At 73.4% G+C, this 41,860-nt stretch carries 30 protein-coding genes (1 of these 30 only partly in view); 5 read left to right on the plus strand and 25 right to left on the minus strand.

What is annotated here, in order from left to right; genetic code table 11:
* Together AB0I79_RS52875 and AB0I79_RS52880 are read right to left on the minus strand one after the other, a co-directional pair.
* Positions 1-132: the 5' end (the start) of a hypothetical protein gene (locus AB0I79_RS52875; RefSeq protein WP_357891362.1), read on the minus strand. The gene continues 783 nt to the left of window position 1, outside the view; only the first 132 of its 915 coding nucleotides appear in the window; its start codon is at positions 130-132; its stop codon lies off the left edge, out of view.
* Positions 123-488 (minus strand): YbaB/EbfC family nucleoid-associated protein, encoded by a 366-nt coding sequence (locus tag AB0I79_RS52880; RefSeq protein ID WP_357891365.1) that lies wholly within the window; start codon positions 486-488, stop codon positions 123-125. Before AB0I79_RS52880 ends, AB0I79_RS52875 begins: the two co-directional genes overlap by 10 nt.
* Positions 489-1,422: 934 nt before the next feature.
* Here AB0I79_RS52880 and AB0I79_RS52885 point away from each other — a divergent pair.
* On the plus strand, positions 1,423-3,057 hold the full coding sequence (locus AB0I79_RS52885) for an RICIN domain-containing protein (protein ID WP_357891368.1): 1,635 nt from the start codon (positions 1,423-1,425) through the stop codon (positions 3,055-3,057).
* A gap of 222 nt (positions 3,058-3,279) precedes the next feature.
* On the opposite strand, the gene AB0I79_RS52890 is transcribed toward AB0I79_RS52885, so the two are convergent.
* Positions 3,280-4,335, minus strand: a complete 1,056-nt coding sequence (locus AB0I79_RS52890; RefSeq protein WP_357891371.1) for a hypothetical protein — start codon at positions 4,333-4,335, stop codon at positions 3,280-3,282.
* A 185-nt stretch (positions 4,336-4,520) separates the two neighbouring features.
* On the opposite strand from AB0I79_RS52890, the gene AB0I79_RS52895 reads away from it, so the two are divergent.
* Positions 4,521-4,958 carry an Imm51 family immunity protein gene (locus tag AB0I79_RS52895; RefSeq protein WP_357891374.1) on the plus strand — a complete coding sequence of 146 codons (438 nt, stop codon included), beginning with the start codon at positions 4,521-4,523 and terminating at the stop codon, positions 4,956-4,958.
* 432 nt (positions 4,959-5,390) lie between these two features.
* On the opposite strand, the gene AB0I79_RS52900 is transcribed toward AB0I79_RS52895, so the two are convergent.
* The 20 genes from AB0I79_RS52900 to AB0I79_RS52995 all read right to left on the minus strand — a co-directional run bounded on the left by AB0I79_RS52900 (position 5,391) and on the right by AB0I79_RS52995 (position 32,799).
* On the minus strand, positions 5,391-6,083 hold the full coding sequence (locus AB0I79_RS52900; RefSeq protein WP_357891377.1) for a hypothetical protein: 693 nt from the start codon (positions 6,081-6,083) through the stop codon (positions 5,391-5,393).
* Positions 6,084-6,346: 263 nt separating this feature from the next.
* Entirely contained in the window at positions 6,347-7,609 is a 1,263-nt protein-coding gene (locus tag AB0I79_RS52905) for a GTP-binding protein (RefSeq protein ID WP_357891380.1), read from the minus strand.
* Positions 7,609-8,520 (minus strand): sulfate adenylyltransferase subunit CysD, encoded by a 912-nt coding sequence (gene cysD / locus AB0I79_RS52910; protein WP_357891383.1) that lies wholly within the window; start codon positions 8,518-8,520, stop codon positions 7,609-7,611. Before cysD ends, AB0I79_RS52905 begins: the two co-directional genes overlap by 1 nt.
* 16 nt (positions 8,521-8,536) lie before the next feature.
* Positions 8,537-9,799, minus strand: coding sequence for an FAD-binding protein (locus AB0I79_RS52915; RefSeq protein ID WP_357891386.1), 1,263 nt, complete (start codon positions 9,797-9,799; stop codon positions 8,537-8,539).
* Positions 9,796-11,373 (minus strand): alpha-amylase family glycosyl hydrolase, encoded by a 1,578-nt coding sequence (locus tag AB0I79_RS52920; protein WP_357891389.1) that lies wholly within the window; start codon positions 11,371-11,373, stop codon positions 9,796-9,798. The genes AB0I79_RS52915 and AB0I79_RS52920 overlap by 4 nt, the downstream gene beginning before the upstream one ends.
* Positions 11,370-12,380, minus strand: coding sequence for an aldo/keto reductase (locus tag AB0I79_RS52925; protein WP_357891392.1), 1,011 nt, complete (start codon positions 12,378-12,380; stop codon positions 11,370-11,372). The genes AB0I79_RS52920 and AB0I79_RS52925 overlap by 4 nt, the downstream gene beginning before the upstream one ends.
* Positions 12,377-13,789, minus strand: a complete 1,413-nt coding sequence (locus tag AB0I79_RS52930) for a glycosyltransferase (RefSeq protein ID WP_357891395.1) — start codon at positions 13,787-13,789, stop codon at positions 12,377-12,379. Before AB0I79_RS52930 ends, AB0I79_RS52925 begins: the two co-directional genes overlap by 4 nt.
* Positions 13,782-16,577, minus strand: coding sequence for a DUF4915 domain-containing protein (locus tag AB0I79_RS52935; protein WP_357891398.1), 2,796 nt, complete (start codon positions 16,575-16,577; stop codon positions 13,782-13,784). The genes AB0I79_RS52930 and AB0I79_RS52935 overlap by 8 nt, the downstream gene beginning before the upstream one ends.
* Positions 16,574-18,460, minus strand: a complete 1,887-nt coding sequence (locus AB0I79_RS52940) for a class II aldolase/adducin family protein (protein ID WP_357891401.1) — start codon at positions 18,458-18,460, stop codon at positions 16,574-16,576. The genes AB0I79_RS52935 and AB0I79_RS52940 overlap by 4 nt, the downstream gene beginning before the upstream one ends.
* Positions 18,453-19,172 (minus strand): HAD family phosphatase, encoded by a 720-nt coding sequence (locus AB0I79_RS52945; protein WP_357891404.1) that lies wholly within the window; start codon positions 19,170-19,172, stop codon positions 18,453-18,455. Before AB0I79_RS52945 ends, AB0I79_RS52940 begins: the two co-directional genes overlap by 8 nt.
* 1 nt (position 19,173) lies before the next feature.
* Entirely contained in the window at positions 19,174-20,358 is a 1,185-nt protein-coding gene (locus tag AB0I79_RS52950) for a galactosyltransferase-related protein (protein WP_357891407.1), read from the minus strand.
* A gap of 20 nt (positions 20,359-20,378) precedes the next feature.
* Positions 20,379-21,029 carry a transaldolase family protein gene (locus AB0I79_RS52955; RefSeq protein WP_357891410.1) on the minus strand — a complete coding sequence of 217 codons (651 nt, stop codon included), beginning with the start codon at positions 21,027-21,029 and terminating at the stop codon, positions 20,379-20,381.
* The gene (locus AB0I79_RS52960) at positions 21,029-23,068 is read right to left on the minus strand and encodes a thiamine pyrophosphate-binding protein (RefSeq protein WP_357891413.1); all 2,040 of its coding nucleotides are present in this window, start codon (positions 23,066-23,068) and stop codon (positions 21,029-21,031) included. The genes AB0I79_RS52955 and AB0I79_RS52960 overlap by 1 nt, the downstream gene beginning before the upstream one ends.
* Before the next feature lie 148 nt (positions 23,069-23,216).
* Complete coding sequence (locus AB0I79_RS52965; RefSeq protein ID WP_357891416.1) at positions 23,217-24,497, minus strand: MFS transporter; 1,281 nt, start codon at positions 24,495-24,497, stop codon at positions 23,217-23,219.
* Positions 24,498-24,507: 10 nt separating this feature from the next.
* Complete coding sequence (locus AB0I79_RS52970) at positions 24,508-26,022, minus strand: GMC family oxidoreductase N-terminal domain-containing protein (protein WP_357891419.1); 1,515 nt, start codon at positions 26,020-26,022, stop codon at positions 24,508-24,510.
* A gap of 5 nt (positions 26,023-26,027) precedes the next feature.
* Positions 26,028-27,245, minus strand: coding sequence for an aminotransferase class III-fold pyridoxal phosphate-dependent enzyme (locus AB0I79_RS52975; RefSeq protein WP_357891422.1), 1,218 nt, complete (start codon positions 27,243-27,245; stop codon positions 26,028-26,030).
* A 169-nt stretch (positions 27,246-27,414) separates the two neighbouring features.
* The gene (locus AB0I79_RS52980) at positions 27,415-28,158 is read right to left on the minus strand and encodes a response regulator transcription factor (protein ID WP_357891425.1); all 744 of its coding nucleotides are present in this window, start codon (positions 28,156-28,158) and stop codon (positions 27,415-27,417) included.
* A 62-nt stretch (positions 28,159-28,220) separates the two neighbouring features.
* Positions 28,221-28,841 carry a TetR/AcrR family transcriptional regulator gene (locus AB0I79_RS52985; protein WP_357891428.1) on the minus strand — a complete coding sequence of 207 codons (621 nt, stop codon included), beginning with the start codon at positions 28,839-28,841 and terminating at the stop codon, positions 28,221-28,223.
* 52 nt (positions 28,842-28,893) lie between these two features.
* Positions 28,894-31,863: an acyltransferase domain-containing protein gene (locus AB0I79_RS52990; protein WP_357891431.1), complete on the minus strand. Its 2,970-nt coding sequence runs from the start codon at positions 31,861-31,863 to the stop codon at positions 28,894-28,896.
* 294 nt (positions 31,864-32,157) lie between these two features.
* On the minus strand, positions 32,158-32,799 hold the full coding sequence (locus tag AB0I79_RS52995) for a CU044_5270 family protein (protein WP_357891452.1): 642 nt from the start codon (positions 32,797-32,799) through the stop codon (positions 32,158-32,160).
* On the opposite strand from AB0I79_RS52995, the gene AB0I79_RS53000 reads away from it, so the two are divergent.
* Together AB0I79_RS53000 and AB0I79_RS53005 are read left to right on the plus strand one after the other, a co-directional pair.
* On the plus strand, positions 32,768-33,211 hold the full coding sequence (locus AB0I79_RS53000) for a hypothetical protein (RefSeq protein WP_357891434.1): 444 nt from the start codon (positions 32,768-32,770) through the stop codon (positions 33,209-33,211). The two genes, AB0I79_RS52995 and AB0I79_RS53000, sit on opposite strands and share 32 nt — an antisense overlap.
* Before the next feature lie 229 nt (positions 33,212-33,440).
* On the plus strand, positions 33,441-34,337 hold the full coding sequence (locus tag AB0I79_RS53005; RefSeq protein WP_357891437.1) for an aminoglycoside phosphotransferase family protein: 897 nt from the start codon (positions 33,441-33,443) through the stop codon (positions 34,335-34,337).
* 183 nt (positions 34,338-34,520) lie between these two features.
* Here AB0I79_RS53005 and AB0I79_RS53010 read toward each other — a convergent pair whose 3' ends face one another.
* Both AB0I79_RS53010 and AB0I79_RS53015 read right to left on the minus strand, forming a co-directional pair.
* Positions 34,521-37,220 carry a hypothetical protein gene (locus AB0I79_RS53010; RefSeq protein WP_357891440.1) on the minus strand — a complete coding sequence of 900 codons (2,700 nt, stop codon included), beginning with the start codon at positions 37,218-37,220 and terminating at the stop codon, positions 34,521-34,523.
* A 55-nt stretch (positions 37,221-37,275) separates the two neighbouring features.
* Positions 37,276-37,677, minus strand: a complete 402-nt coding sequence (locus tag AB0I79_RS53015; RefSeq protein WP_357891443.1) for a hypothetical protein — start codon at positions 37,675-37,677, stop codon at positions 37,276-37,278.
* A 256-nt stretch (positions 37,678-37,933) separates the two neighbouring features.
* Between AB0I79_RS53015 and AB0I79_RS53020 the strand changes: the two genes are divergently transcribed.
* Positions 37,934-41,770, plus strand: coding sequence for a helix-turn-helix domain-containing protein (locus AB0I79_RS53020; protein WP_357891446.1), 3,837 nt, complete (start codon positions 37,934-37,936; stop codon positions 41,768-41,770).
* Positions 41,771-41,860: the final 90 nt, after the last annotated feature.

Consider the following 41,860-nt stretch of genomic DNA (forward strand, 5'->3'; position numbering starts at 1 on the left):
ACCCGCCTGGCGCGCCTTGTCCGGATCACCCTCGGGGTAGGGCGTGGCGAGCATCTTGAACACGAAGGCCGCGATGCCCAGGCTGCCCAGGCCGTAGATGCTCGCGCGGCTGGGGCTGACTCTCAGCGCCACCGGGTCCCGCCCGTGCCGTCCTCGTCCAGCAGCGTCCCGGCGATGAACGGCGCCACCATGTCGTTGGCCTCCTGCTCGGCGGCGCGCGCCGCCCGCCCGGCGGCCTCCATGATCGCCGCCGCGAGCTGGTCGGAGCCGAGCCGCATCGCGCGGGGATCGATGCTGAGCCCGGCCAGTGCCCCGGTCTGTGTCACCTGCACCACGACGCGCCCCTCGGCCGCCTCGCCCCGGCCCACGACCGAGGTGATCCGGTCGCGCAGTCCCTCGATCGCCGTCAGCTCCTGCTGGAAGTCCTTCAGCAGCCGGCCCAGCTCTGGGTCGCCGGCGGTGCTGAACGGCTCCGTCGGTGGTGTCATCCCGCCTCCCGGTTGTTTGAGCGAAGTTCATAACATACTCCAAAAACAGGCCGGAAATAGAGGTAATCGGTCGGCATGCCGTGGCCGTGGCCCGACCGGCCGATCGGGGCTGGACGTTCAGCCGGCGATCGCGCGCACAGCCGCTCAAAGTGATGAAAGTTTCACCGCCCGAGGTGCCCTGATGTGCTCGCCACAAGGCAAAAGGACAGGCTGGATGCGCGGATCTCCCGAGAGATCCGCCGACGAGGGCGGCGGCTCGTTGACGGGCATCGGCGCATTGTATTTACTCGCTGGCATCTCACCACCGCGCACGGGAAGGCGGGTAATTGTTAGCGATAACAACCCATCGCTCCGGCCAGTCGCACATTCGGCGTCACCGGATTGACCGGGGTTCCGCTGTGCCTGGACACACCCGGCTCGCGAGGCTGTAGGGCCCATGGGAACAGGCGGTCGACCGTGCGGGGATGTCCGCCATGACTGACCAGGGGCGAGACGGCACTGCACCGGCAAACGCAAATGTTGGCGCTCATGGGGGACGGTGCGATCTTCCACCCGGTACCGCTCCGCCACCGGGACTACCGCGGCTACATCGAGCCGGTCAGCGCTCCTCCTCGCTCTGCCCTTCGCCGCCTCGAGCCCTTGGGCGAAACCACCGCACTGGTGCACACACGGTAGAAGGCGCTACTGGCTGCGGACGGGCCTGCACCTCACGGTCAGCCGTGACGGCCTGAACTGGACGCCGCTGAACCAGAACAACGTTGTTGTCACACCGGCGGCCAGGACACAGGGCCTGTGCGACCTCCAGCCTCACTGACCGGCAGGATGCGACCTTCCGGGTCGTCCCCCAGTCCACGACGGTTCCGAGCCTCCGGCCGGAGGCCGTTCAGATCGGAGTAGTGCGATGACATGGTTAGGTGAACGGGCCAGGCTTCGAATGTCCCGATGGACGAGCGCGGCAACGACGATTCTCGCGGCGGCCGCGGTCGGCGTCGTGGTCATGACACAGGTGACCACACCCCCGGCGACGGCGCTCGACAACGGCGTGGCCCGTACCCCGCCGATGGGGTGGAACACCTGGAACACGTTCGGATGCAACATCAACGAAACGCTCATCCGGCAGATGGCGGATACCATCGTGGCCAACGGCATGCAGGAGCTGGGTTACCGGTACGTCGTGGTCGATGACTGCTGGTTCAACCCGGATCGGGACGCGCAGGGCAACCTGCAGGCTCACCCGACACGCTTCCCGAGCGGCATGCGGGCTCTCGGCGACTACCTGCACGCTCGTGGTCTGTTGTTCGGCATCTACCAGTCTCCGATGGATCAGACCTGCGCGCAGTACTTCGACGCCTTCCCCGGAGCGACCGGCAGCCTCGGCCACGAGGCGCAGGACGCCCGCCAGTTCGCCGCCTGGGGTGTGGACTTCCTCAAGTACGACTGGTGTTCGCCGAGCGGAACCATCAATGACCAGGTGGCCGCGTTCGCGAAGATGCGGGATGCGCTGGCCGCCACCGGCCGGCCCATCGTGTACAGCATCAATTCGAACAGCATCCACGAGAAGACCGGCCCACTTCGCAACTGGAGCGATGTGGCCAACATGTGGCGCACCACCGAGGACATCACCAACGCGTGGGACACCGGCCAGACCAACGGTTACCCGATGGGCATCCAGAACATCGTCAACGTCAATGTGCCGCTGGCGTCCTACGCCGGGCCGGGCGGCTTCAACGACCCTGACATGATGGAGGTGGGCCGCAGCGGCCTGACCGCTACGGAGCAGCGTAGCCACTTCGCGCTCTGGGCCGTCATGGCCGCTCCGCTGATCGCGGGAAACGACCTGCGCAGCGCCAGTGCGGAGACCTTGGCCATCTTGAAGAACGCCGACCTCGTCGCGGTCAACCAGGACTCGCTCGGACTGCAGGCCGTACAGGTCTCCAACGACGGTACCCGCCGTGTGCTCGCCAAGCGGCTCGCCAACGGCGATGTCGCCGTGGCGCTGTTCAACCAGGGTGGTTCCACGACGACGATCTCCACCACCGCCGCGGCGATCGGCAAGACGGGTTCGTCGTTCACGCTCCGCGACCTCTGGACCGGGACGACCTCCACCAGCAGCGGCACCATCTCCGCAACGGTGCCGGCGCACGGCACCGCCGTCTACCGCGTCAGCGGCGGCGGGACCTCGACCCCACCGCCCTCCTTCCGGTTGCGTGGCGAGGCGTCCGGTCGGTGCCTGGACGTCAATCAGGCGTCCTCGGCCAACGGCGCCCAGACACTGATCTGGGACTGCCACAACGGGGCCAACCAGCAGTTCACCGAGAACGGGCGGGCGCTGCAGGTGCTGGGCAAGTGCCTGGACGCGCCCCTCAATGCCACCCCCGGCACCCGCGTACAGATCTGGGACTGCAACGGCGGCACCAACCAGCAATGGACCTTCAACGGCAACCGCACCATCAGCAACGCCCAGAGCGGGCTGTGCCTGGACGTCGACGGAGCGAACACCGGCAACGGCACCGCCGTGGTCCTGTGGAACTGCCACGCCGGCGCCAACCAACGCTGGACACGGGCGTAAGTGGCACGCCAGGGCGGCCACGGAACGCCGCGGCCGCCCGGCGGTTCGTTCATGCGGTCGGTACGACCGCGTCCGCACGCGGGACGCCATCCCACGAAGCTCGAACGGGTAGTCGGTCATATCCCGCCCCCGGTTCTCGGCGATCACTACGGTGACCCCGACGACAAAGACCGATCCAAGAATCAGACCTCGCACGACCCAAGTCGGATCCGCCCGCCGGCGTCAGGCCGCGTGCGCGCGGATCCCGGCCTTGCGCCACACCTTCAGCAGCCGCCTGGCCGAGCCGCCCACCGGGCCGACCGCCTCGTAGAGGACCTCGCGCGAGACCGGCCCGGCCGTCTCCACGGCGTTCACCGCCCCGTCGGCGGTGGTGATCGTACGCGCGCAGACGCTCAGCAGGTAGCCGGGGATCTGCAGCGCCGGGTCGGTGCAGCCCACCAGCGGCACGCCCACCGCCGCCACCACGGGGAAGACGGTCCCGGGGATGCCGATGGCGACCTCGGCCCGCGCCGCCGCCTGGACCGATGGGACCGTGCTGATCTCGTACCTCTCCCACAGCGAGCGGTCCTCGCGCGGGTGGAGGCCGACCAGGATGTGCCGGCCGGCCGCCGCGAGCCGCTCGGCCGCGGCCAGCAGCAGCTCGGTGCCGGGGGCCGAGCCGCCCGTCTGGCCGGACCTGGTGACGCTGGTGAGCACGAGGACGGTGCCCGCCTCCGGCCGGTGCCTGGGCAGGGCGTCGGTCTGCGGGGTTCCCACGACCGAGATCGCGCGGCGGGTGCCCAGATAGTCGTCGAACACCTTGGCCTCGGCCGGCGACGACGCGGTGATCGCCCGCAGCCGGTCGCGGAACTCCCCGGCCCGCGGCGCCTCCCGCGGCAGCTGGTAGGCCAGCGAGGAGGCGATGAGCGGCAACCGGCGCAACCGCGCCGCGCAGTCGGCGGGCCAGTCGCCGGCCCCGGTCACCACGAGCAGGTCGGCCCGGGAGACCTCCTCGGGCGTCGCGACGGGGACCGGGTCGTCCGGCTTGATCTGGGACCGGTCGGGAACCAGGTGCACGACCTCCCATCCTTGCCGGCGCGCCTGCGGCAGCAGCGGCGCGGTGTGGTACGTGCCCCACGGCTCGTTCGTTGCGATCAGGACGCGCGGCCCGATCCCGTCCGGCCGGCTCGCCGCCTGGGCGGAAGCGCCACCCAGGACGGTGATTCCGGCTCCCGACAGGACACCGGCGAGCAGGGACCTGCGTGACAGCGGACCAGAAGACATGTCATTGATTGCCATGAATTGGTAACTTATGGGGCCTTTGTGAACGTTGGGAGACGCGCAGACGAACCCACCGGCCCGATCATCCGGGAGCCTCTTCGGCCCTCGCGCCTCGGGCGGTTCAGCCGGCCCGGTTCATGTCACCGTACGAAGGCCGGTTGCCAACGTTGCCGGCAAGCGCCGAGGGTGCGACGATTCCCCGGATGAGCCCGATGAGATTGCTTGCAACCACGCCCGGGAAGTTCTCGCTGCTGCTGGACGCGGGAACGACCCAGGTGGACGAACTCGTTGAGGAGTCCGGTCACGAACCGAACGGATACTTCTGGGAGGGCGTCGCGCGTTTCCTCGTGAGCACGGAGGCGCCGACGCTTGCGGCGCGATTCCAGTACGACTCGGAGGGCGGCACGTTCTGCGCCTACGGCGACGATCAAAAGGCACTGCGCGATCTGGCCGAGCTGATGAGTGCGGTCGCCACGGATGGGGACCGTTGCGCGGGCTTGTCGCTGCGGCCGAGGCCGCCGGTGTCGAATTCGACGACTGATCCGCACACGGCCACGCCTCACTCCGGCGCCAGCACGTCGACCACATGCCGCTCGTGGGCCGGGCACCCCCATCCCGGCGACTGGCCAGGACGATTGTGAGAGTGCCGTCCTACCGGAACTCGATCGGCGGGAACGGCACCGCACACTGGCGCGACTCCCGTAGCTCTTCATCTGATGGGCTCGCAGATGATCCGAACTGAACTTACTTTGTAAAGGCGTCGGGATTATACAGTAATCGATTGATGGCTGAGCGCAACGTCATCGTGGGGCTCAGCGACATGGAGGTCCAGAGGACGTGCCGAGACCCCGGCGGTTGGGCGGGTTTGCGTAGGCGTCGCAGACCGCCGACCAGCGTTGCCCGTCATCGGCCACCGCCCAGCCCCGGCGCCAGCGACCGCGGACAAGCCCCGGGGGGACGACGGTCAGGGGGACGGGCGGAGGCCGGTGAACATGATGGTGAGGGTCCGCCGGGCGTCCCGGTCGCCGTGCAGGGCGGCTTGACACGCGCTGCGGCTGGCGGGGTCGATCAGGTCAGGAGACCTTGGAGGAGGGGGCTGCCCAGGTGTTGCAGGAGGCCGGGTCGGCGGTGCGGAAGCCGGCCTTGACCCACCGCTTGATGTTGGCGGCCTTGCCGAACTCGGCGCTGTCGCGGTAGAAGGACGACTCGACCCTCTTCCAGTCCCGCGCGGTCTTGTCCGGCAGCGGCCAGACGCTCTTCATGAAGGCCGCACCCAGGCATTCGACCTGCTGGTACATGCGCCGCCCCTGCTCGAGGTGCTCGGCCTTGCTGCCGGCCCGGAGGTCCTCGGCTGCGTCGTAGAGCCCGGCCTGCTTCTGTACGTGGTAGCCGTACATGACGGCGGTGGTGTTGAAGAGGTCGAGGCCGGTAATTGGCCCGAGGAGCCAGTACTTGCCGATCTTGAAGGACAGCGTGCGGTCCCAGTCGCAGTACCACACCGTGGACGACTGGATCGTCTCGCCGTCCTCGGACCCGCAGTAGTTCTTGGGCAAGCGGGTCACGTACTGCACCTTGACCGGCTCATAGGGCAGGCCGGCCTTCTTCAGGTGCTGTCCCCACGTGTTCTCCAGGCAGCGCAGGGTCTCGTTGATGTAGGTGCGGGCCTCGGCGGGTGTCGTGGGCTCGGCCGGCAGGTCGTCACAGGTCGTCGTGGGCAGCGGGCCGGCCTGGTACAACGCGTTCTTGACGAGCGCGGGGTTCTTCACCGGATATGCCGAGGCGTGCGCGGCCGCCGTGACGGTCAGGGGGTGATGAGGGCGCAGGCGAGTGCCGCGATCTTGGAGGGCTTCACGATGGGTGAGAATAGGGCTTGCGGGGTTGGAGCGCTACATCGTGATCGGTCGGGCGCTGGAGCCATCGGCCCGCGCCGGCCGCAGGCCGCCACGACGTCATGTCGCTGGTGCTCTTCGGGAGTTGCGGCTCGAACAGGGCAGGATGAGTCCGGCGTGATGACGCGCTCTTCGCCCGGTCAACGCAGGCCGGTGATCATCCCTGCGCCCATCGTGGCGTTGTCGGCCTCGTCGATGAGGATGAACGCCCCGGTCGCCCGGTTGCGCGCGTATTCGTCGGCGAACAGCGGCCGGGCGGTGCGCAGCCGGACGCGGCCGATCTCGTTCATCGTCAGCGCCCGCGCCTCGGTGTCGCGGTGCAGGCTGTTGACGTCCAGCCGGTAACGCAGGTCGCCGACCACGGCGGTGGCGGTGGCGGTGGTGTGTTTGACCAGCAGTCTGGTGCCGGCGGTGAGCGGGCGCTCGCCGCTCATCCAGCACACCATCGCCTCCAGGTCCTGCGCCGCCCGCGGCTGGTTGCCGGGTCTGGCGATCATGTCGCCGCGCGAGATGTCGAGGTCGTCGTCCAGCCGCAGTACCACCGACATCGGGGCGACGGCCTCGGCCACCGGGCCGCCGGGGCCGTCGATGTGGGTGATCACGCTGGTCAGCCCGGAGGGCAGGTGCACCACCTCGTCGCCGGGCCGCAGCACGCCGCCCGCGACCTGGCCCGCGTAGCCGCGGTAGTCGTGCAGCAGCGGGTCGGCGGCCTGACGTGGCCTGATCACGCACTGGACGGGGAAGCGCGCGTCGATGAGGTTGCGGTCGGAGGCGATGTGCACGTGCTCCAGATGCCGCAGCAGGGACGGGCCGTCGTACCAGGGCATGTTGATCGAGCGTTCGACCACGTTGTCGCCGTGCAGCGCGCAGACCGGGACGAACGTGAGGTCGCCGATGTCGAGCTTGGCGGCGAAGGCGGCGAACTCGGCCACGACCCGCTCGTACGCGGCCTGCTCGTAGCCCGCCAGGTCCATCTTGTTGACCGCGACCACCAGGTGCGGCACCCGGAGCAGCGAGGCCAGGAAGGCGTGCCTGCGCGATTGCTCCAGCACGCCCTTGCGCACGTCCACCAGGATGATGGCGAGGTCCGCCGTCGAGGCCCCGGTCACCATGTTGCGGGTGTACTGGATGTGCCCTGGCGTGTCGGCGATGATGAACGTCCGGCGCGGCGTGGCGAAGTAGCGGTGGGCGACGTCGATGGTGATGCCCTGCTCCCGCTCGGCCCGCAGTCCGTCGGTGAGCAGCGCCAGGTCGGCGTGTCCGGAGCCGCGGGCGGCGCCGGCCCGCTCCAGCGCGGCGAGCTGGTCTTCGAAGATGGCCTTGGAGTCGTAGAGCAGCCGGCCGATCAGCGTGGACTTGCCGTCGTCCACGCTGCCCGCCGTGGCCAGGCGGAGAATGTCCATCAGAAGTAGCCCTCTCTCTTGCGGTCCTCCATCGCGGCCTCGCTGATGCGGTCGTCGGCCCGGGTCTGGCCGCGTTCGGTGACGCGGGTGGTCTTGAGCTCCTCGATCACCTCGCCGACCGTGGCGGCGCCCGACTCGATCGCCCCGGTGCAGGAGGCGTCGCCGACGGTGCGGAAGCGCACGGTCGCCGGGAAGGCCGGCTCGTCGTCCTGCCGGCGGGTGTGCGGGTTGTCGTCGAGCAGCAGCCCGTCGCGCTCGAACACCGTGCGCCGGTGGGCGAAGTAGATGGCCGGCAGCTCCAGAGTCTCGCGCCGCACGTACTCCCACACGTCCAGCTCGGTCCAGTTCGACAGCGGGAAGACCCGCGCGTGCTCGCCTGGCCGGATGCGGGTGTTGAACAGGTTCCACAGCTCGGGCCGCTGGTTCTTGGGGTCCCACTGTCCGAACTCGTCCCGGAAGGAGACCACTCGTTCCTTGGCGCGGGCCTTCTCCTCGTCGCGGCGGGCGCCGCCGAACGCGGCGTCGAAGCCGTGCTCGGCGAGCGCGTCGAGCAGCGTGACGGTCTGCAAGCGGTTGCGCGAGGCCCGGAGGCCGCGCTCCTCGCGCACCCGGCCCCGGTCGATGGACTCCTGCACCGAGGCGACCACCAGGCGGACGCCCAGCCCGGCCACCTGCCGGTCGCGGAACTCGATCACCTCGGGAAAGTTGTGCCCGGTGTCCACGTGCAGCACGGGGAACGGCACCGGCGCCGGGCGGAACGCCTTGCCCGCCAGCCGCAGCAGCACCACGCTGTCCTTGCCGCCGGAGAACAGCAGCACGGGCCGCTCGAACTCGGCGGCGACCTCGCGGATGATCTGGATCGACTCGGCCTCCAGCACGTCGAGCTGGGAGAGCCCGGGGGTGGTCAGCATCGTGGTCCTCCGGTGGTCAGCGCAGGTAGCGGTCGAGGAACGGGCTCGCGAACTTGCCTTTCGGGTCGCAGTCGCCGGCCAGGCGGGCGAAGTCCGCGAGACGGGGGAAGAGCCGCCGGAGCTCCGGCGGCTCCATCGTGAAGATCTTCGCCCAGTGCGGCCGGGCGGCGAACGGCGCCAGCCGCTCCTCCACCAGCCGGACCACCGGCAGCACGGCCGCGGTGTCGGAGGTCCAGGTGAAGTGCACGCTGACCGAGTCGGCTTCGTAGAAGGGGCTCATCCAGAGCCGGTCGGCGGCGATCGTGCGCACCTCGCAGATCTGCAGCACCGGGCGGATGCGGTCGCGGACGGCGTCGAGCGCGTGCAGCGCCGACACCGCGTCGGCCCGGGCGATCATGTACTCGGAGTGCAGCTCGTCGCCGGCGCTGCTCGGCTCGTGGTCGGGCCGGAAGTGCGGCAGGCGCTCGTGCCAGCGGCCGGGCACGCCCAGCTGCTCGGTGCAGCTCGCCGCGGGCATCCCGTCCACGGGGTGGCAGGGCCCATCGGCCGACAGGGCGGTGAACCATGGCAGCTTGGCCACGTCCGCGGGGGGCTCGTCCAGCCGCTCGCCGATCCAGATCTGGGTGAGGCGGGGCGCGCTCCAGTCGGTGAACAGGCAGACGCTGTACGCGCTCGAGACCAGCTCGCCGAAGTGGTCGTCCAGCGCGTCCAGCGGCAACCCCTTGTAGACCTGCTGGCGCATCTCGTACGCGGGCACCAGGTCGAGGGTCAGGTGGGTCACCACGCCCAGCGCGCCCAGCCCGACGACCATCCCGTCGAAGCGCTCGTCGCCGCGCGCCACGGTGATCAGGTCGCCCTCGGCGGTCACCAGGTCGAGGGCTGACACCGAGGCCGCCAGGCAGCCGTTGCGGACGCCGGAGCCGTGGGTGGCGGTGGCGCACGCGCCGCCGACGGAGATGTGCGGCAGCGAGCCGAGGCTCGGCAGCGCGAAGCCGCGCTCGTCGAGGTGCCGGGTCAGCTCGGCGTAACGCATGCCGGCGGGCACCCGGGCGGTGGCCCGCCCTGTGGCCCGCCTGGTGTCCAGCTCGACGGAGGGGGGCAGCCCCGTGACGGACACCAGCGCGCCGGGGGAGTCGGCGAGGTCGTTGAAGGAGTGCCGGGTGCCGAGCGGCCGGATCCGGCGGCTGCGCGCCACCACCGCCTGAAGCTCCGCGACCGAGGACGGCCGGTGAACCTCCTGCGCCCGGTAGGTGATGTTGCCTGCCCAGTTGGTGGTCATGTCCCTTCCTCGATTCTGATGATCAGGCCCTCGCCGGGCGCGAGCCGCAGCGGGCGCAGCCCCACCGCCGACCCGGCGGGCCGGTCGCCGGTGGACACCTCGGCCAGGCCCCCGGCCGGCAGCCCGGACAGGACGGCCGCCGACGGGCGGGAGGCGAAGTTCAGCGCGACCAGCAGCCGCTCGCCGGGCGCTGACCGCAGGTAGGCGAAGACGTCATCGCCGGCCTCGACCGACCGGTAGTCGCCGCCGCGCAGCGCCGGGCTGGCCCGCCGGTAGGCGATGAGCCGCCGGTACAGGTGGAGCAACGAGCCGGGATCGTCCTGCTGGGCCGCCACGTTGACCTCGGCCTGGCCCGGCGCGAACGGCATCCACGGCTTCCCGGTGGTGAACCCGCGGCCGGTGGCGTCCCACTGCATCGGGGTGCGCTGCCCGTCGCGGCCGTCCACGTCCAGGGCGTCGGGCGGCGGGGCGTCGGTCATCCCGATCTCCTCGCCGTAGTACACGCACGGGATGCCGCGCAGGGTGAGCGCCATCATGGCCGCCACCCGGGCGCGCGCGGCGCCGTACCGGGAGGCGGAGCGGGGGATGTCGTGGGTGGCCAGGGCGTACGTCGGCAGGGCGCCGGGGCGCATCGCGGCGGCCAGCCCGTCCACGGTCCGCCGGAAGGCGGGGGCCTGCCAGGGCTGCTCCCAGAACGCGAGATGGAAGGCCGTGTGCATGCCGTCGCCGCCGAAGTAGTCGGCCAGCCGCCGGTCGTCGGAGATGGGCACCTCGCCCAGCGCCAGCTTGCCGCCGTACTCGTCGAGCGTCTCGCGCAGCTCGCGCAGCACCTGCAGCGTCTCGGGCAGGTCGAGGTTGTGCATCCGCAGCGTGGGATGGACGGTGTGCCGGCGGGCGTGTGCCAGCTCGGCCGGGTTGTCGCGCAGGTCGGCGTCCTTCAGCAGCCGGTGCGCGACGTCGATGCGGAAGCCGTCCACGCCCCGGTCGAGCCAGAACCGCCACACCTTGCGCATCGCCGCCCGCACCTCAGGGTTGCGCCAGTTGAGGTCGGGCTGGCCGGGGGTGAAGCTGTGCAGGTAGCACTGCCGGGTTCCCGGATGGTACGTCCACGCGGGCCCGCACCGCTCGAACGAGCTCAGCCAGTTGTTCGGCGGCTCGTTCCCCGGCCGCGGATCGGCCCAGATGTACCAGTCGCGCTTGGGGGCGGCGCGGTCCGAGCTCGACTCGGCGAACCACGGGTGCGCCACGGACGTGTGGTTCATGATCAGGTCGATCAGCACGCGGATGCCCCGCTCGTGCGCGGCGCGCACCAGCTCGTCGAAGTCGGCGAGCGTGCCGTAAGCCGGGTCCACCGCCTCGTAGTCGCTGACGTCGTAGCCGAAGTCGGCCAGCGGCGAGGGATGGAACGGCGACAACCAGACCGCGTCCACCCCCAGCTCCCGCAGGTAGTCCAGCTTGCCCAGCAGCCCCGGCAGGTCGCCGACGCCGTCGCCGTCGCGGTCGGCGAAGCTGCGCAGGTACACCTGGTAGATGACGGCCGTCCGCCACCACTCCGCGCGGGTCGTGACGCTCATCTGCCCACTCCTGACATGTCCGGATACCGGTCGCCGGCGGCGCTGCCGGGCGGGGCCGCCGCGTCGAGCAGCGCGCGGTCCTCGGCGCTGAGCCGCAGGCGCGCGGCGGCGACGTTCTCCGCCAGCCGGGCCCGGTTCTTCGCGCCGGGGATGGGGACGATGTCGTCGCCCTGCGCCAGCACCCAGGCCAGCGCGAGCTGCGCCGGGGTGACGCCGCGCTCGCGGGCGAGCCGGGCGATCCCCTCCACCAGGCGGACGTTGCGCGCCAGGTTGCCCGGCTGGAAGCGGGGCAGGGTCCGGCGGAAGTCGTCGTCCGCGAGGTCGTCCGTCGCGGTGATGCGGCCGGTCAGCAGGCCGCGGCCGAGCGGCGCGTAGGCGATGAACCCGATGCCGAGCGCGCGCAGCGCCGCCAGCAGCCCGTGCTCCGGATCGCGGCTGACCAGGGAGTACTCGGTCTGCACCGCGGCCACCGGATGCACCGCGTGCGCCCGCCTGACCGTCTCGGGGGACGCCTCCGAGATCGCCAGGTGGCGGACCTTGCCCGCGCGCACCAGCTCGGCCAGCGCCCCCCAGGTCTCCTCGACCGGCACGGACGGATCCACGCGGTGCTGGCAGTAGACGTCGATGACGTCCACGCCCAGCCGGCGCAGCGAGCCCTCGCAACTGGCTCGGACGTACTCGGGACGGCCGTTCACGCCGATCACCCGGCCGTCCGGGCCCTTGACGTTGCCGAACTTGGTGGCGATCAACACCTCGTCCCTGCGGTGCCGGATTGCCCGGCCGATCAGCTCCTCGTTGGTGTAGGGGCCGTACATGTCGGCGGTGTCGAGCAGGTTGACGCCCAGGTCCAGGGCGTGGTGGATGGTGCGCAGCGAGTCACCGTCGTCCCAGGCGCCGTAGAACTGCGACATCCCCATGCAGCCCAGGCCGAGCGCGGAGACCTGCGGCCCGCCGCGTCCCAGGGTGCGGTGGCGCGCCGGCGCGCCCTCATTCGTGTGCGTCATCATGCCGCCCTCTCCGTCGTCATGTGCTCGATGAGCCGGCCCCACCGCAGGAGCTGGCCGTCGGGCAGGTACCGCTCGCGCACCCGGCGCCGCGCGTCCTGCCCGAGCCGCCGCGCGAACGGCCGGTCGCCGAAGAGCCGCCGCAGGTGCGCGGCCGCCGCCGCCACGTCGCGCGGATCGTCCACCAGCAGCCCGGACCGGCCGTGGACCACCTGGTCGCGCAGCCCGCCGACGGCCGAGGCGAGCAGCGGCCTGGCCTTCCACATGGCTTCCGTCGCGGTCAGCCCGAACCCCTCGGCCAAACTTTTCTGCACGACGACGCTCGCGTGCCGCTGCAGCGCGTTGACCACCACGGCGTTCTCGCGCAGGTCGTCCATCGGCAGGCAGACGAGCTGGCAGCGGCGGCGGTGCGCGGACGGCAGCGCCTCCCAGACCCGCCGGCACTCCTCATAGACCCGGGCCGCGCCCGGGTCGTCGGCGACGCCCGCCAGGTCGGCGCCGGCCAGCGTCAGGTAGCCGTCCACGCCGGAGGCGAGGAAGCACTCCAGCACGCCGATCATGTCCTTGAGCCGGTCCCAGCGGGAGACCTGCACCACCATCGGCAGGCCCGCGGGCGGCGGCGGGCCCTCGCGCAGCACCACGGCGGGCCTGCTCACCCGGACCGGCGCGCCGACGGGCACGGGCGTCTCGACCGGCTCCGGCCGCTCGTGGGCGAGGATCCCGGCCGCTCCGAGCACGTCACGGACCTGGGCCGGAGTGAGGGGCATGTTCTTCGGCCCGCAGGGGTCGATCGAGGGAGGGACGACCAGCGGCCGGGGCGCCCAGCCCGGGATGTGGCCGGGCGTGGAGAACACGCTGGCGTCGGCGCCGGCGACGTGTTCGGCGACGAACCGGCCGCCGTCGCGCGTGTGCTCGTTCGGCCGGTCGCTGCCGATGTGGCAGCGCCACACCACGCGGGCGCCGCACCGCCGGGCCGCGCCGATCAGGCCCGCGGGCTGGGGGTCGTGCACGACCACGACGTCCCCGGGCCGGACGAGGGCGGCCAGCTCGCCGGCGGCGTCGTCCAGGTGACGGCGGTACCGGCGGGCCTCGGCCGCGCCGAGCGGGCCGCCGTCGCCCGCGATGCCGTACAGGCGCGACACCAGCCGCTTGGCGATGGCCTGGAAGCCGGCGTCGCCGTCCAGCACGAGCCAGCGCACGTCCACGCCGGTCGCGCGGGCCAGCGGGCCGAGCACGTGCAGCAGCTCGGCCACGCCGCCGCCGGCGGCCGTGGAGTTGACGTTCCAGACGGTGCGGCCGCCCAGCAGCTCGCGCACCCGCTCGCCGCCCCGGCGCAGCTCCGCCAGCCGGCGTTCCCCGAGCACGTCCCCGTACGGCTCCAGCGGGACCTCGGCGAAGGCGATCTCACGCATGGCCCGCTCCCACCGTCGTCGGATGCTCCAGCATGCCGATCCAGCTCGTCTCCCACAGCGCGGTGTCGGCGGGCGGTATCAGCTCGACCAGGCTCGGCCCGGGGCCCGCGGCCAGCGCCTGGAGCGTGACGGCGAACGCCTTGGTCTGCGAGGCCAGGTAGTCGGGGTCCAGGCGGCCGCTCAGGTCCACCCGGCGGGTGCGCAACCCTAGCGCGGCGGCCAGCTCGCCGTAGCGCGGGCCGCCGTCGCCGCAGACCACGAACGTCACCGGCGCGGCCTGGCGGGCGGCGTCGGCCAGCGCCTGCACGCCGTCGCCGCCGCCCAGGCCGCACAGCACCTTGGCGGACGGCTCGCCGAGCGCCAGCCCGGTGGCCAGCCCGGCGCCGCCGGAGGCGGCGAACGCGCCCGCCGGCAGCTCCTCCGGCGCGCCGCCCAGCACGTCACCCAGGACCGCGGCCACGGAAGGCGCCGTCCGCTCGGACGTCTGCCCGGACGTCCGCTCGGCCGTCTGCTCGGCCGTCTGCCCGGCGGCCTCTTGCCTGGGCGGCCGGTCCGCGTCCGTGGCCGTGCCCGGGGCCGTGGGCGTGCCCGCGTCCGTTCCTGTGGCCGTGGCCGTGTCTGCGAGCGCGGCCAGCGGCACCCAGGCGGTCTGCGCCAACTGCTGGGGGAGCGTCACCAGCGTGGGGCCGGTCGGCGACCGCTTGCTCTCGTGCAGCGCCTGCCGGACGGCCGTGACCAGGGCGTGTGCCGCGGCTGTGCCGTCCGCGCCCGGAGGCGGGAGCGGCTCGTGGCAGGACTTGGCGAACGCGCCGCAGGCAGTGAGCAGGCCGGGGTCGGCGGCGGGCAGCTCGGCGACGGCGACCGTGCCGATCCCGTCGCGCCGCAGGTCGGCCAGCGCGCCGAGCGCGTCGGCCAGGCCCCGCGCACCGGACAGCACCGCCGCGCCGTTGCCCGGCCGCACCATGCTGGCACCGCCCGCCTGGATGACCGCCTCCCGGTCGTCACGCGCCTCCGTCAGCAGGCCCAGGCGCGCTGCGGCGTCCCGCAGGGGCGACTCACCGGCTCCCGGTGCGGCGAAGACGATGCCGACGCCCGCGCGCCGGAGCGTCAGGGCCACCGCCTCCGCGCCGGTCAGCAGCACGTCGCCGGGATCGGGCAGGGCCTGGGCGACGGCGTGCCTCAGCGCCTGCTCGGACGCGCTGCCCAGCGCGCCGGCCAGTGCCCGCCCGAACTCCCGCCGCCCGGCATCCTCGATCAGGGCGGCGACCAGGCCGTTGACGCTGCCGTCCGGGCGGGTCAGCAGGGCGCGGAGCAGGTCGTGCACCGTGGGGCCGGCCGTCCGGGCCGCGTGGACCTCGCGCGGGCTCAGGCCGAAGGGGGCCAGGGCCTCGGCGGCGGGACCGGCGGCGAGCACCCGCACGCGCACGTCCGCCGCGGCGGACGGGTCCAGCTCGTCGAACGGCACCCCGCCGTCCTGGGCGAGCGTGATCCGCAACCGGTAGTCGCCGGGCTCGCCGGGCGTGCGCGCCCGCACGGGAACCGGGATGACCCCTTCGGGCGGTAGCGTACGCGGCAGCGCCGCCCTGATCGGCTGGGTGGGGACCTCCTGCCCGTCCGCGTCGTACCAGCGGTGCACCACCCTGACCGGGTACGGCGGCGCGGGCGTGAGCAGGCCCGCGCCCGTGTTGGCGACCCGGCACTCCACGGTCAGCAGGCTGCTCGGCTCGGCCCGCTCCTCGGCCGGCCCGGCCATCGTGATCTCGGCCCGGCACTCCTCCTCGGCCAGCCGGTCGCCGATGGCCCACAACCGGCTCGGCTGCCGTCCCAGCAGGTCGAACAGCTGCCGCTGGCCCTGCTCGTGCAACCGGGTGTGGTTGGCGGCGAACCCCTGCCGCGCGCCTTCGGCCAGCGGCGAGGGCACCAGCGCCAGCGCGTACACCTCGCGGGCGGGCAGCGGGACGAGCGCGACCTGGCGCCACTCGGCGCGGTCCACGACCGCGACGGCCGCCGTCTCCACCGAGGCGGTCAGGTAGCGGTGCGGGCTGACCCCGACGTACAGGTACCGGTCGGTCACGGCCAGGCCGCGCGGCCAGCCGGGCAGCCCGAGCCGTCGGGTCTCCTGCCGGGTCTCGTCGGAGAACTCCACCAGGTCGCCGGCGGCCGAGTCGCAGACGAGCCAGGTCCCGTCGCTGTAGTAGGGGTTGTGGGGGGCGTGCAGGCCGCGGAGCACGGGCTCACCGGTCTCCAGGTCGACGACCTGGCCGGTGGCCGGTTTGCCGCACTCGTCCCAGCCGCGGCGGCGTAGGAACGGGCCGAAGCCGCACACCATGATCTGGTCACCGACCACGGCCAGGCTGTTGAGGTGCCAGCTGTCCGCCTCGCCGGGGGCCCGCCAGAGCCAGGCCACCCGGCCGTCGGGCGCGACGCAGCGCACCTCGTTCTGGGTGGTGCCCACCACGAGCACCTGGCCGTTCACGGCGAGGATGTCGTGCGGGGTGGAGACGTGGTCGAGCCGGTGGTAGCGGCGGACGCCGGTCGCGTCGTAGGCGATCAGCTCGGCGGGGCTGCCCTCGGCGCTCCACAGGCAGCGGTACAGCAGCCCGTCGTCCGCGTGCAGGCCGGTGCTCGAGATGTGGTCGATCTCCTCGACGGCGCCGTCCGCGCCGTCGAGGGCGAACAGGCCGCCGCCGATCGTGTGATGTGCGTCGAAGCACGACGCGAGCAGGTGGTGGCCGGCCGGGATCAGCCCCGCCGGCTCTGCCGGGCCGGTCAGCTTCTCGCTGGTCATGGGTTTCCCCTCGTGGTCGTGGTCGTCTCCGGGGTTCTGGACACGGCGACCAGCGTGGTGTCCAGCCACGTCGTGCCGCCGGAGCCGGTGAGGAAGATCGCCGCCCGGGCCACGGCCTCCGGGTCCGTGGCGACGACGGTGTGCACGGCCGCCCCGCCGCCCGCGAGCCCGTCCGCGCGCGGTCGCCGGTCGCCGGCGGGCCCGGGAGCGGATGGCTCCTCGCCGCCTTCGCCTCCGCCGCCCTCGCCGAGGAGCAGGATCGAGGCCGGGCGGCCCTGCCGGGCGAAGACGGGCAGCGCGGCGCGGGCCAGGCCGCCCCCGCCCGCCGCGGGAGACACGCGCGCGACGGGTTCCACGACCGCGTCGAAGCCTCCGTACGCCAGCACCGCCTGGCGGACGGCGCCGCGGTCGGTGTCCCTGACGAGCGGCACCGCGCGCCGTTCCCCGTACCGGCCGCTGATCGCCGCGGCTGCCGCGACCGCCGCCGCCCGTCGCCCGGGCGGGGCGGCGAGGGCGACGTGCGCGCCGGCCGAGGCCAGGCGTTCGGCGACGGCATCCGCGCGCCCGTCGTCCGCGGCGACCAGGAACACCACGCCCGCCAGCGGCTCCTGGCCCGCCCGGAGTTGCGGCTTGAGCCGCATGAGCGGCCAGTACTCGTCCGCCGCGCCCTGGGCCTCCGACAACGACAGGTAGCCGCCCGCCGCGTCGGCCGCCCTGATGACCGTCATGGTCTGCGCCAGGTGGTCGGCGCACAGGCGGGCCTTGGCGGCGTCGGGGCCGCAGCTCACCGCGCCGAGGCCGGGCAGCACGACGGCGCGCGGCCCGTTGCCGCGCTTGCCCAGGGCGCGCGCGGGCCCGGTGACGTACCGGGCGTAGTACGTGTCGTACCAGTCGCGGTGCCGCCGGATCGCGGCCAGCACCTCGGCGGGCCCGGCGGGCGTCCGGTCGAGGACGAGTGGCCGGTACCCCACCGTGACCAGGTGGTCGGGGCAGCCAGGCCCCGCCTGCGTCCACCCGGGCCCGCGCACCGAGGAGGCGAAGCCGACCGCCTCGGGGCTGCGGTCGAGGTGCAGCACGACGCCCCGGCCGGCGCCGGACAGGGCACCGCGGACCGCCGGCAGCAGCTCGGCCAGCAGGTCCTCGGCCGCCTCGGGCGGGGGCGGGCGCACGGCCTGGCCGCCGAGGTCCGCGGGCCGGCACTGTGCCTTGCGCAGCGCGCGCGTCGCCCGCTCGACCGCCTCCAGGGAGTTGCGGTAGCACCGCTCGCTGCTGTCGGCCCAGGTGAAGATGCCGTGGTTGGCGAGCAGGACGAAGCGGCAGCGCGGCTCGCCGGCGATCCGGTCGGCCAGCTCGCGGGCCACGCCGACGTCGAACTGCCGGTAGTCGAACCAGATGGCCTCCTCGCCGAACTCGTCCTCGGCCGCCCGCCGCCCGCCGGGGGAGGCGGTGAGCGCGATGACCGCGTCCGGATGGCAGTGGTCCACGTGGCGGGCCGGGATGAACGCGTGGGTCAGCGTCTCGATGCCCGGCTGGCGCTGCTCGCCCCGCAGGCCGCTGTCCACCAGGTGGCCGATCATCTCGCTCTCGCTCAGCGGGCCGCTGTCGCGCAGGCGCAGCAGGTCGGCCAGGCGCAGCGCCGGGAAGTCGTCCGGCGTGGTGGTGGCGCCGTCGCAACCCCACGCGCTCATGTACAGGACCTCGACGGACCGGCCGCCGCGGTCCACGGCGACGTCCTTGACGGAGAAGTTGCCGCCGCCCTCCTTGGTCAGCGCCGGATCGGCCCCGACCAGGTGGGAGCGGTAGACGACCTCGTCGCGGCCCGCGAGCCCCCCGGCGACGGCCGGGTTCCACCGGTCCACCGGCGGCGTGAACAGCTCATCCATGACCGCTCCTCGCCATCGGTTCGCCCCGGCCGGCCGGGACGAACGGGAACGCGGTGCGCGCGTCCACCCGCAGGGTGGCGGCGGTGGCGTCGAACGCGGCCTGCCGGAAGTCTGGCACCACGGCCGTCGCGCCCGCCGCCCGCACCTGTGCCTCCCGCCGCGCGCAGGCCAGCGCCACGCACGTGGCCCCGGCCGCCACCGCGGAGGTCACCCCGCTGACGGCGTCCTCGAAGACCAGGCAGCGCCCGATGTCCACGCCCAGGCGCTCGGCCGCCAGCAGGTAGCCCGCCGGGTCCGGCTTGCCGCGCGGCACGTCGTCGGCGCAGATCACGGTCGCGAAGGCGGAGGGCAGGGCGAGTTGGCGCAGCACCTCGACGGCCTTCCAGTCCTGCGCGCCCGTCACCAGCGCGAGCGGCACGCCGGCCCGGCCGAGCGCGCCGAGCAGCGCGGTCGCGCCGGGGATCGCGGTGTAGACGAGGCTCTCCTGGTTCTCCTTGAGCCGCTGGTAGATCTCGCTGTACGCGCTGGGGGGCACCTCCGGGAACAGCACGCGCAGCGTGTGGTCGGCGCGGTGGCCGTACACGTGGCGCTCCAGGTCCTCGGCGCGCAGCAGGTAGCCGAGGTCGGCGGCCAGCCACTGCCAGAACTCCGTCACCGACCGCTCGGTGTCGGCGATGACGCCGTCCATGTCGAACAGCACTGCCTCGTACACCTCAGGCTCCTTCCGCGCGCGCGAACCGGTCGAGCCGCCCGATGGGCTCCGCGGGCTTCCAGCTCAGCGGAGGGATGTGGGCGTTGATGAGCGTGCCGTCGTCGTTCAGCACCGACGCCTCGGGGTGGGTCAGGTGCAGCAGCCGGTCGTCGTAGCTGTCGAACGGGGCGGCGATGTCGAAGCGGTAGACGAAGTCGTGGTCCTCGCCGCCCCAGCCCTCGTAGCGCTCGTCCATGCCGCCGATGCGCTCGAACACCGACCGGCGCACCCACAGGCAGCAGCCCGGCGGGCGCCGCAGCAGGAAGCCGCGCAGCCCGGCAGGGGCGGGGTCGGGGGCCTTGCGGTCGATCCGCTCGCGGATCGACCAGGACGTGGCGGCGTCGTCGAGGCAGAACATGTCCCGGTAGGTCAGGTGACCGGCGGTTCCCGGCCGCCGGAAGCGGGCGATGTTGCGGGCGACGAAGTCGCGGTCGGCCAGCACGTCGGCGTCCAGGATGCAGATCAGCTCGGCCGCGCCGCCGCGGTTGGCGACGCCCGCGTTCACCGTCCAGCACTTGTTGAACAGGCCCGCCTTGGGGGCGAACAGGTAGTCGTCGGCGTACGGCTCGATCTGCTCCCGCCATCGGGGCGCGTCGTCGGACTCCACGACCACGACGCGGTAGTCCGCGCGCGCGGCCGACTGGTCGCGCAGGGCGAGCAGGCAGGCCAGCAGGTTGCGCAGCCGGACGCCGCCGGTGTCGCGGTCGCGGAACGGGATGACGATGAGGGCGCCGGCCGTGGACGGGCCGGGCGGCGGCCCGTCCACGGGGCGCCCGGCCAGCTCCGCGGCGCTCACCTGCGGCTGCGACCGGTCGTAGGAGTGGCCGACGTGGTAGGCCACCCGCGAGTTGCACTCCGCCTGCCAGGCCAGGTCGAACAGCGTGCGCACGGCGGGCTCGCCCGGGTCGCGGCGCAGCAGGGCGGAGATCAGCCCGAAGTACGCGCCGGGGTCGGCGGGGTCGTCGGCGAGTGCCTGGCCCAGGGACCTGAGCGGCTCGTCGCTCTCCTGGACGGCCTTGACCACGGCCGCGGTCCACGGCTGGGCGAGCTCCCAGTAGAGCAGGCCCGCGCGGCGTGCCCCCAGGTCGGAGGCGATCACGAGGGAGTCGGCCACCGCGGTCGCCAGGACGGTCGGATTCGTCGGCATGAGGATGGACATCGCGGGTTCTACCCCTTTGCTGTGGAGGCGTATTCCTGGGCGAAGGCCTGCTCGGCCTCGATGCTCGCCGGATGGCTGAGCAGCTCCCGCAGGACGGCGAGCGGCGCGGTCACCGCGTCCGCCCCGGAGGCGAAGGCGTGCAGGACCTGCCCGGAGTTCTTCACGGAGGCGGCGATGACGCGGGTGGACCCGCGGCGCAGGCCGGCCAGCGACCGGATCAGCTCGGAGTCCGTCCGCAGGTCGCGCACCGCCCGGTCCAGGTACGGGATGACCGCCGCGCAGCCCATCGACTCGGCGACGAGCATCGCGTGCGGCGTCTGGGCGGCGGTCAGGGCCACGCGGGCGCCCCGGCGGGTCAGCGTCCCGGCGAGCGCGGCGCCGTCCGGCGTGGCGGGCAGCTTCAGCACGACGCGGTCCTTGTCCGCCGACCACGCCTCCTCCGCCTCCTCGGCCGCCGCGCCGGGCGGCCCGTACGCGCCGGTCGGCTGGTAGTAGACCTCGGGCAGGTCCACGGCGGCGAGCAGGTCGCGCAGGTGCCGCAGCGGGTCGGCGGTCTCCTTGCGCATGAGCGCCGGATTGGTGGTGATGCCGCGCACGAACCCGAGCGCGGCGGCCGCGACGGCGTCGTCCAGGCCGGCGGAGTCCAGGTAGAGGCCCATCACACCGGCACCGCCGTCCGCTGCTCGAAGCCCTGCGTGATCCAGATGCCGCGCCAGACCTCGGGGTCGGCGGGCAGGACCAGCTCCACCAGGGCGGGGCCGTCCGTCGCCGCGGCCCTGGCGAGGACGCCGGGCAGCTCGGCCACCGCCCGGCGCAGCTCGTCCGGGGCGCCGCCGATCGGGATCGGGACCCGCTCGGCGGGCATGCCGAAGGCGGCCGCGAGCCGGCAGTAGGAGAACCCGGCGACGTTCGACAGGTAGCCGCGCCCGCCTGGCGGCTCGCCGAAGGAGGCGAGCGCCTGCTTGGTCAGTGAGACCGACCGGCCGTTGTTGCACACGACGAACAGCACGGGCGCCCGCTCCTGGACGGCGGCCACCAGCCCCTGGAAGGAGTTGGTGAACCCCTGGTCGCCGAGGGTGCACAACACCTGCGCGCGCGGGTCGGCGATCGCCAGGCCGACCGCGTACGACAGGCCGCCGCCGACGAACCCGCCATGGCCGCCGAAGACGCGCAGGCCCGGCGGCAGGTCGTCGTAGTGCTCCGACAGCAGCCCGCCGAACATCTGGCTGTCGTCCACCAGCACCGGCCGGTCCCAGCCGCCGAGGAGGCCGGCCAGCGCGCCCGCCACCGCGCCGCGCCCCTCCTCGACGGCGGCGGCGGCCGGCTCCGGGGTGACGCGGGCAGCCGACAGCACCTCCTCGCGCGGCCACCACCGCTCCGCCCGCCCCCGGCCGGCCCGGCGCAGCCGGTCGGCGAGACCGGACAGCACGCCGGGGGCCTCGCCGATGACGAGGACGTCGTCGGCGTCCAGGTACTCGTTCTTGAGCACCTTCTCCGGATCGGTGTTGATCGCGATCTTGCGGCAGGAGGGCAGCCGGCCGGCGGTGCGCTCGTAGAGGTTGCGGTCCTCGACCGTCACCAGCAGGTCGCACGCCTCCAGCAGGTCGGTGTGGACGGAGCTGAACTGGTTGAGCCAGCCGGCGAAGTTGGCCACCTCGGAGGTCTGCAGCCGCTCGAACATCATGGGGCCGCGCCGGTAGCGCAGTTGCAGGACGGGCGCGCCGAGCATGCCGGACAGGTCGTCGAGCGCCTGCCGCAGCCCGGGGTGGCGCAGGGCGTAGTCGTCGATGAGGAACAGCGGCTTGTCGGCGTGGCGCAGCTCGCGGAAGGCGGCGTCGAAGGCCGGCTGGTCGAGGTCGAGCGGCCGCTCGGCGGCGGGGGCGCGCATCAGGTCCTCGACGGGGATCCACCGCTGCTCGGCCACGTCCTGCGGCACGCCGAAGATCGCGGGCCGGGTCGGCGGCTGGGCGGAGCTGTCCAGACCGTCGCGGAGCTGCCCGACGAACCGGCGGGCGGCCTCGCGCCGCCGGCCCGGGTCCTCGGGCACCGCGCCCGCCTGCCAGATCCAGTCCGCGAACGCCCCCATCCCGCCCATCAGGTCGTCCTCGCCGTGCGGCGGCAGGAAGCGGGCGGAGCTCGTGGACGGCATGCCGACGATGAACAGCGTCCCCGCCTCGTTGCGCCGGGCGTCGGCCACCGCGCCGGCCGCGTTGGTCAGCCCGCGGGCGCCGTGGAGGATGGCGACGCCCCGGTTGGGCTCCAGCAGCGACGCGCCGGCCGCCATGAACGCCGACTCCTTGTCGCCGCGGCCGTTCACCAGGCGCACGCCGTGCACCCGCTCGACCGCGTCGCACATGGACAGCTCCGAGGTGCCGGCGTAGACGAAGACGGTTTTCACCTCCTCGGCGGCCAGCAGCACGGCCACCGCCTCCGCGCCGGTCAGCCGGACCCGCCAGCCCAGCACCTCGTCCACGGCGGCGCGGGCGATGGCCTGCTGGGCCTGCGGGGCGGTGACGCCGCGCAGGCCGAGCACCTTGCGCAGCAGCAGCTCCGCCCGCTCCCGGCCGGCGACCAGGAACTCGCCGCAGCGCAGCGCGTCGGGGGTGCCGTCGGGGCGGCGGAACGCCTTGGTCAGCAGGGCGGCGTCGGGACGGTCGCCGTTGAGCGAGAAGATGATCTCGGTTTGGAGAGATGACATGGAAATCCGTCTCCTTCAGCGGATCAGGGCAGGATGAGGCGTCTCGCGGGCGCCGGGGCACGCTGGGTGCCCGCCCGTGAGCGTGGTCGTTCAGTGATCGTTCAGTGATCGTTCAGTGGCGGTTCAGTGGTCGTTCAGGGGGAGATGCTCAGGAAGGGAGGGTGGCCTCGGCGCGGTCGGGCTCGCCGCCCGCCACCCGCCAGTGCCGCTGGGCGACCGCGCCCACCAGCGCGCCGGCGGCCACCGCGAGCGCGGCCGCGCCGAAGGCGGTGGCCGGGCCGCCCTGCTCGACGATGACGCCCGCGAGCGCCATGCCGAGGGCGGAGCCCGAGGTCAGCGAGGTCTGCAACCAGCCCTGCGCCTCGCTGCGGCGCTCCGGCGCGGTGTTCCGGTCGACGAGCGCCTGCTGGACGATGAGGCTCGGCGAGATGCACAGGCCGGTCAGGACCATGGCCGGCAGGACGGCCGGCAGCAGGCCGCCGCCGGGGAGCAGCACCAGCATGACCAGGGCCAGGCCGGCGGCGTAGGCGGCGAGGGTGAGGGGCAGGTGCCGGCGTTCCGGGCCGGACCAGGAGCGGCTGCCGTACCAGAGCCCGCCGGCGGTGCTGCCGATCGCGGTGCAGGCGAAGAAGACGCCGATCAGGCCCTCGCTGTGGAACAGGCGCTCGGCGGAGGCCGTCATGGCCACGTCCATCTGCCCGAAGCCGACGGACATCCCGAGGGCTGTCAGCAGCGCGAGCCAGACGCCGCGCACCGACAGGGGCGGGCGGCCACGCCGGGGCGCGCCCCGCACACCGCCCGCTACGCCGCCGCGCGTGCCGCTTCCCGGGCGGGACAGGCGGGAGGCGCGGGTCCGGCTGTAGGTCAGGCCGCCGGCCGCCATGAGCAGCGCCGTCACCAGCAGGGGCACCGCCGGTGGCAGCCAGAGCAGGGCGGTCAGCAGCAGCGGCCCCAGCACGAAGATCGTCTCGACGGCGACCGCGTCCATCGCGTACGCCGTCCGCCGCTGCTCCGGATCGGGCACGACGGCCGACCAGGCCACCCGGATGGCCGGGATGACCGGCGGGAAGCTCAGCCCCGCGAACCCGATGAGCACGAGCAGGAGCAGGTCCGGCGCGCCCGCGGCGGCGGCGAGCGTCCCGCCCGCCAGGAACGCCGCCGACCCCAGCGAGGTGCCGGCGATCACCGCCGACTGCCCCACCCGGTCCATGGCCATGCCCCATAGGGGCGAGGAGGCGGCCGTGGCCAGGGCGTACACGGCCGTGACGAGCCCGGCGTCGGCGTACGAGCCGCTCACCTCCTCGATGAGCACCACGATGCCGAGCGGCGTCATGGCCAGGGGGAGGCGGGCGACGAACGCGGAGGCGAAGGGCAGCGACACGCCTGGCAGTCGTAACAGGGAAAGGTAGGGGGCGATCACGCCGGACATGTCCCGCTCCTCACTTCGACTCGCGGATCAGCGCCACGGACCGTTCCGCGATCATGATCACGGTTGCGTGCAGGTTCGCCCGGACGTTGTCGGGCAGGATCGACGCGTCGAGCACCCGCAGCCCCTCTACCCCGTGCACCCGGCCGCACTCGTCCACCACGTTCGCCGCGTCCCCGGCCGGGCCCATCCGGCAGGTGCTGGACGCGTGGTAGCCGGTGGCCGCGTTGCGCAGGATCCAGCGGTCGAGCGCGGCGTCGGAACCGAGGACGTCCTCGGCGGGGGTGGTGCGCGCGTCGATCAGCTTGTCGAACTCCGGCTCGCGTGCCATCGCGGCGCACATCCGGACGCCCTCCCGCTGCCGCTCCAGGTCGGACGGGGCGGAGAAGTAGCGGAAGTCGAGGACGGGCGGGTCGTGCGGGTCGGCCGAGGCCGGCGTGAGCTCGCCCTGGCTGAGGGCCAGGTTCACCGTCGGCCGCATCGCGAACGTGCGCTCGTTCCACCGCGCCGCCGCGTACACGATCATGTCGTTGACCGGCGCGGATCCGGAGGACGTGTGCCGCAGCAGCACCTGGTGGGGGTGGTGGAGGCCGTCGGCCCGGAAGTCCTGGCGCAGCGGCCAGATCAGCTCCGTCGTCATGTGGTCGCGCAGGTTGCGGCCCACGCCGGGCAGGTCCACCACCACCGGCAGGCCGGCCCGGCGCAGCCGCCCGGCGGGCCCCACGCCCGAGAGCATGAGCAGGTGCGGCGAGCCGATGGCGCCGGCGCACAGGATGATCTCCCGGCCGCGCACGGTCTCCGTCCGGCAGCCGGTCTCGACGACCACGCCGCTCGCGCGCCCGCCGTCGAGGACCACCCGGCAGGCCAGCGCGCCGGCGGCGACCGTCAGGTTGGGGCGGCCGCGGGCCGGGTTGAGGTAGCCGGTCAGCGTGCTGCTCCGCAGCCCGCCCGCGTCGTTCAGCGGGGTCGGGCCGACGCCGGTGGAGCCCGGCCGGTTGTGGTCGTCGCAGACCGGATGGCCGAAGGCGCGGCTGACCTCGTAGAACGCCTCCTGGTCGGGCGTCCAGGTGTGGCGCGGGAAGCGGCGCACCGCGATCGGGCCGTCCGTCCCGTGGTACGGGCCGGCGAAGTCCTGGTCGCTCTCCAGCATGCGGTAGAACGGCAGCGCCCGCTCGAAGGTCCACTCGGGCAGGTTCCACGAGTCCAGGTCGCCCGGCTCGGGGCGCAGGAAGACCTGGCCGTTGGTGGTGCTCGACCCGCCGACCACCTTGCCCCGCGGCATGGGGATGGTGGCGTGCTCGGTCACCCGCGCCCGCAGGTTCCAGTCGTGGGTGTCGTAGCCCTGGACGACGTGCCCCACGCCGTAGCTGCGCCGCAGCTCCCACGGCAGGTGGTCGGCGCTGGGGTAGTCCGGCCCGGCCTCCAGCAGCACCACCTCGCACGAGGGGTCCTCGCTGAGGCGGGCGGCCAGCACCGCGCCCGCCGCCCCGGCGCCGACGATCACGTAGTCGTAGGTTCTGCAGCCCATGCCGCTCACCCCAGGATCGTCTCGTCGAGGGCGCCGGAGAAGGCGGCCAGCGCCTGCTCGACCTCCGCCGGGCCCCACGCCGCGCTGGCCAGCACCTCGTCCAGCGGGTGGTAGAGCACGCCGCGGTCGTAGAGCGCCCGGCACAACTCATCCGGGTGCACGGTGCCGGGCAGCTCCAGCCGGAAGAAGGTCGCGATGCCGCGGACCGCGACGCCGTAGCGCGGGCCGATCTCGCTCAGCCCTTCGTACAGCGCGGACGAGGCCGCGGCGAAGGCGTCGTAACCGCCGCCGGCCAGCTCGTCCAGGCAGGCCGTGGCCGCCGCCATCGAGACGAACTCCGAGGCGTAGGTGCTGAACAGGCTGAAGGTGGACTCCGAGGCCAGCAGCTCGCCGCCGGCCAGCGCCGCGATCGGGAAGCCGTTGCCCATGGCCTTGCTCAGCACCCGCAGGTCCGGCACCAGGTCCCACACCGCCGTAACGTTCGGGTAGGCGTAGCGGAAGCCGGCCTTCACCTCGTCGAACACGACGAGCGCGCCGGCGTCGCGGGCCGCCCGCACCACCTCGCGCACGACCTCCGGGGCGGGGGTGAGCGCGTTCGGGGTGATGAGGACGCAGGCGGCGCCGCGGGCGGCCTGGCGCACCTGCTCGACCAGGTCCGGCGACTGCCAGTCCAGGTCGACGACGTCGACGCCGGAGGCGTTGCCGGACGCCTCCCGCGCCGAGGTCCGCTCGGCGGCCGAGCGGCGCTCCGGCTTGAGGTAGCCGAGCGGCAGCAGCCAGCCGTGATAGGTCGTGGTGAGCACCTTGCGCCGCCCGGTCGCCCGGATGCAGGCGGTGATGGCGGCGTGCACGGCCTCCGAGCCGGTCTTGAAGAAGGCGGCGTACTCGGCCTCGGGGCACAGCTCGACCACGCGGGCGGCCAGCTGCGGCTCCAGCGGGTGGCGCAGGCTCACGGTGGCGCCGCTGCCGAGCACCGAGCGCACGGCCTCGATCTGCGCCTGGTTGCCGTGGCCGAGGATGATGGTGCCGCTGCCGCCGTACAGGTCGAGCAGGCCGGTGCCGTCCTCGGCGAACACGCGGGCCCCCTTGGAGGACCGGAAGAACGCCGGCCGGCCGGCCGAGAGCGCGAAATTGTGCCAGACCTGGGCGCCAGGGGCCAGCGGGCCCCTTCCGCCGGGAGCGGCCGGTCGCCCCGGGTCGCGGGTGAGAACGTCGTCACGCATCCTGCCTCCCATACATCGGAATTTCTGCGCCGACGTTTCCGACACTAGGCGGCCGGATGTCCCGGACTCTTGGGAGCGATGTCCCTGTTGAGTCCCTTATCGAATATGCGCTCCAGGCACAGGTGGAACCGGTCCCGGCGGAGGCCGGAACCGGTCACGGGAAAAGGGGTCAGGAAACGCGCTCCAAACCGATCCCGGCGTTTCTTGCGCGCAATGCGGCGGTCATTCTGTCGGGCGCGTCCAATTTGGTGAAAATCCGCGTGATGTGATTGCGGATCGTCTTCTCGGCCAGGACGAGGCGCCGCGAGATACTGCGGTTGTCGTACCCGCTGGCGAGCAGTTCGAGGATCTGCGTCTCACGGTCGGTGAGCTCGGGGAAGGCCACCCGGCCGGGCACCTCCTGCAGGGCCGAGAAGTAGGCGGGCAGCCGGTCGGCCACCTGGGGGCTGAAGGCCGCGCCGCCGTGCACCACCAGGTGGATGCCGTGCAGCAACTCCTCGCGCGAGACGGCCTTGTCGATGAACCCCTTGGCGCCGGCGCGCAGGGCCCCGATGACGACGTCGTCGTCGCACACTGCGGAGATCACCAGGACGCGGGGCGCGTGCGGCCCGCTGGTCATGCGGCGGGTGGCGTCGATGCCGGAGCCGCCGTCGAGCGTGACGTCGATGAGGACGACGTCGGGTCGCACGGCCGCGGCCAGGTGCACCGCGCTCATGCCGTCACAGGTCTCCCCGACGACGCGGGCGATCCCGGCGGACTCCAGGGCCACGCGCAGGCCGTCGCGGAAGGCGGGGTGGGCGTCGACGATAAGGGCTTCGACCTCCGTCGTGCGTCGCGGCTCGGGGGACCAGCCGCCCCTCACGCGGCGCGGTGCTCCGGGCGCTGCCCGGTCGTTCGGCTCGCTGAGGCTCATGGTGTCATCCCATCAGCGGTACAGTTATAGACTCAAGTCTAACTTGAGACTCAAGACCATGTCTAGGGCGAGAGTGTGACGCCCTGGGCGAGTATGCCGTCGAAGATGAGGCCCAGCGACGACGTCAGCGACCGCGCGAGCGAGAACGGCGGCGGTCCCTCGCCCACCCAGCGGTAGAGCGTGCCGAGGTACGTGTCGCGCAGCAGGTGGCCCACGGCGACCGCGTCGACGTCGGGGCGCACCTCCCCGCGCGCTTTGCCGTCGGTGATGATCTGCGCGAAGATGAACGAGGTGTAGGGCTCCTCCAGCACCGGGGCGCCCGTGCGCACCCAGGCCAGCAGCAGCTCGCTGGTGACCCGGCGCTCGTCGGTGGTGACCTCGCCGAGCCTGGTCATGCAGCGGGTGAGCTGGTCGAGGACGCCGCTCTCGCGCGAGCTCTCCTGGATCAGCATGGCCCCGAGCCGGCGGCGGCGTTCGTCGCCCCAGGCCAGCAGGAACTCGTCCTTGCGCTTGAAGTAGTTGAAGACGGTGGCGCGGGCGACGTCGGCCCTGTCGGCGATCTCGTCGAAGGAGGTCGCGACGTAGCCCTTCTCGGCGAAGAGCGAGATGGCGGCCTCGTACACCCGCGCCCGCATCGCCTCCCTGTTGCGCTCGCGCCGGCCCGTGCCGTGATGAGGTGTCATCGCGTGGGTCCACCTCGATGGTCCGCAGTAAATTCGTAGACTTGAGTCTACACTAGCGGGCCTCCCTGGCCAACAGCTCGATGGTGGCCAGCACCTCACCGAGCGGCCGGTCGCCCAGGAGCAGACCGGGGGTGATCCGTCCCCCCGTGGCCGCGTGGAGGCGGGCGGTCAGCCGGGCGGCCATCAGGGAGTCCAGGCCGGCCGAGGACAGGCAGCGGCGGGGCTCCAGCCGGTCGGCGGGCAGGGACAGCTCGCCCGCGATCTGCGCCACCACCCACGCGGCCAGCTCACCGGGCGCCTCAGGAGCCGCCTGGGAGGGAGCGGCCGGGGAAGGGGCGGCCGGGGGAGCGGCGGGGGGATCGGCCGGGGCATGGGCGGGCGTGCCGAACCAGAAGCTCTCGTGCTGCCACGGGTAACCCGGCAGGCCGACCGGCCGCCCCGCCGGATACAGCCGGGCCCAGTCCACCGCGCCCCCGGCCACGTGGACGGCCGCCAGCGACTCCAGCACTTGCTCCCACGACGGCCGCCCGCGCCGCAGCGAGGGCACCGCCGTCCCGGACAGCCCGTGATGGCGCAGGCAGTCCCGCACCGCGCCCGCCAGGATCGGGTGCGGGCTGATCTCCACGAACACCGCCGGCCGCTCCTTGGCCACCCGCTCGATCGCGGACGCGAAGCGCACCGGATCACGTAGGTTGCGCACCCAGTAGGCGGCGTCGAACGAGCCGCCGTCCGCTAGCCGGTCCAGCACCGTGGACCACACGGGCACGTCCCCCGCCATCGGGCGCAGGCCGTCCAGGGCGCAAGCCAGGTCCCCGGCCAGCTCGTCCACCTGCGGACTGTGCGAGGCGAAGTCCACCGCGACCTCGCGCTGGAACACGCCCGCGCGGTCGAGCCGGCCCGCGATCTCCGCCAGCGCCGCCCGGTCCCCGGACAGCACCGTGCTGGACGGGCCGTTGAGCGCGGCCACGGCCACCCGGTCCGCGAAGCCGGCGACCACGCCCTCGGCCTCCTCCTGCGTCAGGCCGGTCGTCAGCATCGCGCCGCGCCCGCTGAGCCGTTCGGCCAGGGCGCTGCGGCGGCAGATGACGGCTGCCGCGTCCGGCACGCTGAGGCTGCCCGCCACGCAGGCCGCCGCCACCTCGCCCATGCTGTGGCCGATCAGCAGGGCGGGCTCGACCCCTGCCGAGCGCCACAGCGCGGCGAGCGCCACCTGCACGGCCCACAGGATGGGCTGGACGTCCCGGGCGCGGTCGGGGAGCGGCGCGTCACCGGACAGCCGGTCCAGCACCGACCAGCCCCGCTCCGCCGCCACGGCGTCGGAGCACTCGCGCAGGGCCGCGCGGAACACCGGCGAACCGGACAGCAGGTCGCGGGCCATGCCGGTCCACTGGGAGCCCTGGCCGGGGAAGACGTAGACGACGCGGGGCGGCTCCCCGGCCATCGCCTCGCCCGCGACGGCGTCCCCGGCGTGGACCGGGCCGTCCTCGGCGTGGGCGAGCAGGGCCGCGGCCAGGTCCTCGTGCGTGGAGCCGGTCGCCACCAGGCGGTGCTCGTGGTGTTTGCGGCGCCGGGCCGCAGTGTAGCAGATGTCGGTGAGGGCGAGGCCGCGCCCGATGCCACCAGGTAACAGGAAGTCGGCGGCCCGCGAGGCGGCGGCCCGGAGGGTCTCGGGCGAGCGCGCCGACAGGGCCAGCAGATGGCGCCCGCCCACGGGCGCGGGTGCCGGCTCGCCGGCTCCCGCCTGCTCGTCCGGCACGTGCTCCGCCAGCACCACGTGCACGTTCGTGCCGGTGATCCCGAACGAGCTGACCCCCGCCACCCGTGGCGCGCCGCCCGTCAGCGGCCGGGTCCGGGTGGGCAGTTCGAGCGCCGAGGAGTTCCAGGCGAGCGACGGGTTCGGCTCGCGCACGTGCAGCGTGGGCGGCACGACCCGGTGGTGCAGGCACAGGGCGGCCTTGATCAGCCCGGCGACCCCGGCGGCGGCCTCGGTGTGGCCGATGTTCGACTTGACCGAGCCCACGAGGCAGGGCCGGCCGGGCGGGCGGGCCGCGCCGAGGACGTTGCCGAGGGCGGTCAGCTCCACCTGGTCGCCGACAGGCGTGCCCGTCCCGTGCGCCTCGACGTAGTCGACCTGCTCCGGCCGCACGCCGGCGTCGTCCAGGGCGTGGCGTAGCATCTGCTCCTGGCCGACCTGGCTGGGCGTCATGAGCAGGCCGTTGCTGCGCCCGTCGTTGGTGGCGGAGCTGCCGCGGACGACGGCGTACACCCGGTCGCCGTCGGCTTCCGCGTCCGCCAGCGGCTTGAGCACGACCACGCCGACGCCCTCGGACCGGACGAACCCGTCGGCCCCCGCGTCGCCGAACTTGCAGCGCCGGTCGGAGGCCAGCATGCCGGCGTCGGAGAAGGCGTCCTCCTCGTACGGCAGCAGCGCCAGGTTGACCCCGCCGGCCAGGGCCAGCACGGACTCGCCCGCCCGGATGCTCTGGCAGGCGAGGTGAACGGCGGCCAGGGACGCCGAGCAGGCCGTGTCCACGGACATGCTCGGCCCGCGCAGGTCGAGGTGGAAGGAGGCCCGCCCGGGCAGCGACGCCCGGAACTCGCTGCCCACCAGGCTGTAGATGTCGGGATCGGTGCTGCGGCAGAGCAGCTCCCAGTAATTGGAGGTGGCCTGCCCGACGAACACGCCGGTGCGGCTGCCCGCGAGCCGCTCCGGGAGGACGCCGGCGTCCTCGATGGCCTCCCAAGCGGTCTCCAGGAAGAGCCGGAGCTGCGGGTCGGCCTGCTGGGCCTCGCGCGGGGACATGTCGAAGAAGGCCGCGTCGAACTCGTCGATGGCGTCGAGCCGCCCGCCCTGCGGGCCGGTGCGCCGCCCGGGCAGGGGCGTGCCGTCGCCGATCGTGTCGTCGGCGTCCACGAGGGAGCGCCAGAACTGCCCGGGGCCGTGGATGCCTGGATACCGGCAGGCGATCCCGATGATCGCGATCTCGGCCGGGCTCTCTTGTCGCAGATTGCGCCGGTTCATGATCTACCCTATCTCTGGTTGGTCTCGGGACTAAAAGTAAACTCGAATCCAACTTTTATGACCAGGGTTTCTGCACTTCATCGCCGTTAAGACCTTCTGTACCCAAGCCCAAGTAAGGACCGAAAGCCGATCGAGAGAGCCGGGCGTCCTGCTCGCCTTCCCTCTCGCGCGCACCTCATGCCCGGCACCGCACGCCCGCCCGCCCCGAAATCGGTAGCGCCGCGGGCCGATCTCGGGTGACCGGAACGGATGCCGGGACGAAGCACGCCTTTGTGCAACAGGAGCCCGCGAAGTTCAGGGGAAAATGTCCATCCGACGCAGAAGCGTCGCGGTGATCGATCCACTCCCGAACCCCCGAGGATCAGCTACTGCCTCCGTCGCCGCGAAGATGGCGCCCCCGGGGCCTCGGTTGTCCACCCGGGTCACGGCGATGCCCGATTTGCCGGTGGCGTCCTTGAGCTCTTCCGTCTCGATGCCCGGCAGGGTTGCGGCGATCTTGAAGATGGCCGCCTGCAGCTTGGGCGGGACCGGGCTGCCGAGGACGCTGACGACGCCGTTCCAGGTCTGGGTCGCGGCGTCCTTCCCTGCGATCCTCCGGTTCCCGCGTTCGGCCAGCTTGTGCCGGAGCTGCTCCTGGTCGGTCGGCCACTCTCGGAGGCCGGCGTAGGCGGGGTGCCCCGCGCCGCATTCGGGGCACCGGGTCAGGAGTTCCTTGTACTCGCGGTCTTGTGGCCTGGATTTCGACGGCTTGTGCCAGAGGAGTCCTGGGCGGGAGCCGTCGACGGACTGCCAGACCTCGCCCGTGATGTGGCGCGGACCGACGTTGGAAACCCCGTTCTCGCTGCGTGTCTCCGCGATCCGCTCGTAGTGGAGGTACTGGTCGTCGCGGGGTTGCGGCCACGGGGTGGCGGTCGCGGCGTCGGCCGCCGGCCTCAGGACCTCGGCGGCGCTCGCGGGCGCGGAAGGGGTTGAACGTCTGGACGGCGATCACTCCTGCGGTCATCGCCGCGACCAGGCCGCCCGCCAGCACCAGACGCCGCAGGCCGACCGGCCGCATCCGGATCCGGGGCCGGCGCTTCGTGCGGGCTTCGGCGACGACGTCGTCGGCCGTGTCGTCGCCGAGCCGGCGGGCCACATAACGGTGGATGTGTCCTGCGTGCCTGTCGAACAGCAAGGCGAATCCTCGGGGTCTCGCCACGATCGTTCGATCAGGTCGGCGTCGGACAGGGTCGTACTGAACGGCATGTGGTTGGGCCTTTTCAAGGAAGAAGTAGTGTCGCCCGTCTTTCACACGAGTCAGGAATCGAGTTCACGGGACGCTGCCGACCGCCCCGGCAAGCTCGGGTGAAGACCAAGGGCGCCCACGCCAAGATCCGCCACCATGGCCAGGCGCGGGCAGGGACTTCGCGCTGGAGACGTCTACTGGGACGCCGGCGCCGCTGCTCCCTCGCCTGTCCGAAGGCCGCACCCGCGCGGTCCCGTCTTCAACACGCAATCAGTGACGCCAGAGGCATCACAGCGAGATGTTCCGGAGAGCGAGAGCCACCCCGCCTGCCGCCTCAGTACTGTGACTTCGCATGACCGAGATCGAGATCACCGCAGAGCTGGTCCGTGACCTGCTGCAGGAGCAACATCCGGACCTTGCAGGGCTGGCCATCCGCGAGGTGGCGGGCGGCTGGGGCAACCACATGTGGCGCCTCGGGGACGAGTTGGCCGTGCGCATGCAACGCATGGACCCCACCCCGGAGCTCCAGCTCAAGGAGCGGCGGTGGCTACCCGTGCTGGCGCCGCGCCTGCCACTCCCGGTGCCGGCCCCGGTGCGGTTCGGCGAACCGTCCGAGCGCTTCCCCAAGCACTGGACCGTGATGACGTGGGTTCCCGGCGAGCCGCTGGACCACGGCTCGATCAGCCGCGCCGCTCACGCGGCCGACACGCTGGCGGGCTTCCTCAGGGCGCTCCATGTGAAGGCGCCCGCCGAGGCCCCGGCCAGTTCGGACTTCGGCGCTCACCCCAAGGGGTGCACGGGCGGCTTCGAGCAGTTCCTGCAGGCCATCGACCCCGACGCCGTCGGCGATGTCCGGGCCGTCCGGGCCGTCTGGGCCGATGCCGTCGCGGCCCCCGAGTGGGAGGGCCCGCCGGTGTGGGTGCACGGTGACCTCCATCCCGCGAACGTCGTCGTCTCGGACGGAACGCTCTCGGGCGTGATCGACTTCGGTGCCTTGTTCGCCGGCGATCCCGCGTGGGACCTCGCCGCCGCGTGGGTGCTGCTCCCCGCGGGCACGGCCGCGCGGTTCTTCGACGCGTACGCGCACGCGGACGAGGCGGCGATCAGGCGCGCCCGCGGGCTGGCCGCCATGAAGAGCCTCTTCCTGATGCTCATGGGGCAGAACGGGGATCGGGGCCTTCCCGGCGGCAAGCCGCACTGGGGACCTGCGGGCCGGGCGGCACTTGATCGTGTTCTGAAGGGCGTTTGATGTAGTCAGCCCATCTTGTCCCGGTTCGCAGCTTGCCGAACTACGAGCTGGCCGATCGGTGGCATGCCGATGAACACCGGCGAGTCCTTTCGTCGCTCCCCGGCGTCCATCTGGCTGATCTTGGCATCGGTGGCGGCGAGGCTGACGTCAGTTGCTCAACGTCGCCCGTTCACACCGCCGCGCTCAGTTGCGCTGCAACGTCCGCGACATCGTGTTGCCGGGATCGCGCGGGTCCTGTGAACGCACCTCCAGACTGTTGCCGTCCGCGCTGAGCGTGAAGGTGGCCGCACCCCACTCGAAATCGCAGTTCTGGCCGCCGGAGCCGTAGATCCAGCGGATCTCGCCCTCGTAGGTGGGCCCCTGCCCGGACAGGTGCACCTCCGCGCTCCCGGTCGGATAGGTGCAGCCGCTGTTGGGCTCCACCCAGTCGGCCCCGTATCTGGTGCCCTCGTAGAAGCCGTCGCCCAGGTCCTGGAAGTTCAGGTATCCGCCCCAGCGGCCGGACAGGTCGGGGGCCGGCTTCGGGGTGACGGTCAACTGGGTGCCGGCGGAGCGGCCGGCGTCCCGGCCCGTGACGGTCAGACGGTACGCAGCCGGCTCGGCGGGCGCGTCGCCGCGCAGTGTCACCTGGCCGTTCCCGCCTGCGGTGGCCGTGGCGACGAGGGTGTCGCCGAGCGTCAGCCGCACGGTCTCGCCCGCGTCGAACCCCGTGGCGGCCACCTCGAACGACGCCTCTGCCTCCACCGACGACGGCACGCGGGAGAGCCTGATCTCGGGCGCGGGGCGCTCCCGGACGGTGAGCGCGGCCTCGGCACGCCGTTCGGGGCTCCTGCCCTGGGCTGCGATCGTGTAGGCGCCGGCCGCGGCGCCCGCGGGGACGGCGCCGGGCAGCACCGCGGCGCCTCTGGTGTCGGCGGTGCGGGTGCCGAGATCGCCGCTGCCGCCCGGTCCCGACCAGGAGAACGTGATCTGCTCGCCGGGCTCGAAATTCGTGGCGCGCGCGTCGGTCGAGCCGCCGCTCTCGATGGTGGCGTCCGAGAGGGTCAGCCGAGGGGTCGCGGGGCGCGGTGTGACGGGGTCGCGGCCCCGGTCCCGCGCCGTGTTCTCCCCCGTGTCGGGCGGGGGCCGCCGGACGGTGTCCGGTCCTGTGTCCGGCCCCGTGCCCGGTCCTGTGTCCGGCGGGGTACGGCGGATGGTGCCCGGGCCCGTGTCGGGCGAGGCGCGGCGGCCGGTCCCAGCCGGCGGATCGACGGCGCCGGCCAGCGGGCGGGTGGCGACGGGGGTGGTGACCGTTGCCGGCTGCTCCGCGGCGCTGGGGCCGGCCAGGTGCACGCCGATGGCGGCGGCTGCGGTTATCACCACGGTGGTGGTGACCGCGATCGCCAGCGTCGGCGCGCTGAAGAAGGATCCTCCCTTGCCCAGGAACGCCAGCGCCCCCGCGGCGCCCAGCCCGCCCCCGCCCAGGCCCATGAGCAGGCCGAGGGCGCGCTTGCGTACCTTCTCCTCGCTCTCGAAGTAGGCCACGTCGTCGGCCGCGCCCGCGTTCGCCGCCGCCGTCAGGCCGAGGGCGAGGGCCTGGCCCCAGGCGCCCCAGCGCAGAGAGCGGCCGAGCAACGGCGCCGCGGCCCTGGCCAGGGCCCGCGCGGGGTCGTGCGCCTCCTCGCGCACCGCCGCCCGCAGCACGGCGACGATGACGGCGGCGTTCGCCGCCACCTCGGCGCGGGCCGCGGAGCCGACCCAGGCGGTGAGCCGGGTGGCGTAACCGGCCGCGTCCCGCCTGCCGCACCGGACCGGTGATCCGTCCGCCAGGACGTGGCCGGGGCCGGAGGGCTCGGCGAGGCGCAGCCGCTGCAACTCGGCGAGCGCCCCCTTGGCGTCGTCCGGGGAAGGGAGGGCGGCCAGCGCGGCCAGCACCGGTGCGGAGACGGGCACGCCGGGCAGCGCGGCCAGCGCGCGGGCCGCCGCGGACCTGTCGCCGTCCAGCGACGCCACCAGGGCGCGGGCGGCGGTGTCGGGGTCGGCCGCCACGGGGAGCACGCCGTTCGCGCGCATCAGAGCGGCCGCCTGGAGGAGCGTTCTCGGGTGGCCGTTCGTGGCCCGGCACAGCTCCCGGATGGCGGCGCGCTCCTCCCCGCTCAGGGCGCCGGCCGGAGCCGGGACCGCCTCGGCGGTGGTCGGGGCCGAGGCCGCCTCGGCGCAGGTCAGGTCCGGACCTCCCCGCGTGGTGGCCCGGTCCGAGGCCACCTCGGCGGTGGTCAGGGTGACGGCGTCGTCCTCCGCCAGCCCGCCGAGCGGCAGGACGTGGCCCTCCGCGCCCAGGACCCGCTGCGTCGAGGCGAGGAGCAGCCCGACGCCGGGGGTGGCGTCGAGCAGCCGCTCCAGCGACTCGGCCGACCCCTCGTAGCCGTCGATCACGACGAGCGCCCGTACCTTGCCCATGAGCTGCCGCAACCGCTTGGGCGGCGGCAGATACCCGGGGCTTTCGTAGCAGGCCTCGAACAGCTCCTGGACGATGTCCTCGGTCTCCAGCCCGGCGGCCGACAGGTACACGACGTCCTCACCGGCGTCCGCCGCGTCGCGGGCGATCCTGCTCAGCACGGCCGACTTGCCGATGCCCGGCGGCCCGTAAACCAGGACGGGGGCGCCGCGCTCGGCGAGCCAGCCGCGGATGCGCGCCAGGTCGCGGTCGCGGCCGATCAGGTTTCCCGCGCTCTCCGGCAGGAAGCGGGGGTCGGGATGCTCCCGCTTGCGCACCGGGACCGGGCCGCCCTCGCGCGCGGTGACGAACGTACGCCCGTCGGTGTAATGAACGACGTTGTTGTCACCGACGAGTACGTTTCCGTTATTGTCACCGTTGATGTTCATGTGGACGGCCTCTGACACTCTTCCTCCCATTCTCCGGACGATTTCCGTACGGCGGCCGGACGGCCCGGCGGCGTCATCGTGTCTCCGATCGGTGAATGCGGGCGATGTTGTGATCGCCGATGATCAGATTGCCGTTGTTGTGCCCGTCGACGCGCACGTTCGTCGTGCCCGTGGCGGCGGCCCGCAGCTCGCGGAGCAGGCCCTCGATCTCGCCCGTGCAGTCCGGACGCCTCGTCAGCAGCTCGGCGATCCGCCCCTGCCAGTGGCCCGCCAGGACGGACGCGGGTATCTCGCTGTCGCGCAGCGCCTGGCCGGATCGTTCCAAAGCGGTCTCCTCCGCCGCCACGCGCTCCGGGTCGCCGCCGCCGACGACCCGGGCGATCCGGGCCCGCGCGCTCGTCCAGCCGTCCGAGACCATCGCCTGTACGAGGGCCTGCGCCGTCGCCCCGGCGAGGGTCAGCAGCTCCAGGTCCATCGCCACCCCCTTCTTCGTGCTATTCCAAGCGGCCAATATCCGCTTATGTGGACATTTCCGGAAAAGCGGGGACGGTCGTCTTCTGTCCGCGCCCCTATTCTCCGGGCGGAAGCACCGTCCCCCGCCTTCATGCCGACATTCAACATCGCGTCCGGCGTTGGGTGCGGTGGCGATGAATTACCCGTACAACTCCGTACAGGGCCCTTTAGCATGGGCTTCGGCTTCACCCCCCGAAAAGGACCTCAGGAGACGCTCGATGCAGCAGCAGTCCCCCGACGACGTCCCCGCCCTCATCACGACCCGCGAGGAGTTCGCCGCGGCGCTCAGCCGCCTGCGCGAACGCGCCGGAATCTCCGTGCGCGCTCTCGCCGCGGCCGTCGGCGGGCAGAGCGGCACCATCGGCGACTGGCTCGCGGGCCGCGGCCTGCCCGCCACCTCCTCGCGCGAGCTGCTCGTCAAGGTGCTGCGTGCGTGCGGAGTCACCGACGACGCGGAAGTAGAGCAATGGCTGGCGGCCTGGCGGCGGGTGCGCCGCCAGCCCGGCCCCCGTCCCGCAGGCCCGGAGCCGTACCGGGGACTGAACGGCTTCGGACGCGAGCACGCCGAGTGGTTCTTCGGGCGCGAGGCCGTGACCGCGCGGCTCGTCGCCGAGCTGACCCGATCGCCCGCGCCCGACGGGCTCCTGGTCGTGGTCGGCGCCTCAGGCTCGGGCAAGTCCTCGCTCCTCGAAGCGGGCGTGGCGGCCCGGCTCGCCGGCCCGGCCCGCCGGGTCGAGACGTTCACCCCCGGCGCCCGCCCGCTCGACGCCCTCGCCGCACGCACCTCCACGGCCGACCCCCGCCCTGCCGTACTGATCGTGGACGCCTTCGAGGAGGTCTTCACCCTCTGCGAGGACGACGGGGAGCGGCGCCGGTTCATCGACGCGGTCTGCGCGGCCGCCGCCACCGGCCCGGTGGTGCTCGGCCTGCGCGCCGACTTCTACGCCCACGCGCTGCACCACCCGGGGCTCCTGGCCGCGCTGCAGGACAGGCAGATCGCGATCGGCCCGATGAACGAGCGCGAACTACGCGACGCCATCGAGAAGCCGGCGCTCAAGGCCGGCGTCGAGCTGGAGAAGGGCCTGGTCGAGCTGGTGCTGCGCGAGGTCGCGCCACGCGGCGGCGGCAACGGCGAGGCGCACGAGGCCGGCACCCTCCCGCTGATCTCCCACGCCCTGTGGTCCACCTGGCGCAAGAGCCAGGGACGCAGGCTCAGCATCGCCGCCTACCGGGAGGCCGGCGGCATCGACGGCGCCGTGGCGGAGACCGCCGGCCGGGTCTACGAGTCGCTGACCGGGCCGCAGCAGGCCCTGGCTCGGCGGCTGTTCCTCACCCTGGCCCACATCGCGCCCGACACGGCGATCACCCGCCGCCGCCTCCCGCTTCCCGAGCTGCTCGCCGAGCTGCTCCCCGGCCCGGACGGCGAAGGTGACGGTGACAGCGACGGCACGTCTGGCCCGGACGGCGGCGAAGGCGTGCGAGTCACCGAGGTCGAGGAGGTGCTCGGCCGTTTCGTCGCCGAACGCCTGATCACGGCCGACAAGGAGAGCGTGCGCATCAGCCACGAGGCGCTGCTGTCCGCTTGGCCCGAGCTGCGTTCGTGGCTGGAGCAGGACCAGGCCGGCCTGGCCATCGGCCGCGACCTCGCCGCCGCCGCCTCCACCTGGGACAGGGCCGGCCGCACGAAGGACTTCCTGTACCAGGGCACCCGCCTGGCCGTCGCCCGCGAATGGGCGGGGCGGGTGGGCGGCCACACCGCGCCCGGCCGCCTGGCCCGCGAGTTCCTGGACGCCTCACTCGCCCAGGAGCACGCCGAGGCGGACGCCCGGCATCGCCGGACCCGCCGCCTGCGCCTGCTGGCCGCCGTCCTGGCCGTGCTGCTGGTGCTGAGCGGCACCGCCGTCGTGATCGCGGTGCGCCAGCAACTGGAGGCGGGCAGGCAGCGCGACACGGCGCTGTCGGGCAAGGCGGCCGACGACGCCGTCGCGCTGCGGGCCGGCAACCCGGCGCTGGCCGCGCAGCTCGCCCTCGCCGCCCACCAGGTCACACCGACCCCGGAATCCCGCGGCGCCCTGCTCAGCGCGCTCGGCAGCCCGTACGCCACGGTGCTCGGCGCGCACACCGACGCCGTCTACGCGGCGGAGTTCACCCCCGACGGGCGGCGCCTGGCCAGCGTGAGCCTGGACGGCACGCTGCGGCTGTGGGACGTCGCCGACCGGCTCCGCCCGGCCGCGACGGCCACGGTGACCGGCGACCCGTCCGGCATCGCCGCGGCGGCGTTCGGCCCCGACGGCCGTACGCTCATCACGGGCGGCAACGACGAGACGGCGCGGCTGTGGGACATGACCGCGCCCGGCGGCCCGGAGCGGGTCGCGACCCTGTCCGGGCACACGGAGGGCATCATCGGCGTGGCCTTCGCCCCCGGAGGCCGGACCGCGGCGACCGTGAGCTACGACCGCACGGCGCGGCTGTGGGACGTCACCGACCCGCACCGCCCCAGCCCGCTGGCGACGCTGGACGCCGGCCCCGCTCCCTTGTCGGCGGTGACCTTCGGCCCGGACGGCCGCACCCTGGTCGTCACCGCCTTCTCCGAGCGGGTGTCCGTCTGGGACGTCGCCGACCCGCGGCGCCCGCGCCGCCTGCCCGATCTGACCGGCCACACCGGCAACGTGCTGGCCGCCGCGATCAGCCGCGACGGGCGGCTGCTGGCGACCGGCGCGTTCGACAACACCGTGCGCCTGTGGGACTTCGGCGACCCGCGGCACGTCCGCCACCTCGCCACGCTGACCGGGCACGACAACGGCGTCGTCGCGATCGCGTTCGGCCCCGACGGGCGCACGCTGGCCACCGGCGGCTACGACCGCACCGTCCGTTTGTGGGACGTCTCCGCCCCGAACGACGCGGACGACCGCGACCCGGCCGTGCTGAGCGGGCACTCCGGCACCGTCTACACGGTCGCCTTCCACCCCGACGGGGCGTCCCTGGCCACCGGCGGCGGGGACGACGCCGTACGGCTGTGGGATCTGCGCCGCCCGATCCTGGCCGGCCAGAGCGGCGACGTGGCGGCGCTCGCCTACCGCCCCGACGGTCGTGTCCTGGCCACCGGCAGCTACCGGAAGACCAGGCTGTGGGAGGTGTCCGGGACGGGCCGGCCCCGCCCGCTCGCCGTCCTGACCGCCCAGCCGAACTCCGTCACGGCGATCGCCTTCTCCCGCGACGGGCAGCTCATGGCCACCGGGAGCCTCGACTTCACCGTAGCCCTGTGGGACGTGCGCGATCCCGCCCGGCCCCGGCTCATGAAGCGGTGGGACGCCGGGACCGGCAACGTGTTCGCCCTGGCGCTCGCCCCCGACGGGCGCACCCTCGCCGTCGCGGGCGAGAAGTTCGACATCGGCCTGTGGGACATCGCCGACCCGGCCCGCCCCCGCCTGCTCACCCGCGCCACCGGGCACGTCGACGCCGTCAACGCGCTGGCGTTCGCCCCGCTCGGCCGGGTGCTCGCCTCGGGCGGCGGCGACCGTACGGTGCGGCTGTGGGACGTGGCCGACCAGGGGCGCCCACGCCCGCTCGCCACCGTGCGCGCGCACGACAAGGGGGTGCTGTCGCTGGGCTTCCGCGACGACGGGCGCGTCCTGGCCTCCGGCGGCGCCGACCGCGCCGCCCGGCTGTGGCGGGTGGCCGACCCCTCCCGCCCGGCGCCGGAGGCGACGCTCGGCGCGCACACCGACGGCGTGACCGGGGTCGCGTTCCAGGCGGGCGGGCGCGTGCTGGCGACCGGCAGCGGCGACGGCACGGCCCGGCTGTGGGACGTGGCCGACCCGTCCCGGCCGATCGCCTCGGCCGCGCTCACCGGCCACACAGGCACGGTCAACGCGGTGGCCTTCGCGCCCGGCGGGGCGGTGCTGGCCACCGGCGGCGAGGACTCCACGGTCCGGCTGTGGGGCACCGACCCTGGCCGGGCCGCTCGGGACGTCTGCGCGCTGGCGTTCCCCGCGATCACGCGGGCGGAGTGGCATCGCTACCTGCCCGGCCCGGCGTACCGGCCGCCCTGCTAGTGCTGTGACCGGAAACGATCACCGGGTTGGGTGAGGGGTTCAGGCTGCCGGTGTGAGTGGTCGACCGCCCCAGCGGAGGCCTTTCTCACT

Source organism: Nonomuraea sp. NPDC050202 (genome assembly GCF_040656115.1).
GTDB lineage: Bacteria > Actinomycetota > Actinomycetes > Streptosporangiales > Streptosporangiaceae > Nonomuraea.

Excerpts from the sequence above, each read along its gene's own strand:
- AB0I79_RS52895 (WP_357891374.1), top strand. The coding sequence starts at position 4,521 with ATGAGCCCGATGAGATTGCTTGCAACCACGCCCGGGAAGTTCTCGCTG.
- AB0I79_RS53005 (WP_357891437.1), top strand. The coding sequence starts at position 33,441 with ATGACCGAGATCGAGATCACCGCAGAGCTGGTCCGTGACCTGCTGCAG.
- AB0I79_RS52940 (WP_357891401.1), bottom strand. The coding sequence starts at position 18,460 with ATGGATGAGCTGTTCACGCCGCCGGTGGACCGGTGGAACCCGGCCGTC.
- AB0I79_RS52985 (WP_357891428.1), bottom strand. The coding sequence starts at position 28,841 with ATGACACCTCATCACGGCACGGGCCGGCGCGAGCGCAACAGGGAGGCG.
- AB0I79_RS52925 (WP_357891392.1), bottom strand. The coding sequence starts at position 12,380 with ATGATGACGCACACGAATGAGGGCGCGCCGGCGCGCCACCGCACCCTG.
- AB0I79_RS52915 (WP_357891386.1), bottom strand. The coding sequence starts at position 9,799 with ATGACCACCAACTGGGCAGGCAACATCACCTACCGGGCGCAGGAGGTT.
- AB0I79_RS52890 (WP_357891371.1), bottom strand. The coding sequence starts at position 4,335 with ATGGCAATCAATGACATGTCTTCTGGTCCGCTGTCACGCAGGTCCCTG.
- AB0I79_RS52980 (WP_357891425.1), bottom strand. The coding sequence starts at position 28,158 with ATGAGCCTCAGCGAGCCGAACGACCGGGCAGCGCCCGGAGCACCGCGC.
- AB0I79_RS52965 (WP_357891416.1), bottom strand. The coding sequence starts at position 24,497 with ATGTCCGGCGTGATCGCCCCCTACCTTTCCCTGTTACGACTGCCAGGC.
- AB0I79_RS52960 (WP_357891413.1), bottom strand. The coding sequence starts at position 23,068 with ATGTCATCTCTCCAAACCGAGATCATCTTCTCGCTCAACGGCGACCGT.
- AB0I79_RS52885 (WP_357891368.1), top strand. The coding sequence starts at position 1,423 with ATGTCCCGATGGACGAGCGCGGCAACGACGATTCTCGCGGCGGCCGCG.
- AB0I79_RS52950 (WP_357891407.1), bottom strand. The coding sequence starts at position 20,358 with ATGCCGACGAATCCGACCGTCCTGGCGACCGCGGTGGCCGACTCCCTC.
- AB0I79_RS52880 (WP_357891365.1), bottom strand. The coding sequence starts at position 488 with ATGACACCACCGACGGAGCCGTTCAGCACCGCCGGCGACCCAGAGCTG.
- AB0I79_RS52905 (WP_357891380.1), bottom strand. The coding sequence starts at position 7,609 with ATGGACATTCTCCGCCTGGCCACGGCGGGCAGCGTGGACGACGGCAAG.
- AB0I79_RS52990 (WP_357891431.1), bottom strand. The coding sequence starts at position 31,863 with ATGAACCGGCGCAATCTGCGACAAGAGAGCCCGGCCGAGATCGCGATC.
- AB0I79_RS53015 (WP_357891443.1), bottom strand. The coding sequence starts at position 37,677 with ATGGACCTGGAGCTGCTGACCCTCGCCGGGGCGACGGCGCAGGCCCTC.
- AB0I79_RS52935 (WP_357891398.1), bottom strand. The coding sequence starts at position 16,577 with ATGACCAGCGAGAAGCTGACCGGCCCGGCAGAGCCGGCGGGGCTGATC.
- AB0I79_RS52920 (WP_357891389.1), bottom strand. The coding sequence starts at position 11,373 with ATGAGCGTCACGACCCGCGCGGAGTGGTGGCGGACGGCCGTCATCTAC.
- AB0I79_RS52955 (WP_357891410.1), bottom strand. The coding sequence starts at position 21,029 with ATGGGCCTCTACCTGGACTCCGCCGGCCTGGACGACGCCGTCGCGGCC.
- AB0I79_RS52930 (WP_357891395.1), bottom strand. The coding sequence starts at position 13,789 with ATGCGTGAGATCGCCTTCGCCGAGGTCCCGCTGGAGCCGTACGGGGAC.
- AB0I79_RS52975 (WP_357891422.1), bottom strand. The coding sequence starts at position 27,245 with ATGCGTGACGACGTTCTCACCCGCGACCCGGGGCGACCGGCCGCTCCC.
- AB0I79_RS53020 (WP_357891446.1), top strand. The coding sequence starts at position 37,934 with ATGCAGCAGCAGTCCCCCGACGACGTCCCCGCCCTCATCACGACCCGC.
- cysD (WP_357891383.1), bottom strand. The coding sequence starts at position 8,520 with ATGCTGACCACCCCCGGGCTCTCCCAGCTCGACGTGCTGGAGGCCGAG.
- AB0I79_RS52970 (WP_357891419.1), bottom strand. The coding sequence starts at position 26,022 with ATGGGCTGCAGAACCTACGACTACGTGATCGTCGGCGCCGGGGCGGCG.